The organism is Gordonia soli NBRC 108243 (assembly GCF_000334455.1).
In the GTDB taxonomy this organism is placed as follows: domain Bacteria; phylum Actinomycetota; class Actinomycetes; order Mycobacteriales; family Mycobacteriaceae; genus Gordonia; species Gordonia soli.
Map to the genome: position 1 here is coordinate 1 of NZ_BANX01000042.1, position 51734 is coordinate 51734.

Annotated in this window: 52 protein-coding genes; 15 read left to right on the top strand and 37 right to left on the bottom strand. The window is 67.8% G+C overall.

Features of this window, described 5'->3' with window-relative positions:
- A partial coding sequence (locus GS4_RS23185) for a DUF349 domain-containing protein (RefSeq protein ID WP_007625196.1) occupies positions 1-1379 on the top strand: 1379 nt, incomplete at its 5' end.
- Between the two features lie 100 nt (positions 1380-1479).
- Here the strand turns inward: GS4_RS23185 and GS4_RS23190 are convergent.
- On the bottom strand, positions 1480-2073 hold the full coding sequence (locus GS4_RS23190; protein WP_007625197.1) for an Rv2732c family membrane protein: 594 nt from the start codon (positions 2071-2073) through the stop codon (positions 1480-1482).
- Between the two features lie 67 nt (positions 2074-2140).
- A complete protein-coding gene (miaB, locus tag GS4_RS23195; protein WP_439644638.1) occupies positions 2141-3772 on the bottom strand; it encodes a tRNA (N6-isopentenyl adenosine(37)-C2)-methylthiotransferase MiaB in 1632 nt (543 codons plus the stop codon).
- Positions 3773-3939: 167 nt separating this feature from the next.
- Here miaB and GS4_RS23200 point away from each other — a divergent pair, with 167 nt between their 5' ends.
- From GS4_RS23200 to GS4_RS23215, 4 genes are all read left to right on the top strand, one after another.
- A complete protein-coding gene (locus GS4_RS23200; protein ID WP_157226744.1) occupies positions 3940-4668 on the top strand; it encodes an amino acid ABC transporter ATP-binding protein in 729 nt (242 codons plus the stop codon).
- A gap of 37 nt (positions 4669-4705) precedes the next feature.
- The gene (locus tag GS4_RS23205) at positions 4706-5764 is read left to right on the top strand and encodes a glutamate ABC transporter substrate-binding protein (RefSeq protein ID WP_007625200.1); all 1059 of its coding nucleotides are present in this window, start codon (positions 4706-4708) and stop codon (positions 5762-5764) included.
- A gap of 139 nt (positions 5765-5903) precedes the next feature.
- Complete coding sequence (locus tag GS4_RS23210; RefSeq protein ID WP_007625202.1) at positions 5904-6587, top strand: amino acid ABC transporter permease; 684 nt, start codon at positions 5904-5906, stop codon at positions 6585-6587.
- Positions 6584-7480, top strand: coding sequence for an amino acid ABC transporter permease (locus GS4_RS23215; protein WP_007625204.1), 897 nt, complete (start codon positions 6584-6586; stop codon positions 7478-7480). The genes GS4_RS23210 and GS4_RS23215 overlap by 4 nt, the downstream gene beginning before the upstream one ends.
- Positions 7481-7605: 125 nt before the next feature.
- Here GS4_RS23215 and GS4_RS23220 read toward each other — a convergent pair whose 3' ends face one another.
- The 3 genes from GS4_RS23220 to GS4_RS23235 form a co-directional block, all read right to left on the bottom strand.
- Positions 7606-8151, bottom strand: a complete 546-nt coding sequence (locus tag GS4_RS23220) for a regulatory protein RecX (RefSeq protein ID WP_007625205.1) — start codon at positions 8149-8151, stop codon at positions 7606-7608.
- Between the two features lie 8 nt (positions 8152-8159).
- Positions 8160-9203 (bottom strand): recombinase RecA, encoded by a 1044-nt coding sequence (gene recA, locus GS4_RS23225; RefSeq protein ID WP_007625207.1) that lies wholly within the window; start codon positions 9201-9203, stop codon positions 8160-8162.
- A 336-nt stretch (positions 9204-9539) separates the two neighbouring features.
- On the bottom strand, positions 9540-10151 hold the full coding sequence (locus GS4_RS23235; RefSeq protein WP_007625209.1) for an NAD(P)H-dependent oxidoreductase: 612 nt from the start codon (positions 10149-10151) through the stop codon (positions 9540-9542).
- A 79-nt stretch (positions 10152-10230) separates the two neighbouring features.
- Here GS4_RS23235 and GS4_RS23240 point away from each other — a divergent pair, with 79 nt between their 5' ends.
- Positions 10231-10803, top strand: coding sequence for a TetR/AcrR family transcriptional regulator (locus GS4_RS23240; protein WP_007625211.1), 573 nt, complete (start codon positions 10231-10233; stop codon positions 10801-10803).
- A gap of 60 nt (positions 10804-10863) precedes the next feature.
- Here the strand turns inward: GS4_RS23240 and GS4_RS23245 are convergent, their stop codons facing one another.
- The 5 genes from GS4_RS23245 to pgsA all read right to left on the bottom strand — a co-directional run bounded on the left by GS4_RS23245 (position 10864) and on the right by pgsA (position 14647).
- On the bottom strand, positions 10864-11055 hold the full coding sequence (locus tag GS4_RS23245; protein WP_007625213.1) for a DUF3046 domain-containing protein: 192 nt from the start codon (positions 11053-11055) through the stop codon (positions 10864-10866).
- 10 nt (positions 11056-11065) lie between these two features.
- The gene (locus GS4_RS23250; protein WP_007625215.1) at positions 11066-12304 is read right to left on the bottom strand and encodes a glycosyltransferase; all 1239 of its coding nucleotides are present in this window, start codon (positions 12302-12304) and stop codon (positions 11066-11068) included.
- A gap of 88 nt (positions 12305-12392) precedes the next feature.
- A complete protein-coding gene (pspA, locus tag GS4_RS23255) occupies positions 12393-13208 on the bottom strand; it encodes a phage shock protein PspA (RefSeq protein ID WP_007625217.1) in 816 nt (271 codons plus the stop codon).
- Between the two features lie 136 nt (positions 13209-13344).
- On the bottom strand, positions 13345-13767 hold the full coding sequence (locus GS4_RS26355) for a helix-turn-helix domain-containing protein (protein ID WP_007625219.1): 423 nt from the start codon (positions 13765-13767) through the stop codon (positions 13345-13347).
- 208 nt (positions 13768-13975) lie between these two features.
- Positions 13976-14647 carry a CDP-diacylglycerol--glycerol-3-phosphate 3-phosphatidyltransferase gene (pgsA, locus tag GS4_RS23265; RefSeq protein ID WP_007625221.1) on the bottom strand — a complete coding sequence of 224 codons (672 nt, stop codon included), beginning with the start codon at positions 14645-14647 and terminating at the stop codon, positions 13976-13978.
- 158 nt (positions 14648-14805) lie between these two features.
- On the opposite strand from pgsA, the gene GS4_RS23270 reads away from it, so the two are divergent.
- Together GS4_RS23270 and GS4_RS23275 are read left to right on the top strand one after the other, a co-directional pair.
- A complete protein-coding gene (locus tag GS4_RS23270) occupies positions 14806-15399 on the top strand; it encodes an amino-acid N-acetyltransferase (protein ID WP_007625223.1) in 594 nt (197 codons plus the stop codon).
- Between the two features lie 42 nt (positions 15400-15441).
- A complete protein-coding gene (locus GS4_RS23275) occupies positions 15442-15726 on the top strand; it encodes a YciI family protein (RefSeq protein WP_007625225.1) in 285 nt (94 codons plus the stop codon).
- 99 nt (positions 15727-15825) lie between these two features.
- Here the strand turns inward: GS4_RS23275 and GS4_RS23280 are convergent, their stop codons facing one another.
- Positions 15826-16824, bottom strand: coding sequence for a TerC family protein (locus GS4_RS23280; RefSeq protein WP_007625227.1), 999 nt, complete (start codon positions 16822-16824; stop codon positions 15826-15828).
- A gap of 277 nt (positions 16825-17101) precedes the next feature.
- Positions 17102-19696: an FtsK/SpoIIIE family DNA translocase gene (locus GS4_RS23285; protein ID WP_439644639.1), complete on the bottom strand. Its 2595-nt coding sequence runs from the start codon at positions 19694-19696 to the stop codon at positions 17102-17104.
- A gap of 103 nt (positions 19697-19799) precedes the next feature.
- On the opposite strand from GS4_RS23285, the gene GS4_RS26280 reads away from it, so the two are divergent.
- Positions 19800-20120 (top strand): hypothetical protein, encoded by a 321-nt coding sequence (locus GS4_RS26280; RefSeq protein WP_245555809.1) that lies wholly within the window; start codon positions 19800-19802, stop codon positions 20118-20120.
- Between the two features lie 77 nt (positions 20121-20197).
- Here GS4_RS26280 and GS4_RS23295 read toward each other — a convergent pair whose 3' ends face one another.
- The 4 genes from GS4_RS23295 to thyX all read right to left on the bottom strand — a co-directional run bounded on the left by GS4_RS23295 (position 20198) and on the right by thyX (position 24689).
- Entirely contained in the window at positions 20198-20830 is a 633-nt protein-coding gene (locus GS4_RS23295) for a TIGR03085 family metal-binding protein (protein WP_007625230.1), read from the bottom strand.
- A gap of 42 nt (positions 20831-20872) precedes the next feature.
- Positions 20873-22945 carry a ribonuclease J gene (locus tag GS4_RS23300; RefSeq protein ID WP_007625231.1) on the bottom strand — a complete coding sequence of 691 codons (2073 nt, stop codon included), beginning with the start codon at positions 22943-22945 and terminating at the stop codon, positions 20873-20875.
- 13 nt (positions 22946-22958) lie between these two features.
- Positions 22959-23864 (bottom strand): 4-hydroxy-tetrahydrodipicolinate synthase, encoded by a 906-nt coding sequence (gene dapA / locus GS4_RS23305; protein WP_174344042.1) that lies wholly within the window; start codon positions 23862-23864, stop codon positions 22959-22961.
- A gap of 72 nt (positions 23865-23936) precedes the next feature.
- Positions 23937-24689, bottom strand: coding sequence for an FAD-dependent thymidylate synthase (gene thyX / locus GS4_RS23310; RefSeq protein WP_007625235.1), 753 nt, complete (start codon positions 24687-24689; stop codon positions 23937-23939).
- 235 nt (positions 24690-24924) lie between these two features.
- Between thyX and GS4_RS23315 the strand changes: the two genes are divergently transcribed.
- Together GS4_RS23315 and GS4_RS23320 are read left to right on the top strand one after the other, a co-directional pair.
- Positions 24925-26697, top strand: coding sequence for an alkaline phosphatase D family protein (locus GS4_RS23315; protein WP_040511676.1), 1773 nt, complete (start codon positions 24925-24927; stop codon positions 26695-26697).
- 68 nt (positions 26698-26765) lie between these two features.
- Positions 26766-27626 (top strand): tyrosine-protein phosphatase, encoded by an 861-nt coding sequence (locus GS4_RS23320; RefSeq protein ID WP_051989829.1) that lies wholly within the window; start codon positions 26766-26768, stop codon positions 27624-27626.
- A 9-nt stretch (positions 27627-27635) separates the two neighbouring features.
- On the opposite strand, the gene GS4_RS23325 is transcribed toward GS4_RS23320, so the two are convergent.
- The 5 genes from GS4_RS23325 to GS4_RS23345 all read right to left on the bottom strand — a co-directional run bounded on the left by GS4_RS23325 (position 27636) and on the right by GS4_RS23345 (position 31477).
- The gene (locus tag GS4_RS23325; RefSeq protein ID WP_007625241.1) at positions 27636-28403 is read right to left on the bottom strand and encodes an HAD-IIB family hydrolase; all 768 of its coding nucleotides are present in this window, start codon (positions 28401-28403) and stop codon (positions 27636-27638) included.
- Positions 28404-28467: 64 nt separating this feature from the next.
- Complete coding sequence (locus GS4_RS23330; protein WP_007625243.1) at positions 28468-29691, bottom strand: winged helix-turn-helix domain-containing protein; 1224 nt, start codon at positions 29689-29691, stop codon at positions 28468-28470.
- Between the two features lie 4 nt (positions 29692-29695).
- On the bottom strand, positions 29696-30199 hold the full coding sequence (locus GS4_RS23335) for a dihydrofolate reductase (protein ID WP_007625245.1): 504 nt from the start codon (positions 30197-30199) through the stop codon (positions 29696-29698).
- Between the two features lie 8 nt (positions 30200-30207).
- A complete protein-coding gene (locus tag GS4_RS23340) occupies positions 30208-31044 on the bottom strand; it encodes a thymidylate synthase (protein WP_007625246.1) in 837 nt (278 codons plus the stop codon).
- A gap of 76 nt (positions 31045-31120) precedes the next feature.
- Complete coding sequence (locus GS4_RS23345) at positions 31121-31477, bottom strand: ArsR/SmtB family transcription factor (RefSeq protein ID WP_007625248.1); 357 nt, start codon at positions 31475-31477, stop codon at positions 31121-31123.
- Positions 31478-31642: 165 nt separating this feature from the next.
- On the opposite strand from GS4_RS23345, the gene GS4_RS23350 reads away from it, so the two are divergent.
- Together GS4_RS23350 and GS4_RS23355 are read left to right on the top strand one after the other, a co-directional pair.
- Positions 31643-33073: an MFS transporter gene (locus GS4_RS23350; protein ID WP_007625250.1), complete on the top strand. Its 1431-nt coding sequence runs from the start codon at positions 31643-31645 to the stop codon at positions 33071-33073.
- A gap of 54 nt (positions 33074-33127) precedes the next feature.
- Positions 33128-33721, top strand: coding sequence for a dihydrofolate reductase family protein (locus tag GS4_RS23355; protein ID WP_007625251.1), 594 nt, complete (start codon positions 33128-33130; stop codon positions 33719-33721).
- Between the two features lie 28 nt (positions 33722-33749).
- Here GS4_RS23355 and GS4_RS23360 read toward each other — a convergent pair whose 3' ends face one another.
- From GS4_RS23360 to GS4_RS23375, 4 genes are all read right to left on the bottom strand, one after another.
- A complete protein-coding gene (locus tag GS4_RS23360) occupies positions 33750-34196 on the bottom strand; it encodes a flavodoxin family protein (RefSeq protein WP_007625253.1) in 447 nt (148 codons plus the stop codon).
- The gene (locus GS4_RS23365) at positions 34193-34678 is read right to left on the bottom strand and encodes a hypothetical protein (protein WP_007625256.1); all 486 of its coding nucleotides are present in this window, start codon (positions 34676-34678) and stop codon (positions 34193-34195) included. Before GS4_RS23365 ends, GS4_RS23360 begins: the two co-directional genes overlap by 4 nt.
- An 18-nt stretch (positions 34679-34696) precedes the next feature.
- Complete coding sequence (gene dapB / locus GS4_RS23370) at positions 34697-35449, bottom strand: 4-hydroxy-tetrahydrodipicolinate reductase (RefSeq protein ID WP_007625258.1); 753 nt, start codon at positions 35447-35449, stop codon at positions 34697-34699.
- 95 nt (positions 35450-35544) lie between these two features.
- Complete coding sequence (locus tag GS4_RS23375; RefSeq protein ID WP_007625259.1) at positions 35545-36033, bottom strand: Lrp/AsnC family transcriptional regulator; 489 nt, start codon at positions 36031-36033, stop codon at positions 35545-35547.
- 154 nt (positions 36034-36187) lie between these two features.
- Here GS4_RS23375 and ald point away from each other — a divergent pair, with 154 nt between their 5' ends.
- On the top strand, positions 36188-37303 hold the full coding sequence (gene ald, locus GS4_RS23380) for an alanine dehydrogenase (protein WP_007625260.1): 1116 nt from the start codon (positions 36188-36190) through the stop codon (positions 37301-37303).
- Positions 37304-37387: 84 nt separating this feature from the next.
- Here the strand turns inward: ald and GS4_RS23385 are convergent, their stop codons facing one another.
- From GS4_RS23385 to GS4_RS23400, 4 genes are all read right to left on the bottom strand, one after another.
- Complete coding sequence (locus GS4_RS23385) at positions 37388-38176, bottom strand: NRDE family protein (RefSeq protein ID WP_007625261.1); 789 nt, start codon at positions 38174-38176, stop codon at positions 37388-37390.
- 159 nt (positions 38177-38335) lie between these two features.
- Complete coding sequence (locus GS4_RS23390) at positions 38336-40612, bottom strand: polyribonucleotide nucleotidyltransferase (RefSeq protein WP_007625262.1); 2277 nt, start codon at positions 40610-40612, stop codon at positions 38336-38338.
- Positions 40613-41027: 415 nt separating this feature from the next.
- On the bottom strand, positions 41028-41297 hold the full coding sequence (gene rpsO / locus GS4_RS23395) for a 30S ribosomal protein S15 (protein WP_007625263.1): 270 nt from the start codon (positions 41295-41297) through the stop codon (positions 41028-41030).
- Positions 41298-41463: 166 nt separating this feature from the next.
- Positions 41464-42447 carry a bifunctional riboflavin kinase/FAD synthetase gene (locus GS4_RS23400; RefSeq protein WP_083862834.1) on the bottom strand — a complete coding sequence of 328 codons (984 nt, stop codon included), beginning with the start codon at positions 42445-42447 and terminating at the stop codon, positions 41464-41466.
- A 277-nt stretch (positions 42448-42724) separates the two neighbouring features.
- Here GS4_RS23400 and GS4_RS23405 point away from each other — a divergent pair, with 277 nt between their 5' ends.
- Positions 42725-43393: a metal-dependent transcriptional regulator gene (locus GS4_RS23405; protein WP_040511682.1), complete on the top strand. Its 669-nt coding sequence runs from the start codon at positions 42725-42727 to the stop codon at positions 43391-43393.
- Between the two features lie 15 nt (positions 43394-43408).
- Here GS4_RS23405 and truB read toward each other — a convergent pair whose 3' ends face one another.
- From truB to infB, 8 genes are all read right to left on the bottom strand, one after another.
- On the bottom strand, positions 43409-44308 hold the full coding sequence (truB, locus tag GS4_RS23410; protein ID WP_007625266.1) for a tRNA pseudouridine(55) synthase TruB: 900 nt from the start codon (positions 44306-44308) through the stop codon (positions 43409-43411).
- Position 44309: 1 nt separating this feature from the next.
- On the bottom strand, positions 44310-44966 hold the full coding sequence (locus GS4_RS23415) for a 4'-phosphopantetheinyl transferase family protein (RefSeq protein ID WP_007625268.1): 657 nt from the start codon (positions 44964-44966) through the stop codon (positions 44310-44312).
- Entirely contained in the window at positions 44963-46024 is a 1062-nt protein-coding gene (locus GS4_RS23420; protein ID WP_051989830.1) for a metallophosphoesterase family protein, read from the bottom strand. Before GS4_RS23420 ends, GS4_RS23415 begins: the two co-directional genes overlap by 4 nt.
- Positions 46025-46034: 10 nt before the next feature.
- A complete protein-coding gene (locus tag GS4_RS23425; protein WP_007625275.1) occupies positions 46035-46475 on the bottom strand; it encodes an NUDIX hydrolase in 441 nt (146 codons plus the stop codon).
- Between the two features lie 26 nt (positions 46476-46501).
- Complete coding sequence (locus GS4_RS23430; RefSeq protein ID WP_007625277.1) at positions 46502-47902, bottom strand: MATE family efflux transporter; 1401 nt, start codon at positions 47900-47902, stop codon at positions 46502-46504.
- Between the two features lie 116 nt (positions 47903-48018).
- Positions 48019-48975, bottom strand: coding sequence for a DHH family phosphoesterase (locus GS4_RS23435; RefSeq protein WP_007625280.1), 957 nt, complete (start codon positions 48973-48975; stop codon positions 48019-48021).
- Positions 48972-49457, bottom strand: a complete 486-nt coding sequence (gene rbfA / locus GS4_RS23440) for a 30S ribosome-binding factor RbfA (RefSeq protein ID WP_007625282.1) — start codon at positions 49455-49457, stop codon at positions 48972-48974. Before rbfA ends, GS4_RS23435 begins: the two co-directional genes overlap by 4 nt.
- Before the next feature lie 238 nt (positions 49458-49695).
- Positions 49696-51734: translation initiation factor IF-2 (gene infB, locus GS4_RS23445; RefSeq protein WP_007625284.1), on the bottom strand; the 2039-nt coding region annotated here is incomplete at its 5' end.

Genomic DNA, 51734 nt, shown 5'->3' on the forward strand with positions numbered 1-51734 from the left:
CGGCTGCCGATGGCGCCGCGACCCCCGCGGCCGAGCCTCCGGCGAAGTCCGCGCCGCCGAAACCCTCGCCCGGACCGCGTCCCGGTCCACGACCCGGCCCTCGCCCCGGACCCCGACCGACGCACAGCGATGTCGCCGCGGTCGCACCGCCCGTGCCGCACGGAGATCCGCACCGTTACGGCCGGATCGACGAGTCGGGCACCGTGTGGCTCAAGACCACCTCCGGTGAGCGCGAGATCGGTTCGTGGCAGGCCGGCACCGTCGAGGAGGGTCTCGACCATTTCGCTCGCCGCTTCGACGACCTGGCAACCGAGGTCGAGATTCTCGAGGAACGTCTGGCCGCTCGATCGGGCGATCCGAAGAAGTCCCAGGCCGCGGCCCGACACCTGCTGGACTCGCTCCCCGACGCCGCGGTCATCGGGGACGTCGCGGCGATCGAGGAGCGGCTGACGGTGATAGTCGGCAACGCCGACGACGTGGCCGCGTCACTGCGGGCCGAGCGGGAGGCGGCACGGTCCACCGCGATCGCCCGCAAGGAGGCGCTCGCGACCGAGGCGGAGCAGATCGGTGCGGAGTCCACCCAGTGGAAGGCTGCCGGCGATCGTCTCCGGGCGATCCTCGACGAGTGGAAGACCATCAAGGGCGTCGACCGCAAGACCGACGACGTGCTGTGGAAGCGGTATGCAAAGGCGCGCGACGCCTTCAACCGTCGCCGCGGGGGTCACTTCGCCGAGCTCGACCGGGAACGCGCGGGCGCGAAGTCACGCAAGGAAGAGCTGATCGTGCGCGCCGAGGAGCTCTCCGACTCCACCGACTGGGGCCCGACCTCCGCTCGGTTCCGGGAACTGCTCACCGAGTGGAAAGCGGCCGGCCGCGCTCCCCGCGACGCAGACGACGCCCTGTGGAAGCGATTCAAGGCCGCGCAGGACGTGTTCTTCTCGGCGCGCAACGCTGCGGCGTCCGAGCGTGACACCGAGTTCGCCGCGAACGCGACCGCGAAGGTCGCGCTGCTCGACCAGGCCGAGAAGTCGATCGACCCGGCCAAGGATCTCGACGCCGCGCGTCGGGAGTTCCGTTCCTTCCGGGACAGCTGGGACGAACTCGGCAAGGTACCGCGCGACCAGATGTCGACTCTCGAAGGGCGGGCACGAGCCCTGGAGAAGCGCATCCGCGACGCCGAGCAGAGTCAGTGGCAGCGCACCGATCCCGAGGCCGAGGCGCGTGCCGCGCAGTTCACCGAGCGGGTCGATCAGCTCGAGGAGCAGGCCCGCAAAGCAGATGAGCGCGGGAAGACCAAGGACGCCACGGCGTTGCGTGAGCAGGCCGCACAGTGGCGTGAGTGGGCCGAGGCAGCCAAGAGCGCGATCGCCGATCGCTGACGGTCCGAGGCGCGGTCGGGGCCGTCAGCGCGCGACGGAGACCATCGGTCGGGTCCGAGCTGAGGAACCGATCAGCGGGGTCCTGACCGGGTCCGAGCGGTCAGTCCTGACCAGGCCTGCGCTGCAACGATTTCGCCGCCTCTTCCCGGGCGGCGGCCTCCTTGCGACGCTCCTCCTCCAGAGCGAGGTGATAGGTGCTGCGCGCCCAGACCACGCGGGCCCAATGGAATGTGAGCACCAGCGAGGCAAGGAAACCGAGGACCAGGCCGATCCCCACACCCGACGGCGGCTGTATGCCACCGACACCGGGGGTGTTACGGGTCCACCACGCGAGCATCCCTGCGACGCACGCGACAGCGCTGCCGCACAGTGCCACCCACGCGATGATCCAGCGTCGGGTCAGCAGCGCCAGGGCGGACGCACCGATGCCGAAGACGGCGAGCAGGTACACGAACACGCGACTGGTGATGGTCACTCGCTCGGCATCAGCTGCCGAGGAGAAGGTCAGCACGTCGATACCCGATGCAGATCCGGTGTGCGTCAACACCAGCGAGGCCATCGCGACGAGCACGGCGATGGCGACCACCACGGCGCGCGCACCTGGATCGATCTCGCCGGCCACCTTGCGCTCGGCCTTGCGGAGATCTCCCTCGAACGCACCGAAGCCCGCGTCGGTGCCGGAGGTTCCGGGCATGTCCGACGTCGGGTTCGCCGACGCGGGATCTCCCGGCCCTTGGGCGTCCGACTCTCGTCGATCGTCCTCAGCCATCACAACCACATCCTTCCTGCGACGCGCCCGCAGCCACCCCGCAGCCGGTGGACACCGGCTCGACCGGGGTCGGTCCGATCGACGGCATGCCGAGGCCCACTCCGACCGGCGCGGTGGTCGGTGTGCGTTGTTGTTGGTGAGCATCGCCTGCACGTGTCCGCCGATGCCCGGCCACCCCGGCGTCGGCGATGAGGTGATGCGGCGCCGCGCCGGTGATCGTGGTCGTGACCACATCGCCCGGACGGATCGACGCCGTCTGGCCACCCGATGCGAAGTGCACCAGGCGACCGTCGCGTGCACGACCGGTGAGCCGGTGCGCATGCGCCGACTTCCGGCCTTCGTCGGCAACGACCAGCAACTCCACGTCGGTCCCGACGAGGGCCTGGTTCTCCTCCAGGCAGATCGACTCCTGCAGGGCGATCAGGCGCTGATACCGCTCGGACACGACCTCCTGCGGCACCTGATCGGCCATCTCCGCAGCGGGTGTGCCGGGACGCGGCGAGTACTGGAAGGTGAACGCGCTGGAGAAGCGCGCGGCCGCCACCACGTCCAGCGTCTGCTGGAAGTCCTCCTCGGTCTCCCCAGGGAAACCCACGATGATGTCGGTGGTGATCGCTGCGTGCGGCATCGCAGCCCGCACCTTGTCGAGGATTCCCAGGAACTTGGTCTGTCGGTAACTGCGCCGCATGGCGCGCAGGATGCGATCCGACCCCGACTGCAGGGGCATGTGCAGCTGCGGACAGATGTTCGGGGTGTCGGCCATCGCCTCGATGACGTCGTCGGTGAACTCGGCGGGATGCGGCGAGGTGAACCGGACCCGCTCGAGACCCTCGATGTCGCCGCAGGCACGCAGCAACTCGGCGAACGCTCCTCGATTGCGCGGCTGGGCGGGGTCGGCGAACGACATCCCGTAGGCGTTGACGTTCTGCCCCAACAGCGTCACCTCGACGACCCCCTGGTCGACGAGTGCGGAGACCTCGGCGAGCACGTCGCCCGGTCGGCGGTCGACCTCTTTGCCGCGCAACGACGGCACGATACAGAAGGTGCAGGTGTTGTTGCAGCCCACCGAGACCGAGACCCATCCGGAGTACGCGGAGTCGCGTGTGGCCGGGAGGGTCGACGGGAAGCGTTCGAGCGACTCCAGGATCTCGACCTGGGCCTCGTCGTTGTGCCGGGCACGGTCGAGCAGCGTCGGCAGCGACCCGATGTTGTGGGTGCCGAACACGACGTCGACCCAGGGCGCCTTGCGCAGGACGGCGTCCTTGTCCTTCTGCGCAAGGCAACCGCCGACGGCGATCTGCATACCCGGGCGATGGGACTTCACCGGCGCCAGGTGCGACAGGTTGCCATAGAGCTTGTTGTCGGCGTTCTCACGGATCGCGCACGTGTTGAACACGACCAGGTCCGCGTCGTCACCGTCCTCGGCCCGGGTGTAGCCCGCCCCCTCGAGGAGACCAGCGATCCGCTCCGAATCGTGCACGTTCATCTGGCAGCCGTAGGTGCGCACCTGGTATCGCAGATCCCGGTGGGCGTTCGTCTCGTCGACCCCGGACACCCGGGGCGCCGATCCCTCCACCGTGCCGCCGGCGATACCGCCCGGCGGGTCCGACACATCGATACTCACCTGGTCCAGGGTACGTTGCCGGTTCGCGCCGACCACCCGGCCCCGCCCGCGTCGAGGTTCGCCACGACGAGCCACGTCGGACGCCACACGGATCCGGGCGCGCACCGTTAGGGTGATGATCCATGACCGCTTCGCCCGAAGATCCCGCGGCATCCGCGACCCGACCGATGATCGTCCTCAAGGAAGTACAGAAGCACTTCGGTGATCTGCACGTGCTCAAGGACATCAACCTCGAGGTACCGGCAGGACAGGTCGTGGTCGTCCTCGGCCCGTCGGGATCCGGTAAGTCCACGCTGTGCCGTGCCATCAACCGCCTCGAACCCATCGACAGTGGGGAGATCGAGATCGAGGGCCGTCCGTTGCCGGCCGAGGGCAAGGACCTCGCCCGCCTGCGCGCCGACGTCGGCATGGTCTTCCAGCAGTTCAACCTGTTCTCGCACAAGACGATTCTCGACAACGTGACGCTCGCGCCGATCAAGGTCCGCAGGCAGAGCAAGTCGGACGCACGTACCAAGGGGCTGGCACTGCTCGAGCGGGTGGGCATCGAGAGTCAGAAGGACAAGTACCCGGCACAGCTGTCGGGTGGTCAGCAGCAGCGCGTCGCCATCGCCCGATCATTGGCGATGGACCCCAAGATCATGCTGTTCGACGAGCCGACCTCGGCACTCGACCCCGAGATGGTCAACGAGGTCCTCGATGTCATGGTCTCCCTCGCCAAGGAGGGCATGACCATGCTCGTGGTCACCCACGAGATGGGTTTCGCACGCAAGGCCGCCGACCGCATCCTGTTCATGGCCGACGGAGCGATCGTCGAGGACACCGATCCGGAGAGCTTCTTCACCGCCCCGAAGACGGACCGCGCCAAGGACTTCCTCGGCAAGATCCTGGGCCACTGAGATGACCCGACACCATACGAGACAGTCGGAGAACGGCATGACCCGAACTCATCAGCCGCGGCCCGAGCCGGGTGACCGGCACGGATCGCCGCGGCGTCGCCTGGGACATCCGGCAGCGCGCATCGGCCTGGTGGCGATCGCCCTGGCCCTGCTGGCCGGGCTCGTCGCCGGATGCGGTAACACCAACCCCCGCAACCTGATCGAATCGATTCAGAACGGATCGGTCGTGCTGGGCACCAAGTACGACCAGCCGGGGCTCGGCATCCGAAACCCGGACAAGTCGGTGACCGGGTTCGACCCGTCGGTCTCGACGTACGTGGTGAACCACATCGCCGACTCGCTGGGCGTGCCCCATCCCGAGATCCGTTGGCGCGAGACGCCATCGGCGCAGCGCGAGACCCTGATCGACAACGGCGAGGTCGACATGATCGCCGCCACCTACTCGATCACCGAGGCCCGCCTGAAGAAGGTCGACTTCGCAGGTCCCTACCTCGTGAACTACCAGGGTCTGCTCGTCCGTAAGAACGACGACTCCATCTCGACACTCACCGATCTCAGCGACGGGAAGAAGCTCTGCTCGGTCACCGGTTCGACGCCCGCGCAGAACGTGAAGGCACAGTTGCCCGACGTCCAGCTGCAGGAGTACGACTCCTACTCGTCGTGCGTCGAGGCATTGCGCCGCGGCAAAGTCGACGCGCTGACCACCGACGAGGTGATCTTGGCCGGATACTCGGACTTCTATCCCGACGAGTTCAAGTTGGTCGGCATGTCCTATCCCAAGGACGCCTGCGTCAAGGATGCTCTCAAGCGCGCCGGCCAACCGTTCTCCACGGAGTACTACGGAATCGGTATGGCCAAGGACTATCCCGAGGCCGTCGTCAAGGTCAACGAGGCCATTCGCGCCATGCTCGCGCCCGTTCCGGGCGGGCAGTCGGTGTGGGAACAGTCGCTCCGCGACGCGATCGGGAGTCCGACCGTCGACTCGATGATCGCCCGGGCCGACACACCCGATTCGCAGTACAAGTTCACGCCGAATCCGGGTGATCTCGCCTTCGTCGACTCGCCGTCGACCCCGTGCCCACCCGGACTGACCTGATGGGCCGCCAGGCGGTCCCGCCGTCCGGCCGGATCCCGACGCCCGGTGTCACCCGTGGACACCCGACCCCGGGTCCGACCGTCCCGTCTGTACCAACTCTGCCCGCCGGTGCGGGTGCGACCCGTCGAAAGGAGCGTCGATGAACGAACTGTGGTCCGAGATGGGACCGCAGCTGTGGCCGGCCTTCTCCGTCACCCTGAAGCTGACGCTCTACTCGGCGATCGGGGCACTGGTGTGGGGCACTGTCCTCGCCGCCCTGCGTGTCTCGCCGATCCCGGTGATGCGGGGCTTCGCGACGACGTACGTGAACATCGTGCGGAACACGCCACTGACGCTGATCGTCATCTTCTGCTCGGTCGGGCTCTACCAGAACCTCGGACTCGCGCTCGCGCCCGAGAACGAGAACTTCATCGACAACAACAACTTCTGGCTCGCCGTACTCGCGTTCATCCTCTACACGGCGACCTTCGTCTGTGAGACCCTGCGCTCCGGCTTCAACACGGTGCCGCTCGGCCAGGCCGAAGCGGCCCGCTCCCTCGGCCTGTCGTTCGTCCAGGTGTTCGGGATCGTCGTGCTGCCGCAGGCGATCCGGTCGGTCATCGGTCCGATGGGCAGCGTGCTGATCGCTCTCACCAAGAACACGACCATCGCGTCGGTGATCGGTGTGGCCGAGGCGTCGTTGCTCATGAAGGAGGAGATCGAGAACTTCGCCGACCAGGTGGTCGCTGTCTTCGCCATCATCGCAGTCGGTTTCATGATCATCACCTTGGCCGAGGGCTTCCTCTTCGGTTACCTGGCAAAGAAATTGGCGGTGAAGCGATGAGTGCCGAATCCACCGTCCTCTACGACGCACCGGGCCCCCGTGCACGCATCCGCAACCGACTCGTCGCCGTGGTGTTCCTCGCGATCATCGTCGCCATCGCGGTCTACGTGCTGGTGATCCTCGGCGGCAACGGTCAGCTCGACGGCGAGAAATGGGAACCCTTCGTCACCGGGACCACGTGGACCACCTACATCCTCCCGGGGCTGTGGGGAACGCTGACCGCGGCACTACTGTCCATCGTGCTCGCACTGGTCCTGGGTGCTGTCCTGGGGATAGGCCGACTGTCGGAGCACCGTCTGGTCCGTGGCGCTGCCGGCCTGTTCGTCGAGGTCTTCCGCGCCATCCCGGTGCTGATCCTGATGATCTTCGCCTACTACCTGTTCGCCGACTACGCGGTCTTCCCGTCGTCGCAACTCGCATTCGCTGCGGTGGTCACCGGCCTGACCCTCTACAACGGTTCGGTCATCGCCGAGATCATCCGGTCGGGTATCAACTCGTTGCCCCGCGGACAGACGGAGGCATCTCAGGCCCTCGGTCTGCGCAAGACACAGATGATGCGGATGATCCTGCTCCCCCAGGCGATCACCGCCATGCTGCCCGCACTGATCTCGCAGATGGTGATCGCGCTCAAGGACAGTGCGCTCGGTTACGCCATCGGCTACGTGGAGGTCGTACGGTCGGGCATCCAGTCGGCGTCGTACTACGGCAACTACCTGCCCGCTCTGGTCGTGGTGGCCATCGTGATGATCGTCATCAACTTCGCATTGTCGGCGTTCGCGACCTACCTCGAACGGCGACTCCGCCAGGGCCGACGGTCTACTACGGCGATCGATCCGGAAGAGGCGGACCAGGCGGCGATGGAGAACCTGCCCACATTCGGTGGCCGCAACTGAGCAACCTGTCACCACGACGTCGCCGACAGGTTTGACGACGTCCTCGCACGACAACGCCGCCCCAGCGTGAGATCTACGCTGGGGCGGGGTTGTCTGTCGAGGACGTGGAGTGTGGCGGAAGCCCTTCAGCTCTCGGCGGACGTTTCCGCCAGGACCTGCTCGACCACCTCGATGGCGAGCGACTGTGGGTATCCCCGCCGCAGCAGCATCCCTGCGAGCCGGCGGAAGACCTTCTCACGATGCACACGATCCTGCTGTGCGAGTTCGGCATCCGACACGCTGAGCTTGCGTTCTACCAGTCGAGCGGCGATCGCACGCTCCCCCGCCGGATCGATCTCCTCGAGCGCGTTCTCGATGATCGCGCTGTCGACGCCCTTCTGACGCAGCTCTTGTCGAAGGGCTACGCGGCCACGGCCGGAATGCATGTGCCGGGAGCGGACCCACTCCGTTGCGAAGTCGTCATCGTCGAGCAGCTGCGATCGATCGAGACGAGTCATCACATCGTCGACCACCGCGGGCTCGAAACCCTTCTTGGTGAGCCGGTCGCGCATCTCCTGGCGACTGCGGGCGCGGACACCGAGGAGGCGGAGCGCGGCGTCCCAGGCGCTCGGTGGCTGGCGTTCGCCACCGCGTCCGGGAGCCGCATCGTCCTCGGTGTCCGCAGACCTCATCGAGTCGATCAGAACTCCACCGGGGCGGGCGCGACGTCGTCGGCGTCGACGACCGCACCGATCCCGAGCTTCTCCTTGATCTTCTTCTCGATCTCGTCACGAATGTCGACGTTCTCGAGCAAGAACTTCCGGGCGTTCTCCTTGCCCTGTCCGAGCTGATCGCCCTCATAGGTGAACCAGGAGCCGGACTTGCGGATGAATCCTTCGGCGACACCGAGGTCGATCAGCGACCCTTCCTTGCTGATGCCGAGACCGTAGAGGATGTCGAACTCGGCCTGCTTGAACGGCGGGGCCACCTTGTTCTTGACCACCTTGACCCGTGTGCGGTTGCCGACCGCGTCGGTGCCGTCCTTCAGGGTCTCGATCCGACGGACGTCGAGACGCACCGAGGAGTAGAACTTCAGTGCCTTACCACCGGTCGTGGTCTCCGGCGATCCGAACATCACGCCGATCTTCTCGCGCAGCTGGTTGATGAAGATCGCGGTGGTCTTCGAATTGCTCAGTCCCGACGTCATCTTCCGCAGTGCCTGGCTCATCAGACGTGCCTGCAGACCGACGTGGCTGTCTCCCATCTCGCCCTCGATCTCGGCGCGGGGAACCAGCGCGGCGACCGAGTCGATGACCAGGATGTCCAGGGCTCCGGAGCGGATCAGCATGTCGGCGATCTCGAGTGCCTGCTCACCGGTGTCCGGCTGCGACACCAGCAATGCGTCGGTGTCGACGCCGAGTCGGGCGGCGTAATCGGGATCGAGCGCATGCTCGGCGTCGATGAACGCGGCGATGCCGCCCTGCGCCTGCGCGTTGGCGACCGCGTGCAACGCGACCGTGGTCTTACCCGATGACTCCGGGCCGTACACCTCGATGATGCGCCCCCGGGGTAGACCTCCGATACCGAGTGCGACGTCGAGGGCGATCGAGCCGGTGGGGATGATCTCGATCGGCTGGCGGGTCTCCTCGCCGAGCCGCATCACCGATCCCTTGCCGAAGTTCTTGTCGATCTGCGCGAGCGCGAGATCGAGGGCCTTCTCGCGGTCCTGAGGTGCAGCTGGCATGGTGTCTCCTCGATGGGATCGGGATGCGGATGGTGCCGCACCTGGAGGTCTGGTCGGGCGTCGGTCTGGTCGTCGTCCGGACGGGCCGGCGATCGATGGTGCTCACGCTAGCGATGAGGTCTGACAAGATCGCTCGCTCATCGGTGGCGGATCGTGGTGGTCGTTTCGTCTGGCGCGGCGGACCGGTGGTCGCATCTCCCGCTGTGTAGTTGACGCATCCGACGCCCCGGGTGGTTCCGCCTGTGTTCACAATGGACGAACATCTGTTCGATTACAAGCACCGACACGCGGCGGCCCGCGACCGGGCATCGACCGGACGTCGACGCCCTGACGGACTCAGACGGCTGCGGGCTCGTGATCGGCGATGCGCGCCGTCAGGTCGCCGGCGATCCGGCGCACGTCCGTCGCCAACTCCTCGGACGAACGGGTGTCCGAGGAGTACAGGAAGGTCGTCGACCCCAGTGTGGCACCGCAGTACTCGATGATCCCCCGCTCGATCTGGGTACCCACCGCGACATCGACGCCGTGGCGACGGAAACTCTCCGCGTCATCGCCCGCGACCACCAGGAGATGAACGGTCAGCCGTCCGAGTTTGGCCTCGAAACTCCCACCCGGACTGAACTCGTAGGCCCAATGGTTCACGAACACGCGGTCGATCCATCCCTTGAGCAACGCCGGGAACGACCACCAGTACATCGGGAAGACCACGACGAGATGGTCTGCGCGGTCGATCCGACGCTGTTCCGTCGCCACGTCGTCCGGCATCTCTCCGGTGCCGCGGAACAGGTCGAGGTCCGCGGTTCCGAAGCTCGGATCGAACCCCTCCGCGGCCAGATCCGCGAACTCGACGGGCTCGCCGGTCGCGCGCAAGGCCTCGGCCACCGACCGGGCGGCGTGCTGGGTCAACGACCCGGGATCAGGATGGGAGACGACGACGAGACTGCTCATGGTGAGATCCTTTCGGTGGACGTGATCGCTATATACCAACAGTAGGTTACTATTCGTATATAGCACGAGGAGGCCGTCGATGGCACGTACGAGGTTGGCGCGCGAGGACAGATACGCCCAGTTGGTCGAGGTCGCCTGGTCGCTGGTGCGCGACGAGGGCACGGATGCTCTCACCCTCGGCCGGCTCGCCGATCGCGCCGAGGTCGCGAAGCCGGTCGTGTACAGCCATTTCGCCTCGCGAGCAGCCCTTCTCGCCGCGCTGTTCACCGAGTTCGACGACCGTCAGACCGCGATGCTCGACAAGTATCTGGACGACGCGGACGACACCCTCGACGGCCGCGCGCAGGCGATCGCGAACTCGTACGTCGGCTGCGCCCTGGCCCAGGGACGCGAACTCACCGGGGTGCTCGCCGCACTGGAGGGATCGCCGGAGCTCGAGAAGGTCAAACGCGAAGCGGAACTCGCCTACTCGGGACGATGCCGCGACGTCCTCTCTCCGTTCGGCGGGCCGACGGGGGTCGGGCCGGCCGCGATCACCGCGATCTTCGGTGCGGCAGAGGCGTTGTCGCACGCCGCGGTGGTCGGCGCACTCGACCCGGAGGACGCGCGGGGCGAACTCGCCGAACTCATCGTGGGGGTCGTCCGCCGCTGACGCTCGTCCTCCGGTATCCCCGCGTCACCCTGCCGTCGACGGCCCGTACAGCGGCCTCGCTCACCACCGCTGTCGCGGCACGTCGAGATCACGGCAGAGCGCCAGCCAGACCTGTTTCGGGTCGACACCGTCCTCGATCGCCTGAGATCCGGTACGTCCGTCCAGCTCGATCAGCACGTGATCGGCCAGGAGGGAGTCGGCGGAGGTACCGAACTCCGCCGTCATCAACTCGGAGAACTCGGTGAGACGCACGGAGCCGAGCCTAGTGGCCGCCGCAGACCGGGGTCGGTGACGGTCCGGCGAGCACCCGCTCGACCACCCGGACGGGGTCGGCCAGCTCACCCGGCGCCGGCGCCGCGGCCTGCGCCGCCGTCCGATACGCGGGATCGGCGAGTACGTGACGGGCTGCAGCCGCGAGATCGTCGACATCGATCGGGTTCACCACGAGACCGAGGCCGGCTCGACGGACCCGGGACGCGAGTTCCCACTGATCGCCACCGCCGGGGACCGTGACGACCGGCACCCCGGCCAGCAACGATTTCGCCAGCATGCCGTGGCCACCACCGCAGATCACCAGGTCGGCGCGCGCAAGCACCTCGTCCTGTCGGGCGAGGCCGATCACCACCTGGCGTCCGGGCACGTCGTCGCAGACACCCGACTGCGGATCGGCCAGCATCGAGATCACCAGCCGTACCGGCGACTGCATGCGGGCCGGGGTGAGGGCCGCGGACACCGACTCGACCATGCCGCCGGCCCCGGTCGTCGCCGTCGAGGGCGCGACGACGATGAGCGGGCCAGCACCCGGGGTCCGAGGGAAGACGTCGTCGGTCGGTTCCCAGAGCAACGGACCGATCAGGTGGGTCGCCGACGGCCAGTCGGGTCGCCACACCTCGAGCGCGGGGATGGTCGCCACCAACCGGGCGGCCGGTTCCACCGCCGCGGGAAGTCCGATGGTGCGCCGCGCAGCGCGCCGTTGCCGTTCGCCGTCGCGGATGGAACGGCCGGTGGCCGCGCGCATCGCACTGTCCCGTAACCGCCCCCGCAGGCCACGCCCCGGCTCCATCCCGGCCCCGATGGGCGGACGCCCCCGCGACGGGAGGTACAGCGGGTGCGGGGACAGCTCGACCCACGGCAACCCGCAGAGTTCGGCCGCCCATCCGCCCGCGACCGTGATGACGTCGGTGACCACCAGATCCACCTCGTCCGCGATCAGACGCGGACGGAGCAACACTGCCATCCGAGCAGCACGATGCGACAGTTTCGCTCCCGCGTCCGTGTCGTCGTCGCCCACCCCGATGGCGAGGCCGGGCAACTCGACCACACGGATCGAACGACGTGCGGCCCGCTCACGATGATCGATGCCCGTGTACACGATGACCCGGTATCCGGCCGACTGAACTCGCTCCGCCAGTGCGAATGCCGGAAAGGCATGCCCTGCATCGGGTCCGGCGACGATCGCGATCGTGGGCGATTGCCGCGTCAACGGTTCGGACGGTGCCACGCTGGGGCTCCCGACGACGGAAAACCCGCGAGCACCGAAGTGGCTCGCGGGTTCACGGGATGTCGGTACGCCGACGATCCGATGCCGTTCAGCTGCCGGCCTGGGGCTTCTCGACGTCGACGTTCGGCTGGACAGCGGGCTGCGCCGGAGCGGCCGCGGCACCACCGGCGGACGGCAGTGCCTCGCCCTTCATGCTGGCGCGGATCTGCTCGAGACGTGAGTGCCCCGCCATCTGGATGCCGGCCTGCTCGACCTCCTGCATCCGGCCCTGGACGGAGTTCTTCGCCAGCTCTGCCGAGCCAAGTGCATTGGCGTAGCGACGCTCGATCTTGTCGCGGACCTGGTCGAGGTTCGGCGTGTTGCCGGGTACCGAGAGCTCGCTCATCTGGTTCAGCGACGCACTGACCTGCTCCTGCATCTTGGCCTGCTCGAGCTGGCTGAGGAGCTTCGACCGCTCGGCCAGCTTCTGCTGCAGCACGAGTGCGTTGCGCTCGACGGCCTGCTTGGCCTGTGCCGCGGCCTGCAGGGACTGGTCGTGCAACCCCTTCAGGTCCTCGACGCTCTGCTCTGCGGTGACGAGCTGGGCAGCGAAAGCCTCCGCTGCATTGGTGTACTCCTGCGCCTTGGTCGCATCGCCCGCGGCGTTGGCCTGATCGGCCAGCGTCAGCGCCTGACGGGTGTTCGCCTGCAGCTTCTCGATCTCCTCGAGCTGCCGGTTGAGCTTCATCTCCAGCTGTCGCTGGTTGCCGATCACCGAAGCGGCCTGCTGGGACAGGGCCTGGTGCTGACGCTGCGCGTCTTCGATCGCCTGCTGGATCTGGACCTTCGGGTCAGCGTGTTCGTCGATCTTCGCGTTGCCGAGTGCCGACAGGTAGCGCCACAACTTCACGAACGGGTTCGCCATGCTCGCCGTCAACTCCATTCACGGGTGTCTGAGGTCTGTGGTGACCAATCTAGCGGGTGGTCGGGCCCGATGGTGTCGCCACGGATGCCTTCGACCGACGACGCCGACCGACGCGCCGATCGGACGTGCAGGTCGGTCAGGCCGCGGCCAGAGCGGTGGCCCGCCCGGCCGGTGCCGGGATCACGACCTTCGCAGCGGTTATCACCGCATCGAGGTGCTCGGCGGCCACGGTGGGCTCGCCGGCCACGACCTGGTCGTCGGTGACCTCGGAGAGCTCCGCATCGACCGTCGCCGCAGCCAGGGCAGGCTCGACCGGACCGGTAGTGATCGGCCGCAGTGCGTGACCGACGTCGAGCAGGAGATCCGCGATCTCCACGTCGAGGGCATCACAGATGGCGGCGAGCAGCTCGCTCGACGCCTCTTTCTGACCGCGCTCCACCTCGGAGAGGTAACCGAGGCTCACCCGCGCATCGGTGGACACCTCACGCAGGGTCCGCCCCTGGTCGGTGCGGACCCGGCGCAGACTGTCGCCGAGCGCCTCGCGCAATAGGACTGTCATCGCGTGTCCTCCCTTCCGTCGGCTCAACGTCTCCGCGTGCCGATCGGTTCCCGCTCGGGGCGATCCCGACCGGCCTGCGATCGATCGCCGCCGTGATCCGATCGTCTGGCGCACTTCGGGCGAGGAACGGATGTGTCCGTTTCCGGTCGCCGTACCCGACGACAGTAGTCGAAGTTCCCGACGGCTGCCGCGCAGGACGTGACGAGGCTCAGACGTGTCCCGGATCGGCCTCCGCGGCCCGTGCACGTGCGCCGCTGCGCAAGGTGAGGGCCTGCCAGACGTAGTCGGCGCCGGTGACGACGGTCGCCACCACCGCGAGGGCCATCACCACGACGGCCACGATGTGCCAGGGGCCCGGCAGGGGCAACAGGAAGAGTCCGATGGCGACCGCCTGCAGGAGGGTCTTGAGCTTGCCACCCCGGCTGGCCGGTATGACCCCGTGGCGGAGCACCCAGAACCGGAGGGCGGTCACGCCGAGTTCACGCGCCAGGATGATCGCCGTGACCCACCACGGCAGATCCCCGAGGATGGACAACCCGACGAGGGCCGCACCGATCAAGGCCTTGTCGGCGATCGGGTCGGCCATCTTGCCGAAGTCGGTGACCAGGTTGCGCTCACGCGCCAGTCGGCCGTCGTAGCGGTCGGTGACGGCGGCCAACCCGAACACGAACGCAGCCGCGATCCGCCATACCGTGTCGTGCCCACCTCCGATGAACAGCACGGCCACGAACACCGGGACCAGGATGATGCGGAAGACGGTGAGCGCATTGGCGATGTTGACGACGGGGACCGGGTCCACCGGGTCGGTGATCGGGTCGGGGCCGCGCCCCACGTTGGCGATACCGCGCTCCCCGACCGCACGCCGCATCCGCTCGGTCATGAGCCGCGTCCAGCGCGTGGTGGGTGAGTTCGCACGATGTCAGGATATCGACCGCCGACACGGCTCCGGCGGTGCGGTCGGATCACCGTGTCCGACAAACGGCGGGACAGCCGAGTCACGGTGCACCCGCGCGGTATCCGCGACTACTGTGATGACCTATGGCCCCCGCGGACGCACCATCCTCGCCGGAGGGCGCCGACACTCCCGTGGCGCGCGTGGACGTCGACGCGGCACCCGTTCGGATCCGGCGCGCCCGGACCTCCGACGTGCCCCGGATCAAGGAGCTCATCGACGAGTACGCGGGCCGGATCCTGCTCGAGAAGAACCTGGTGACCCTCTACGAGGCGATCCAGGAGTTCTGGGTCGCGGAACTCGGACGCGAGGTCGTCGGCTGCGGCGCACTGCATGTGCTATGGGCTGACCTCGGCGAAGTCCGCACCGTCGCAGTCGATCCCGAGTTCTCGGGCCGCGGCATCGGCCACCGGCTGGTCGATCGGCTCATGGAGGTGGCAGGCGAACTCCAACTGAGCCGGGTGTTCGTGCTGACCTTCGAGACCGGCTTCTTCGGCCGGCACGGTTTCGCCGAGATCCAGGGCACCCCCGTGACGCGCGAGGTCTTCGATGAGATGTGTCGGTCGTACGACACCGGTGTCGCTGAATTCCTGGACCTCAGCTATGTCAAACCCAACACCCTGGGCAACACCCGGATGCTCGCGACCGTCGTGCCGTCCGCCACCGGCCCCGAGGTCTGATCCCCGCCCGTCCAACCGATCATCGAGAAGAAGCGAGAGACGATGCCCACCTTCGCCGTGCACTACACCTACCATCCGGCCAAGGCCCAGCTCCGCGACGAGCACCGGCCTGCCCACCGCACCTGGCTCTCCGAGGAGAACTCGGCGGGCAACGTGCTGCTGGCCGGACCGTATCCGGACGGCACCGGCGCACTGATCCTCGTGGTGGGGCCCGATCTGGACGGCGCCGAGGCGTTCCTCGCCAACGACCCCTTCATCGCCCATCAGGCGGTCGACGAGGTGCGCGTCGTGGAGTGGACTCCGGTCTTCGGCCCGTTCACCGCCTGACCGACCGGACCCGCCGATCGGCGGCAAAGCGAGCCGAGCAGACGGCCCGCCGCCGACGAGGAGTCGGTGACGGGCCATCTGCCGCGGGTCGTGATCAGGTCAGGTCTGCTTCTCGTCCTCGGGGGTCGAGGCGCCCCGCGAGCGCAGCAGGCTGGCCACGGTGGTGATCACCAGCGTCAGCACGATGACCGACAGCGAGACCGGTGTCGAGATCTCCGGGACCGCGACGTGCTCGCCGCCGTTGATGAACGGCAGCGTGTTCTCGTGCAGGGCGTGGAGGACGAGCTTCACACCGATGAAGGCCAGGATGAAAGAGAGTCCGTAGGACAGGTAGACCAGCCGGTCGAGCAGCCCGCCGAGCAGGAAGTACAACTGTCGGAGACCCATCAGCGCGAACGCGTTCGCGGTGAAGACCAGGTAAGGCTCCTGGGTGAGGCCGTAGATCGCCGGGATCGAGTCGAGCGCGAACAGGATGTCGGTGAACCCGATGACGATCAGCACCATCAACATCGGCGTGGCCATGCGCTTGCCGTTGCGACGGGTGAACAGTTTGTCCTTGTCGTACTCGTCCGAAGTTCGCAGGTAGCGCTTCACGAACCGTTCGAGTCGGCTCTCACGCTCCTCCTCGTGCTGTACCGGCTCGTCACTCTCGCGGATCAGCTTGACCGCCGTGTAGACCAGGAACGCGCCGAACAGGTAGAAGACCCAGCTGTAGGTGTTGATGGCCGCGGCACCGACCGCGATGAACAGACCGCGCAACACCAGGGCCATCACGATGCCCAGCAGCAAGACCTTCTGCTGGTACTCCTTGGGCACGGCGAACTTCGCCATGATGATCACGAACACGAAGAGGTTGTCGACCGACAACGCTTTCTCGGTCACGTAACCGGCGAAGTACTCACCACCGAAGGTGCCGCCCCACTGCCACCAGACGAACAATCCGAAGAGCACTGCGATGGCGATGTAGATCGCCGACCAGGTGCCGGATTCCTTCAGGGATGGGGCGTGCGGGACCCGCACGTGGGCGAAGAAGTCGAAGACGAAGAGGCCGAGGATCACCACACAGGTGACGATCCAGACGGTTGTCGAGACATCCATGGGAACTGATCTCCTCCAGCGCGCAGCACGAAGTTGCGATGCCAGAGGTCTCTCCCGCCGACGCACTCGTCGACCGACGCGCCCGGGCAACCGGCACACACGATGATCGGCATCGTGGCGACCGGCGACCGTACTGACGAACACGCCGCGAGAAGGGATACTCCCCTCTTCGATCTCCGCCAAGACTAGTACATATCTGGCGTTCTCCGCGCCGTCGGCGCATCGGCGTCCTCACATGGCGAGGTCACCGGCCCGTGAGCGTCCGGACACGGGCCGATCACTCCTGCGCTGCGTCCTCGCCGCCGCTGATCGACGCCATCACGCCGGCGAGCTCCTCCGGCTTGACCAACACCTCGCGCGCCTTCGACCCCTCGCTGGGGCCGACGATGTTGCGCGTCTCCATCAGGTCCATCAGGCGCCCGGCCTTGGCGAAGCCGACGCGCAGCTTGCGCTGCAACATCGAGGTCGAGCCGAACTGGCTGCTCACCACCAGTTCGATGGCCTGCAGGAGATCGTCCAGGTCGCCGCCGATGTCGGCGTCGATGTCCTTCTTGTCGCCGGCCTTGGCGGTCGTGACGCCCTCGGTGTACTCGGGTTCGCTCTGGTCCTTGGTGAAGTCGACGACCGCCGAGATCTCCTCGTCGGTGATGTACGCGCCCTGCATACGGATCGGCTTGTTCGCGCCCATCGGCAGGAACAGGCCGTCACCCATGCCGATCAACTTCTCGGCACCCGGCTGGTCGAGGATGACCCTGGAGTCGGTCAGCGATGACGTCGCGAACGCCAGACGCGACGGCACATTCGTCTTGATCAGGCCCGTGACGACATCCACCGAGGGGCGCTGCGTGGCGAGCACGAGGTGGATGCCGGCCGCACGCGCCTTCTGGGTGATGCGGACGATGGCGTCCTCGACGTCCCGCGGCGCGGTCATCATCAGGTCGGCCAGCTCGTCCACGATCGCGAGGATGTACGGGTACGGCTTGTAGACGCGCTCGGACCCCAGCGGCGTCGAGATCTCCCCCGACCGAACCTTGGAATTGAAGTCGTCGATGTGACGCACACGGGACGCCTTCATGTCCTGGTAGCGCTGTTCCATCTCCTCGACCAACCACGCCAGTGCGGCCGCGGCCTTCTTGGGTTGGGTGATGATGGGGGTGATGAGATGCGGGATGCCCTCGTACGGTGTGAGTTCCACCATCTTCGGGTCGATCAGGATCATCCGCACGTCCTCGGGCGTCGCCCGGGTGAGCAACGACACCAGCATCGAGTTCACGAAGCTCGACTTACCCGAGCCGGTCGAACCCGCGACGAGCAGATGCGGCATCTTGGCGAGGTTCGCACTGACGAAGTCGCCCTCGATGTCCTTGCCCAGGCCGATCACCAGCGGGTGGGTGTCCTTGCGTGTCTTCGGCGCCTTCAGGACGTCGGCCAGGCGCACCATCTCCCGATCGGAGTTGGGCACCTCGATGCCCACCGCCGACTTGCCGGGGATCGGTGCGAGCAGACGGACGTTGTCGGTGGCGGCCGCATAGGCGATGTTGCGCTGTAATGCGGTGATCTTCTCGACCTTCACGCCCGGACCGAGCTCCACCTCGTAGCGGGTGACCGTGGGCCCCCGGGTGTAACCGGTGACTGCTGCGTCGATCTTGAACTGCTCGAGGACACCACCGATCCGATCGATCATGTCGTCGTTGCTGTCACTGCCCTGCTTGGGCGGATCGCCGTCGACCAGGAGTGATGCCGGTGGCAACCGGTAGTCGCCCTCGACCGGTTGCGGATTGAGTTCGTCGGTGTCGTCGTCGACCGGAGCGGGCTCGGGCGTCGGCGCCGGAGCCGCCGACGGACTCGAGCGGCGGGTCCGGGCGCGTGCCGCCGGCGCGGCGGTGCCGATCTGTTCGGTCACCGCGTCGCCCGCGTCGGCTCCTGCGCCGAAGAGCGGCCGGGTGGCGCCGTCCACGATCGGTTCGGTTGTCGCGTCCGGTGATTCGGACGCCGTGCGAGCGGAAGCGCGACGACTCCGACGAGGTCGCGGGGCCGGCTCGCCATCCGGCGGGTAGTTGTCGTACGGATCCGGGGAGTAGCCGACGCCTGGGGCCGCACGGTCGGCGTCGGCCTCCGCGTCGAGGTCGTCGCCGAAGGGAACGTCGCCGTCCCAGGGCAGTTCGTCGTCGTCATGTGCCACGCCGGTGGACAGACCGAGATAGGCCGCGGCCAGGTCGACGACCTCGCGAACAGTCCGTCCACTGAGGACGAGCGCCCCGAAAGCGATGCACAGCACCAAGATCGGCACCGACACCCATGCCGTGACCCCGTTGGTCAGCGGTGTCCCGACCGCGAAGCCGAGGAATCCGCCGGCCGACGACCGTCCCGGGAGATCGGTCGGGGCGCCTGCGACCAGGTGGACGAGGCCCAGGATCGGCAGCACGATCAGCAGGCCGGCCCCGAGGAGTCGCGCACGACGGTGCGGATTCGGTGGGCGACGCATCAGGACCACGGCGAGAGCGAGCAGTGCCGCCGGGATGACGACTGCGGCGGAACCGACCACCGCGCGGAGCAGGGCGTCGATGAATGCGCCGGCGGGACCGGCCGCGCCGAACCAGACACCTGCGCCGATCAGAAGTGCCAGGCCGAGGATCGTCAGGGCCACGCCGTCTCGTCGATGAGTGTGCCCGGCACCGGGGTCGACGTCGTACTCGGAACCCACCGGACGTCGCCTGCCACGACCACCTGTGTCGGGCTCTGCGTCGTCGAACGGCGCATCGTCGAGATGCGAGTCGTCGAGATACTCGGCACCGGGATCCGGATCGTCGATGATGTCGGAGTCGTAGAGGTCGAGGTCGTCGGCGGCCCCGGAACGTGACGTGGAACCCATTCGGGCCATGCTCCCGACGCCGCGGGCGAGCAGACCGAAGCCTGCCCCGATCCCCCGGCCCACCGCCGAGGCCCCCGCGCCGGCGACCGACCGGCCGCGGTGGATGTCCGCCGAAGCGGCCGCGGGTGCAGCCCGACGACTCCGTGACGATGTGGCGGTGCCGCGGGACGCGCTGTTCCTGGCCGCAGTGTTCTTCTTGGCCCCAGTACTCTTCGTGGCTGCCGCGCGCTTTCCGGCTGCGGTGCTGCGACCGGACGCCTGCGATCGTGATCCGCTGGTCCCGCGCTTCGCCGCAGCAGTTCCACCGCGTTTGCCCGCGGAGGTCCCGTTGCCGCTCCCGCCCCGGGTCGCACCGGTGGTCGACCGACGCGTCGCGGACGCGCGGGATCCCGTGGTTGCTCTCGACGCCATGAAGACAGAATAGTCGGCCGAGGTCACCTCAGTCACATAGGCAACACAGGTAACGCTTCAGCGTGTCGGCCGCCGCCTCATCGTGCGACGTCAGAGACCTCGGTCGGCGCCTGCCACGGCAACCACGGCGTCGTCGTCGCCGGTGATGTCGACGTCCACCGGCGAGCGGCCGAAGACGTAGAGCACGAGTTCACCGACGGTCCCGGTCACCGTGACGTCCGGACCGTCGCCGACGGTGAGCAGTGTCGACCCCGCTCGCGTGCGCAACGTGATGCGCGCAGGTAGTCCGGACAGCGACTTCCGACCGATCAGTTTCGTGGTCGGTCGCAACGCGCGTTCGACCTCGGGCGACAGCGGCCGAGGGGTCCACCGGACGTCCGGATCGGCGCGTCCGCGCAGGATGTCCTCGTGGTGGACGAACATCTCCGCCAGATTCACCCAGCGGTCCACCGGTCGGTAGGGCGACCAGATCGGCGGTCCCGAGGCGATCGTGTCGAGCAGCTCGCCCCAGGGTCGCGCCGCGGTGCGGTTCTGGACGTGCTCGGTGTATCCGGCGAGGCGATCGACCATGATCCCCGGCGCCGCATCCGGTCGTCGCTCGCGGATCACGAGGTGGGCGGCGAGATCGCGCGTCAGCCACCCGTCGCACAGTGTCGGGGCGTCGGGTCCCGCCGCGCGAAGAGAGGCGACCAGGGCCGTGCGTTCATCTTGGGCGTGGCTCACACCGCCACCATAGCCACGAGGGCGTCCCGAGCCGGCGTTCGGTCAGGAGCCGACGGCCAGTACCGTCGGCACGATCATCGGACGACGGCGATAGGTCTCGGCGACCCAGCGACCGACGGCACGTCGGACGGTCTGCGCGATGCGATGGGTGTCGGTGACCCCCTCCGCGGCGAGCGAATCCAGTGCCTGGTCGACGAACTCGGCGGCGGCCTTCAAGGCTCCCGGGTCGTCGGAGAATCCGCGTCCGGAGACCTCCGGCGGGCTGACCGGACGACCGGTGGTGGCATCGACGGCGATGGTGATCGCGATGAATCCGCCCTCGCCGAGCACCAGGCGCTCCGACAACGTCGACTCGTTCACGTCACCCACCGACAACCCGTCGACGTAGACGTGACCGACGGGTACCCGACCGACGATCGAGGCGCGTCCGTCGACGAGGTCGACCACCACGCCGTCCTCGGCGAGCATCACCCGGTCCTCGGGCACTCCCGTCGCGACGGCCAGCGCAGCGTTGGCGCGGAGGTGGCGCCACTCACCGTGCACGGGCATCGCGTTGGAGGGCCGGACCGCGTTGTAGAGGTACAGCAACTCCCCCGCCGATGCGTGCCCGGAGACGTGAACCTTGGCGCTCTGCTGGGTGATCACGGTCGCCCCGCGCTTGGCGAGCCCGTTGACGACCGCGAACACCGAGTTCTCGTTGCCCGGGATCAGCGATGATGCGAGCACCACCAGGTCGTCGGCACGGATGTTGATCTGGCGGTGTTCGCCGCGCGCCATCCGCGACAACGCCGACAGCGGTTCGCCCTGGGAACCGGTGGAGATCAAGACCAATCGGTGGTCGGGCAGTGTCGCGGCGGTGTCGAGGTCGACGACCAGACCGTCGGGAACGCGCAGGTAGCCGAGATCCTGGGCGATCTGCATGTTGCGGACCATCGATCGTCCGACGAAGCAGATCCGTCGGTTGTGTCGCTCGGCGACGTCGACGATCTGCTGGATGCGGTGTACGTGGCTGGCGAAGGACGCGACGATGACGCGCTGCTTGGCCTTGCCGATCACCTGGTCGAGGACGCCCCCGATCTCGCGTTCCGGGGTGACGAAGCCGGGCACCTCGGCATTGGTGGAGTCGACCAGGAACAGATCGACCCCGTCGTCACCGAGTCGACTGAAGCCGGCCAGGTCGGTCAGTCGGTTGTCGAGCGGGAGCTGGTCGAGCTTGATGTCACCGGTGTGCAGCGCCACGCCGGCCGGGGTGCGGATGGCGACGGCCAACGCGTCCGGAATCGAGTGGTTGACCGCGAAGAACTCGCAGTCGAAGGGACCGTATGACGCCGTCTCACCCTCGGTGACCTGGACCAGCGTCGGGCGGAGCCGGTGTTCCCGACATTTCGCGTCGACGAGCGCAAGCGTGAATTTCGATCCGACCACGGGGATGTCACCGCGGAGCCGGAGCAGGAACGGGATCGCGCCGATGTGGTCTTCGTGGCCATGGGTCAGTACCACCGCATCCACGTCGTCGATGCGGTCCTCGATGTAGCGGAAATCGGGGAGGATCAGGTCGACACCGGGCTGCTGGTCCTCGGGGAACAGCACACCGCAGTCGACGATGAGCAACCGGCCGCCGTACTCGAAGACCGTCATGTTGCGGCCGATCTCGCCGATGCCGCCGAGGGCGACCACCCGGAGTCCGCCCTTGGGCAGTCGCGGCGGCGTCCCGAGCCGGTCGGAGACGGTCTGGGCCGGGCTCGGCTCGATCCCGCGTCCCCGGCCGCCCCCATCTCGGCCTGCCCCATCTCGGCCTGCCCCATCACGCTGGCGGCCACCACGTCCGCCGCCTGCGCGCTGTCCGCGCGAGCCGCCGGCGGATCGATTGCCTCCGGATTGCTTACCGCCCGAACTCTTCTCGGATGCGGCAGCGGCGGATTCGACACCGTCGCGGGCGTGCCGTCCGCCGCCGGCGTTGTCGGCCTCCGGTTGGTCGGACACCTGCGATGCGGCGTGCCGAGGTTCCACGTTCTCCACGGGCTCGCTGGGCGGCCCGGCCTTGCGGCTCGCCGTGCGGCGCCGACGCTGCGGCCCGGTCACGATGCGCGCCCCGAGCAGATCGGACGATTGCACATACCCGAGTTCATCAGGAGATCACTCCCGCTGCACGGAGATCGGCGAGCAGGGCTTCGATCTGGGCACCGTCGGCAGGCACCTGCGGCAACCGCGGATCGCCGACGTCGAGTCCGACGATGCGCAGAGCGGCCTTGACCATGGTGACGCCGCCGAGTCGGCCCATCGCGTTCACCAGCGGCAGCATCGACAAGTTCAGCTCCCGCGCGGTCTCCACCTCGCCTTTCTCGTAGGCGAGCAGCATGTCGCGCAGGCGATCGGGCACGAGATGCCCGATGACACTGACGAATCCGGTGGCTCCGACGGACAGCCACGGCAGGTTCAGCGCGTCCTCGCCGGAGTGGTACTCGAGGTCGGTCGACGCGATCAGGCCGGCAGCCGAGTGCAGGTCGCCCTTGGCGTCCTTCACTGCGCGGATTCGCGGATGCTCGGCGAGCGCGAGCATCGTGTCGTTGGCGATCGGCACCACCGAACGGGGCGGGATGTCGTAGAGCATCACCGGCAACGACGTGGCGTCGGCAATGGTCAGGAAGTGCGCGAGCACCCCGGCCTGCGGCGGCTTGGAGTAGTACGGGGTCACCAGGAGGAGGCCGTGGGCGCCGATCTTCTCCGCCTCGATCGAGAAGCGGACGCTCTCTGCGGTGTCGTAGCTGCCCGCGCCCTGGGTGATCCGGGCGCGGTCGCCCACGGCGTCGAGCACGACACGCAACAGGTCCAGCTTCTCGGGAACGGTGGTCGTCGGTGACTCCCCGGTGGTCCCGGAGACGATGAGCCCGTCGCATCCACGCGAGACGAGGTGGTCGGCGAGTTCGGCGGCCTTGTCCAGATCCAGTGCACCGTCCTTGGTGAACGGGGTCACCATCGCGACGGATGTGGTCCCGAACGGGTGCGCCTGGAGGTGGGAAGTACCTGCGTTCATGGTGCTCAAGGCTACCGCCTCATCTGACGCCGACGCGTGCGGGCGGTCGTGTCGCGCAGCATGTGAACGCGCTCACCCTTCGAGCACGAACGGCGAGGTCGCCACCTCGGTGCCGTCGTCGAGTGTGCCGATCTCGAAGTCACCGAACACCGTCGGCGCGACCTCGGTCAGGTGCCGCAGACACTCGACCGCGAGCTGCCGGATCTCGACATCCGCATGCTCGGTCGCGCGCATCCCGACGAAGTGTCGCCAGGCCCGGTAGTTGCCGGTGACGACGATCTTGGTCTCGGTCGCATTGGGCAGCACCGAACGGGCCGCCTGCCGCGCCTGTTTACGTCGCAGGATCGCGTTGGGGACGTCGGAGAACTTGGCCTCCAGCGCCTCCAGCAGTTCGGTGTACGCGGCCCGGCTCGCGTCGGTCGCCGCGACGAAGAGTTCTTCGAGCTCCGCATCCCCTCGGATGGCGGGCGGGGCGACCACGTTGGAGTCGTGCTCGGGCACGAAGCGCTGCGACAGCTGCGAGTAGGAGAAGTGTCGGTGGCGGATCAACTCGTGTGTGCACGACCGCGAGATGCCGGTGATGTAAAAGGTGACCGATGCGTGTTCGAGCAGGCTGAGATGGCCGACCTCGAGGATGTGCCGCAGATACCCGGCGTTGGTCGCAGTACGGGGATTCGGCTTGTCCCAGCTCTGATAGCAGGCTCGCCCCGCGAACTCGACGAGCGCCTCGCCGCCGTCGGCGTCGGTGTCCCACGAGACGTCGGCCGGCGGCGTGAACGACGTCGCGGCCACCAACTGGACCCGCAACGGCACCAACTCGGACACGGACGCTCCTCTCCTCGTGATCGACCGTGGCGGTCGATCGGCGGACCAGCTGATCCGACCCTCGATTGTCCCCCACGCCGGATCTGGGTTGGGGTCGCACCCCGCGTCGCCAATCCGGCGGCCGCCCCGTCGTCGACCGCCGGATGAACAGTTCCCGACCGTTCGGTGAATCCGCCGATCGACGGACGCCATCGGCGAACCCGGGTATGGCGATGTCCGGTTCCGATACCGCATGATGAGCGGCGTGCCAGCCCAGCCCCGCGGCGATCGGTCCACCTCTGCGTCCGAGACGAGCCGCGCCGACGCTTCCCTTCCGATCGATTCCCGTTCGCCGGGGACCCTGACCCCGGCTCCGACCGCCACACGTCGGGACGTGTTGCGCGCCGGCGTCGGTGTCGGAGTCGCCGGGGCCGCGCTCGCGGTGTCGGGTCCGGTGGCGAACGCGACTCCTCGAACCGCGCATCAGGTCTTCGCACACGGTGTCGCCTCGGGTGATCCCCTACCCGACGGCGTCATCCTGTGGACCCGCGTGACCCCGACGGCCGCGGCGACACCCGGATCGCGAGCCGGGGCGCCGACGTCGGTCCGCTGGGAGATCGCACGCGACGCCGCCTTCGGATCGATCGTGACGTCGGGAACGGTGACCACCGGTCCGGATCGCGACCACACGGTGAAGACCGACGCTCGCGGACTGTCGGCGAACACGGTGTACCACTACCGTTTCCGCGTCGTCGACGGCCCGTCGGCCGGAGCCGTGTCACCGGTCGGCCGAACGCGCACCGCTCCGGCGGCCGGCGCGGACGTCCGCGAGGTCCGCTTCGGGGTCGTCTCCTGCTCGAACTGGGAGGCCGGCTACTTCGGCGCGTACCGGCACCTCCGCCGGCACCGCGACCTGACCGCGATCGTGCACCTCGGCGACTACCTGTACGAGTACGCGAGCGGCGACTACACCGGGAAGACCGGTCCGGTCCGGCCGCATCTGCCGAGGAACGAGATCGTGACGCTCGCCGACTACCGGATCCGCCACGCCCAGTACAAGACCGACCCCGATCTGGCCGCATTGCATCGGCAACTGCCGTGGATCTGCACATGGGACGACCACGAGTCGTCCAACGACGCCTGGTCCGCTGACGCCGAGAACCACGATCGCAGCGAGGGTTCCTGGGCCGCGCGCAAGGCAGCTGCCGAGCAGGCGTACTTCGAGTGGATGCCCGTCCGACCGGCCGTCGATGCGGGCGGACGTCACCTCTACCGCAGACTTCGATTCGGCCGACTGCTGGAACTGTCGATGCTCGATCTGCGCACGTACCGCTCGGAGCAGGTCTCCTCGACGTCCAAGCGCATCGACGACCCTGCTCGGACCATCACCGGCGCTGCGCAGATGCGCTGGCTCACCGACGGACTCGTCTCCGCCGACACCCGGTGGCGGATCGTCGGCAACCCGGTGATGATCTCACCGGTCGTGATCCCGCCGCTCGACGCTCGGAACGCAGCAGCGCTCACCGAGGTGCTGGGCTTGCCGGCCACCGGCATCCCCTACAACGCCGACCAATGGGACGGGTACACGGCGGATCGCAACCGACTGCTCACCACACTGCGCCGAAACCGGGTCCCGAACGTCGTGTTCATCACCGGTGACATCCACTCGTCGTGGGCGTGCGACATCCCGGTGAACGCGGCGGACTACCCCGCCTCCGGAACCGTCGCCACCGAGTTGGTCGTCACCTCCGTGACCTCGTCCAACATCGACGACATCCTCAAGGTGCCCGAGCGCACCGTCGGCGCCGCGGTTCCCGCCGCGATCACCGCGGTCAACCGCCACGTGCGATGGAACGACTTCGACGCACACGGATACTCGGTTCTCACCGTGACGCCTGCAGCAGCGCAGATGGACTGGTACTTCCTCACCGACAAGGCCGACGCGCGCAGCGGTGACTACCACGCTCGGTCGTACCGCGTCCCCAACGGCTCGCAGCGTGTGGAGCCCGTCACCACCCCGCGCCGATGAGCCGACACCAGATGGGCTCGTCGGGCGATTCCGGTGACACCGCCGACCCGACACAGGATCATCGCCTCATGACTACACGGCTCACACCTGCGTACCGACGAGCCGCGACGCCGGTGAGCGTGCTCGCGATCGCCGCCGCGCTGGCGGTCGGTTCACCGGTCGTCGGCACGGCCGCCGCGACTCCGGCGCCGCCGCCGGCGTCCACACCGACCCCCGTCGCCGCGTCTCCGCAGCCGGTCGACCTGGTGGGTACCGACAACAGCCGTACGTTTGCGAACTACCGGACCACCGGGGGCCGTGTGCTGCGCGACAGCATCATCCGCAGTGACAACCTGTCGAAGCTGACCGCTGCCGATCAGCAGACGCTCCGGGATCGAGGTGTCCGGACGATCATCGACCTGCGCACCACCGCCGAACAGGCCATCCAGCCCGATCGCCCGGTCTCCGGTGCACAGATCCGCCGTTTCGACGTCCTCGGCAGGACTCCGGTCACCACGCTGGTCGATCTCCCCGCTGCCTACCGGGCATTCGTCACCGATCCGGGAGCACGGCAGGCCTTCCGCGACACCCTGCTCACGGTCCGGGACACCATCGACGGCGGCGGTCAGGTCCTGTTCCACTGCACCGCGGGCAAGGACCGCACCGGTTGGGCCGCCGCGCTGCTGCTCGGCATCGCCGGTGTCGACCGCGCGACGATCGAGCGGGACTATCTGGCCAGCAACACCTTCCGGCACACCGGTCCGGCCGACCCGGTGAACGGTGTGTCGGCGGGCTTGCTGCGATCGTCGTACGCCGCCGCCGACTCCGTCTACGGCGGTCTCGACGGCTACCTGAAGCGAGGACTCCGTCTGTCCGAGGCCGACATCACCGCGATCCGTGACGCCATCACGGCCCCGGTCGGCATCGCGAACTTCGTCGGCCGCCGCTGACCGCAGAAGCTAGTCGGCGTCGACGATCGCCCCGAGCCGCGCGAGGGTGTCGGTGAACCCGTGCACGTGGATCGACTCGATGCCGAGTTGCTGGACCGGACGGTCGTTGCCCCCTTCGTCGAGTCGATCGCCGAAGAACAGGATGTCGCCGACCCCGAGATCCAGGATCTCCATGAGCCGGCCAGCACCATAGGCCTTGTCGATGCCCTTGCGGGTGACGTCGACGGAGGTCGAGCCGCCGCTGCGGACCTCGAGGTCACCGAGACGCTGGGCGGCGTAGGCACGCAGCGATTCCTTTTTCGAGCCGTCCGGATCCCAGGCGGCCTTCGCATCGACGGGAGCGGCCTGTCCGAGAGCGCTGTAGGTCACCTGACTCCCCCGGTCCTCGAGGATCGGGCCCCAGGTGTCGTCGGTCCACAACCCCAGCTCGCGGGCGCCCTCTTCGAGGATCTCGAAGGTGCGCTTCTTCTCCTCGTCGGTGAGGTTCTCGGCGTACACCGTTTCCCATCCCTGCCCGGACCACCGGACGTACTGGGTTCCGTTGGTGGGCATCAGGTGCAGGTTGCCGATCGCATCGAAGACCCCCAGACGGGCGAGGACCTGCGACTGGAACTGCTCGAAACGCCCGCCGGAGATGATGCACACCAGGCCTTTTTCCAGCGTACGTCGGAACAGTTCGACCATCTCGTCGGACATGGGGCTCTTCGACGCCGCCAGCGTGTCGTCGAGATCGAACATGACAAGGCTGAATTCGCGCCCGTCGTAGTTCACCGTCATCGGGGTCCACACCTCAGATCTGTAGTCGGAATCGGTCAGGCAGTGAGAAAAGCGTACGCACCGTTCAGGCGACCGCGTGCCGTAGTGCCCGAGAGAGGTCTCCGCGTCGATGCACCGACACCTCGGTGAGGTCGAGCCAGCGGGCCATGGTGTGCAGGTCGAGCGCCAGCCGCGCGGCGACCGACTCGGCGTGCCGCCCTGGTTCCAGGTGTGCGGAGAGAACCTGCAGCACACCCGACTTGCGATCCGCTTTCAGGTCGACGCGGGCCGGGATGTCGTCACCGAGCAGATACGGCAGTACGTAGTAACCGTGCACGCGTTTCGGAGCGGGCACGTAGATCTCGATCCGGTAGTGGAAGTCGAAGAGCCGCAACGCGCGGGGCCGGAAGAAGACGAGCGGGTCGAAAGGCGACAGGAGCGTGGACCGTGTCACCTGGCGCGGTACGCGAGCCTCGCCGGCCAGATACGCCTGGTCACGCCATCCCTCGACGGAAACCGGCGTCAACACGCCCGCCGACACCAGGTCGGCCACCGCGGGTGCCACCCGCGCGGTCTTCAATCGGTAGTAGTCGGCGAGGTCGGCCACCGTCGCGATCCCCAGAGCCGATGCCGCACGAGCGGTCAGCTCACGATGGGCGTCCACGTCGTCGACAGTGGTCGACAGCACGTCGGAACCGACCACCCGCTCGGTCAGGTCGTAGTGCCGGGAGAAGTTGGCATCCCGCACCGCGGACAACTGGCCGGACGCGAACATCGCCTCGCAGAGGTTCTTGATCTCGCCGCGTTGCCACCAGCTCCCTGCGGTGCCCGCGGGACGTTCGATACCGAGGTGTGCCTCGATCGCGCGTGGTGTCGATGCCCCGGTCTCGTTGATCACCGCGACCACGTCGGCAGCGAGACCACGGTTGGCCCGCATCACCTCGCGGGTGTGCCGATACCGTCCGTCGCGGAATTCCGCCATGCGCCAACCGAAGAGCGGCCAGTCGGCGCGTGGTATCAGCGCGGCCTCGTGGGCCCAGTACTCCACCAGCAACCGGGAGTCGGTGCGGGTACGCCAGGCGGCGCGATCGAGCAGATCGTGGTCGTAGGCGCCCAGCCGACTGAACAGCGGCATGTAGTGGGCTCGGGCCGCGATGTTCACCGAGTCCATCTGGAACAGCTTGGTGCGGCCGACTACCCGACGGAGGTGGGCGATGGTCGGCGCCCCCTTGGGTTCCGGATCGGCCAGTCCTTGTGCAGCGACTGCGATCCGACGGGCCTCGGCGGCCCCGATCCGTGTGCGGCCCATCGCGTCAGCGCGCCCGCCGGTGGTCGACGAACCGGTACCGGGGGCCCGCACGCGAGGTCAGCCACTCACCCGCTTCCGTGACCGGCCATTCGGCCGGGTCGATCACCGGCGCGAACGCATCGGGAGCATCGACCGCGATGTCGATCTCGGTGAGCCGCACCGCGGTCGCGAACGGCAGTGCCGCCGTGTAGATCTGACCCCCGCCGATCACCGCGAGTCGCGGCGCGTCGTGATCGAGCGCCGCCTCCACCGAGCCGACCACGTCGGCGCCGTCGAGGGTGAGCGCGGCATCGCGACTCACGACGATGTTGTGTCGCCCGGGGAGCGGACGGAAGCGAACAGGCAGGGAGTCCCAGGTCCGTCTGCCCATGATGACCGGCGAGTCGCCCGTCACCTCACGGAAATGCCGCATGTCCTCCGGGACCCGCCACGGGATCGTGTTGCCCTTGCCGATGGCCCGATTGCGATCCTGAGCCCAGACGAGCTCGATCCGACGCTGTTCCGTCACGGTGCCGATCAGACCGCCACCGGGGCCTTGATGCCCGGATGCGATTGGTAACCGACCACGTCGATGTCGTCGAACTCGTAGTCGAACAACGAATCCCGCCGTCGCAACGCCAGCCGCGGGTAGGGAAAGGGCTCACGTTCGAGCTGTCGACGCACCTGGTCGACGTGGTTGTCGTAGATGTGGCAGTCGCCGCCGGTCCAGACGAACTCACCGACGTCGAGCCCGGCCTGCTGGGCCATCATGTGTGTCAGCAGCGCATACGAGGCGATGTTGAACGGCACGCCGAGAAAGAGGTCGGCGCTGCGCTGGTAGAGCTGGCACGAGAGCTTGCCGTCTGCGACGTAGAACTGGAAGAACGCATGACATGGCGGCAGGGCCATCTGCGGGATCTCACCGACGTTCCAAGCCGAGACGATGTTGCGCCGCGAGTCGGGGTCAGAGCGCAGCAGTTCGAGTGCTGCCGAGATCTGGTCGATGTGCTCGCCCGAGGGGGTCGGCCAGCTGCGCCACTGCACCCCGTAGACCGGCCCCAGGTCACCGTTCGGCGCGGCCCACTCGTCCCAGATGGTCACGCCACGCTCCTGCAGCCATCGCACGTTGGAATCGCCGCGTAGGAACCACAGCAATTCGTAGACGATCGACTTGAGATGCACCTTCTTGGTGGTGACCAGCGGGAAGCCCTCGGCGAGGTCGTACCGCAGCTGGTGTCCGAACAGGCTGCGGGTCCCGGTTCCGGTGCGGTCACCCTTGGGCGTCCCGGTCTCGAGGGTCAGGCGCAGCAGGTCCTCGTACGGCGTGGGGATCGCGGCGCCGGGTGAGGTCGCTGCAACGATGGGCGTGCTCACGGCGCCCAGTCTACGACCGGAGTCGGTGAAGTCACGGTTGGCCGTGGGCTGTGCCGCGAACTGCTCGCGCGCCCCCTCAGCGTGAACCACGCGAACCCGACTCCGGCGCACCGACGATCGCCTCCACCAGGCCCGGCACCGCCGCATCGAGGTCCGCGCGGCGCAGTTCGTTCAGTTTCACGGTTCCCTCATAGCGCTGACGGATGATTCCCGCCTGCCTCAGGACCTTGAAGTGGTGCGTCCTCGTGGAGACCGACACGTCGATGTCGAAGACGCCGCACGACAGCTGCTGCCCGGATTCGGCGAGCTCACGCACGATCGTCCGTCGGACCGGGTCGGCCAGTGCGTCGAGGACCCCTTGGAGGGTGATGTCCGAAGCCGGCAGGTGATCGCCGATCCGACTGTCGACATCCACGCCGGTCTGCTCCGTCATGTCGCCCCCGCTCCCTGTCGCTTCGCCATTCCTCCGATCATACGACAACCATCGTAGTTCGATGTTCATCATAGTTTGACGCTCATCGTGATAGATGATCCAATCGGCTCGGTACGACGTGCTGCGATCTCTCACCCGAAGCAGTGAACTGCGAGGAGGATGACGATGCCCACCGATGCTCCCGATCTCGGCGTTCCCGACCGAACCACCCGACCGTCCGGCCCTGCGCCGGGATGGACGCTGGTGGCACTGGCCACCGGATTCGTGATGGCCTCCCTCGACGTCACCGTGGTCAATGTCGCGGGCGCGGCGATCAGTTCGGACGTCGGCGCATCGCTTTCTCAACTGACCTGGATCGTTGACGGCTACGTACTCGCGTTCTGCGCATTGCTGATGCTCGGCGGCGGTCTCGCACAACGCGGCGGCGCGCGGCGGATCTACCTGATCGGCATGGCCGTGTTCTTCGTCGCCTCCGCCGGCTGCGCACTCGCCCCCGGCGCAGATGCGCTGATCGCAGCTCGTGTGCTCCAGGGCGCTGGTGCGGCGCTCTTCATGCCGAGTTCGCTGTCGTTGCTGGTGCAGTCGTTTCCCGAACAACGATCACGCACCAGGATGTTGGGGCTCTGGTCGGCCATCGTCGCCACCGCGGCAGGCGTGGGCCCGACGGTGGGAGGCGTACTGGTCGACGTCTTCGGCTGGCGGAGCATCTTCGTGATCAACCTTCCGATCGGCCTGATCGGGATCCTTCTGACCCGCCGCGTCGTCCCCGTCTCGCCGGGACGACCGGTGCGACTCACCGCCACCGGACACACCCTGTGGATCCTCGGGCTGGCCGCCGCCAGTTTCGCGTTGATCGAGGGCCCGCGACTGGGATGGTCGTCGGCGCCGCTGGCAGTCGCCTATGTCGTCGCGATGACATCCGCCCTGCTCCTGGTCGGCCACGAACGGCGTACGGCCGATCACGTCATGCCGTGGGACCTGTTCCGCCGCCGAGAATTCTCCGGTGCGAACATCGTCGGTTTCCTCTTCAACCTCGCGCTCTACGGTGGGATGTTCATGGTGGCGCTGTACCTGCAGAACGCACGTGGCTCGAGCGCCTTCCGCGCCGGCATCGAACTGCTCCCGATGACGATCTGGTTCCCTTTCGGCAATCTCGTCTACACGCGCATCTCGGCCCGGTTCTCCAACGGGCTGTTGCTCGCGGTGTTCCTGATGGTCGCCGCGATCGCATCGTTCGCCATGGTGTCGATCTCGTCGACGACCCCCTACTGGGTGCTCGCCGTTGCGCTCGGCGCCGCCAACATCGGAGCGGGGATCATCTCACCCGCGATGACCGCGACACTGGTCGACTCGGCGGGAGTGTCGAACGCCAATGCGGCCGGGTCGGTGCTCAACACCAACCGGCAGATCGGCACTCTCGTCGGCGTTGCCGCGATGGGAGTCGTACTGAGTGCGACGTCCGGTGTGACCACCGGCGCCGCGTGGTGTTTCGGACTGATGGGACTCGCCTATGCCGTTGCGGCGGCCATCGCGCTGACCATGATCTGGAGTCCGCGATCACCGGACTCGCGCCTCGCCGCAACTGCTGCACCGTGATCGAGACCGCACACCGGTTGTGTTGCCGAGACCGACTGCGACAGAGTTGGCGGCATGCGCGCACTCGTGTATCTCGTGGCCACGACGCTGGACGGATTCGTCGCCGGGCCTGACGGCGCCGATCCGACCGGTCCGGGCGGATTCTGGCCGCTGCCGGCCGACTACGTCCAGCACCTGGTCGCCGAGTACCCCGAGACACTGCCCGGGGCAGCGCGACAAGCGCTGTCGGTGACCGAGCCGGGCCGCCACTTCGACACAGTTCTCGAGGGACGCAAGAGCTTTCAGATCGGACTTGACGCCGGCGTCCCCGACGCCTTCCCTCATCTGCGCCACCTCGTGTTCTCGACGACGTTGACATCCGCACCCGACTCCGCGGTGGAACTCGTCGCCGGCGACCCCGTGTCGACCGTCCGCGAGTTGAAACAGCAACCCGGCAAGGACATCTGGCTGCTCGGCGGGGCGCAACTCGCCGGAACGCTCTACGGTGAGATCGATCGACTGGTCATCAAGTCGGCGCCGGTGACCATCGGCTCGGGCATCCCGCTGTTCTCGACGGCGACCTCGTTCGCTCCCCGCAACTGGCGACGTACGGACCAGGTCTCGCTCGACAGCGGCGCGACGTTCACCACGTTCACACGAGCGGATTGACCGCCCCCTCCCGGCGAGCAGCAGGCGATCACATCAACGAGGCCGCTGACACCGCACCCAGTTCGTACGCCGCGTCGCGGGTCTCCTTGGAGATCTCGGTGACCCCGAGCGGCTGCGCCGCGAGGGTGAGCGACATGGCATCGGCAATGGTGCGGATGGCGGCCGATGCGCCTGCGGTGTCGTTGTTCCCGTGGACCCAGAAGCTGTAGGGACGTCCGTCGACGTCGCCCAGCGAGGGGTAATAGACGGTGTCGAAGAAATGCTTCAACGCGCCCGACATGTACCCGATGTTGGCCGGTGTCCCGAAGACGTAGCCATCGGCGTCCAGGAAGTCGGCGACACCGGCCCCGAGGGCGGCGACGGCACGGACGTCGACCCCCTCGATCTCGGGGTCCCCGGCACCCGCGATCACCGCTTCGAGTATCTCGCGCGTCCCGGGTGACGGGGTGTGGTGCACGACGAGCAGCCGACTCATCCGCGGTCCTCGCGCCCGTGGAACTGGTTGACCGCGCGCTTCATCATCGCCCGCGCCCGAGTGCGGTCGCCGGCGTAGTCATAGGCGCGCGCGATCCGGTAGGTGTTGTGCCAATTTCCCGGATCGGCTTCCCACTCCGTCTTCACCTGGGCGAACAATTCGTCCGCCGCGTCCCGCTCGATCCGCCCCGACGCGCGCCGTGGCAGTTCGGACACATCGAGTTCGCGCCCCTCCTCGGCCATGATCCGTGCCAGGCGTTGGTGCTCGATACCCGCACGCAGCGTCGCCCAGACGACCCAGACACCGATCAGCGGCAGGATGATCACACCGGCCCCGAGGCCGATACCGGCGACGGTCCCGGTGGCGATGAGGTCGACGCCGCGCTTGCCGAGGAGCACGAAGTACACGCCGAGTGCGACCACGAGGAAGGCGATGAGCCACACGATCGGGCGGGCGTCGCGGCGACGGGCGTCAGCGGCCATGGGTCTACGTCTCCCGACTCAAAGGTCGAGGAGGTCGTCGAGCCCGACGGTCAGCCCTGGACGGGCGGCGATCTCACGAACACCCAGGAGCACGCCGGGGGCGAACGAGGCGCGGTCCATCGAATCGTGTCGGATGGTCAGCGTCTCGCCTGCGGTCCCGAGGAGCACCTCCTGATGGGCGATGAGACCTGCCAGCCGGACCGAATGCACGCGAACGTCGTCGACCTGCGCGCCACGTGCACCGTCGAGCTCCTCGGTGGTGGCATCCGGACTCGGTGCGACACCGGCCTCGGCGCGCGCGGCCGCGATGAGCCGTGCGGTTCGATACGCCGTGCCGGACGGTGCGTCTGCCTTGTGCGGATGGTGCAGTTCGATGACCTCCACGGAGTCGTAGAAGCGGGCGGCCTGCACCGCGAAACGCATGCTGAGGACGGCCCCGATGGCGAAGTTCGGGGCGATCAGCACTCCGACCGACGGATTGTCGGCAAGCCAGCCGCGCACCGTCTCGAGACGCTCCTCGGTGAAGCCGGTGGTACCGACGACTGCATGAATCCCGTTGCGGATCAAGAACTCCAGGTTGCCCATGACCACGTCGGGATGGGTGAAGTCGACGACCACGGCGGTGTCGGTGTCGGTGAAGTACTCGAGCGAGTCGCCCTTGTCCACACCCACCGTGTAGGTCAGGTCGGACGCAGCCTCCGCCGCATCGACGATGGCCTTGCCGACCTTGCCCTGGCTGCCGAGCACACCGACCCGGATCTCGCTGCCCATGACTTCCCTTCGTCCACCCACGTCTGTCGATCACCCAGTCTAGTGAGCGGTCCGACGCCGCTGAGGCGCACGTCCGTCGGGCGATCCGCGCCGGGTCAGAAGATCGGTGCGCCACCCCGGCGATGGTCGAACACGAGCGAAGTCGTCGTGCCCGACACCTCGGGACGGCTGTTCAGCATCTCGACGAACTGTCGGAGGGCCTCGGTGTCGGCCGTCGCGACGTGCAGCAGGTAGTCGTCGGTGCCCGCGAGGAAGAACACGTCGATGACCTCGTCGTGGGTGGCTATCTCACCGACGAAGCGGCGGATCTGTCCGCGCGCATCCGACTGCAGACTCACGGCGACCATGGCGCGGAGCGGCCTGCCGACCGCCGCCGGGTCGACGTCGGCGAAGAAGCCCCGGATGATCCCGGCGTCGACGAGCCGACGCAATCGTCCGTGGCAGGTGGACGGCGCGATCCCCACGCGCTGCGCGAGTTCGCTGTTGGGTAGGCGGGCGTCGGACTGCAACACCCGCAGCAGGGCGCGGTCGGTGGCGTCGAGGTCCACCGACGTGGGCCGAACATCCTTCGCCGAGCTTGTCATCAAGGCCTCCGAATCCGACGATCATTCACTGTCAGTCGCGCTTTTGAGAATCATCGACACAGCAATTGTAGCCGAGCCGTCATTCCTTCACTCTGGAGTCGTGCTCGTCGGTGCCGACGACACCCGAGATCCACGACCCCGCCAGGAGCCAACCATGCGCGTCGGAATCCCCGCCGAGATCAAGAACAACGAGTACCGCGTCGCGATCACCCCTGCGGGTGTCGCAGAGCTGCATCGGCACGGCCACGAGGTGATCGTGCAGGCGGGCGCCGGCGAGGGCTCGGCCATCGCCGACACCGATTTCAAGGAAGCGGGCGCGCAGATCCTCGGGACCGCCGCGGAGGTCTGGGCCCAGGCCGACCTCCTCCTGAAGGTGAAGGAGCCCATCGAGTCCGAGTACGCGCTGATGCGTGAGGGACAGACGGTCTTCACCTACCTGCACCTCGCCGCGAGCCGCGCCTGCACCGAGGCGCTCCTCGAGTCCAAGACGACCTCGATCGCGTACGAGACCGTCCGTGCACCAGATGGCTCGCTCCCGCTGCTCGCTCCGATGAGTGAGGTCGCGGGCCGACTCGCTCCGCAGGTCGGCGCCTACCACCTGATGAAGTCCGAAGGGGGCCGCGGCGTGCTGATGGGCGGCGTCCCGGGCACCGAGCCCGCCGACGTCGTGATCATCGGCGGCGGTGTCAGCGGCGTCAACGCCGCCATCATCGCGATGGGGATGGGTGCCCAGGTCACGGTCTTCGACCTCGACATCGCCAAGCTGCGCGCGATCGACGCCCGCTTCGGTGGACGCGTCCACACGCGGTACAGCACAGCACTCGCCCTGTCCGAGGCGGTCCTGTCCGCGGATCTCGTGATCGGTGCGGTGCTCGTCCCCGGCGCCAAAGCCCCCGTCTTGGTGCCCAACAGCCTGGTGGAGAAGATGAAGCCGGGTGCGGTGCTCGTCGATATCGCGATCGATCAGGGCGGCTGCTTCGAGGACTCCCACCCGACCACGCATGACGACCCGACCTTCGCCGTCCACGAGACGCTCTTCTACTGCGTGGCCAACATGCCGGGAACCGTGGCACGCACGTCGACCCAGGCACTCACCGGCGCGACACTTCCCTACGTCCTCCGACTGGCCGACCAGGGATGGGAGGCGGCGTGCGCCGCCGACGCCACGCTGGCGGCCGGATTGTCCACGCACGCCGGTGAGCTGTTCTCCGCGGAAGTCGGTGCAGCACTGGACATCCCGGTCTCCGCGAGCCCGTTCGCCGCGCACTGACCGCGACGATCCACTCGACGGCGGTCACGACTGCACTGCCACACTTACGCCCGGCTGATCTGATCGCCGGGCGTACGTTGGGTGTCACGACCCGTTCGACCCGAGACCGGGGAAAGCAATGGTGCGGGTTCCCAGGACCTTTCGGCGATACCCGTATCGGCGTTCGGTGATGTCGCCCCGGCCGTCACGGGCGATGCGCACCACCGTGCTCGATCGAGTGCCGTAACCGGGCAGGTCGACGAACTTGGACGAGAGCCCCCGCTCGAAGTCCAGGGGAACCCCGTTGTCGGGCAACCGATCGTCCGGGGCGCGCCGTCGGTCGTCCAGGAGGGCCAGACATCTCTCGACCAGGTCGTCGTTCGGGCCGGCCAGGGCCTCCTCGAGATCGGTCTTACCGTCGACGACCTTCGGCCAGGAACTGTCGAGTGTCCCGTTCGACACTCCGTGGACGCCATCGGCGACTGCGCGGCATTCGGGGGTCGGCCAGTTCGTCGCCCACCACAGCGACGACGCGTCACCCACCAGCAGGTTCACCGGCGAATACTCGGTTGCACCCCGGACCAAGTCGTCAGCGGCCACTTCCGGAGTCGTGCCGCCGGCCAGGAAATCGACCGGCAATGCGCCGCGCGAACGGACGGTGGAGGTCGGGGCGGCCGGATCGCGCACGTTGGTCACCGCCGCGATGCGGGACGGATCGACAGCATCCAGACCCATCCACGTTCCGCCGGCACGCGCGTCGCGCCCGCCGATGACGGGCAGATCGTCCCATCTGGCGAGCGCGCGACTACGCCGATGTCGGTACTCGTCCCGGTTCGCGGCCACCACCAACCGGAAGTCGGGGTGCGCGTTCCACGCGAACAGGATCAGACACATGGAAGCCTCCCCCGTGTGGTCATGACGCGCACCGACCCATCGAGGGGCCGAGGACCGGTGACCGCTGCTCGGCCACAGACCAGACGACCCGCCGACATCACGGAGTCCGTGATGTCGGCGGGTCGGTGCACGTGATGTGCCGGTGTCAGACGCTGACGATCAGGCGTCGGCGGATGCGGCCTCCGGTGCAGACTCGGCCTTCGCATCGTCAGCCACGGGCACCAGGCTGATCTTGCCGCGCTCGTCGATGTCGGCGATCTCGACGCGGAGCTTGCTGCCCACGTTGACCACGTCCTCGACCTTGTTGATGCGCTTGCCCTGGCCCAGCTTCGAGATGTGGACGAGGCCGTCGCGGCCGGGCAGGAGCGAGACGAAGGCGCCGAAGGCGGTGGTCTTGACCACGGTGCCCAGGAAGCGCTCGCCGACCTTGGGCAGCTGCGGGTTGGCGATCGCATTGACGCGATCGATCGCCGCCTGCGCCGACTCACCGTCGGACGCACCGATGAACACGGTGCCGTCGTCCTCGATGGAGATGTTGGCGCCGGTGTCCTCGGTGATGCCGTTGATGGTCTTGCCCTTCGGACCGATCAGCTCGCCGATCTTGTCCAGCGGGATCTTGATGGTGGTGATCCGCGGCGCGTACGGGCTCATCTCGTCCGGCTCGTCGATGGCTTCGGCCATCACGTCCAGGATCGTCAGACGGGCGTCCTTCGCCTGGCTGAGCGCACCCGCGAGCACCTTCGACGGGATTCCGTCCAGCTTGGTGTCCAGCTGCAGGGCGGTCACGAAGTCCTTGGTGCCGGCGACCTTGAAGTCCATGTCGCCGAAGGCATCCTCGGCGCCGAGGATGTCGGTGAGCGCCACGTAGCGGCTCTCCCCGTCGACGGTGTCGGACACGAGGCCCATGGCGATACCGGCGACCGGGGCCTTCAGGGGCACACCGGCGTTCAGCAGCGCGAGGGTCGATGCGCAGACCGAGCCCATCGAGGTGGAACCGTTGGAGCTCAACGCCTCCGAGACCTGACGGATCGCGTACGGGAACTCCTCGACGCTCGGCAGCACCGGCACGAGGGCACGCTCGGCGAGGGCACCGTGACCGATCTCGCGACGCTTGGGCGAACCGACGCGACCGGTCTCACCGGTCGAGTACGGCGGGAAGTTGTAGTGATGCATGTAGCGCTTGCTGGTCTCGGGACCGAGCGAGTCGATCTGCTGGGCCATCTTGACCATGTCGAGGGTGGTGACGCCCATGATCTGGGTCTCGCCGCGCTCGAACAGGGCGCTGCCGTGCGCACGCGGGATGACCGCGACCTCGGCCGACAGCGAACGGATGTCGGTGATGCCGCGTCCGTCGATGCGGAAGTGGTCGGTCAGGATGCGCTTGCGCACGAGCTTCTTGGTCAGCGACCGGTAGGCGGCGCCGATCTCCTTTTCGCGCCCCTCGAACTGGCCCGCGAGCTGCTCGAGTACGTCGGCCTTGAGCTCGTCGGTCTTGGAGTCGCGCTCCTGCTTGCCCGCGATGGTGAGGATCTCGGAGAGGCGGTCCGAGGCGGCGCCCTCGACGGCGGCGAACACATCGTCCTGGTACGCCGGGAACAGCGGGAACTCGCCGGTCTCCTTGGCGGCCTCGGCAGCCAGCTTCTTCTGTGCCTCGACGAGACGTGCGATGAACGGCTTGGCGGCCTCGAGGCCCTCGGCGACGATCGCCTCGGTCGGTGCCTGCGCACCGCCGGCGACCAGATCGATCACGTTGTCGGTGGCCTCGGCCTCGACCATCATGATCGCGACGTCGGCGTTGTCGCCCTCACCGGAGACGATGCGGCCGGCGACGACCATGTCGAAGACCGCGCCTTCGAGCTGCTCGACGGTCGGGAACGCGACCCACTGGCCCGCCTTGTTCTCCTTGGTCGGGATCAGCGCGACGCGCACACCGCCGACCGGGCCGGAGAACGGCAGTCCGGCGATCTGAGTGGATGCCGACGCGGCGTTGATCGCGACGACGTCGTAGAGGTCCTTGGGGTCGAGGCTCAGGACGGTGACGACGACCTGGATCTCGTTGCGGAGGCCGTCGACGAACGACGGACGCAGCGGACGGTCGATGAGACGGCAGGTCAGGATCGCGTCGGTGGAGGGACGGCCCTCACGACGGAAGAACGATCCGGGGATACGCCCGGCGGCGTACATCCGCTCCTCGACATCGACGGTCAGCGGAAAGAAGTCGAACTGATCCTTGGGGTGCTTGCCTGCGCTAGTCGCCGACAGCAGCATGGTCTCTTCGTCGAGGTAGGCGACGACAGCGCCGGCGGCCTGCTGGGCCAGCCGACCGGTCTCGAACCGGATGGTCCGGGTGCCGAAACTGCCGTTGTCGATGACTGCGGTGGCTTCGGTGACGGACTCGTCGACGTCGAAATCGTCGGCGGTGGTGACATCGGTCATGTGTGGAAAGTGTCCCTTTCGTGGCGACCGTCCTCAGTGACGGTCGATGTGGGTGAGCACGGGTCGGCGCACGGCGAACCACCACGCGCACAGGTGGTGCGGTGTGGAGTGGGCGTCATGACCCGGAACGAGCCGGAGAAGATGCCGGGCGTACTCGGTGTGCACTCGCACACCTCTCTGCGCAGACGGCCTTCGATCGAAGCGGCCGGAACCCTGTGCTCCGGCGGCCACTACCGAGGACCGATCTGGCTCGCGTCACGTCCAGCTGGACCTTCACGGCAACGATCGTGACGATCCTATCATCCGCGAGCCTTGCCAACGGCCGTGCCGGTGTGCCCGACATACGACTCGGCCGCCCCCGCGTTGCGCGGGAGCGGCCGGTGAGCAGTGGTGACCGAAGTCGGTGTCGACCAGGTCAGCGACGCAGGCCGAGACGCTCGATGAGCGAACGGTAGCGGTTGATGTCGACCTTGGCGACGTACTTGAGCAGGCGGCGACGACGTCCGACCAGCAGCAGCAGACCGCGGCGGCTGTGGTGATCGTGCTTGTGCTCCTTGAGGTGCTCGGTGAGGTCGACGATGCGCTTGGTCAGCAGTGCGACCTGAGCCTCGGGCGATCCGGTGTCGGACTCGTGGAGGCCGTACTCGCCGAGGATTTCCTTCTTCTGTGCGGCAGTCAATGCCATGGTGATCTCCTGGGATCTCGCAGTTCGCGGGTCAGAATGTCGGCGAACCCACCGGGGCCCGTCCGTGCGGCGTGCCGCCGCGAACCGCAGCAACGCCGAGGTGCAACGCTACCAGCGACGACGTGTGGCGCCCAAATCGAGCCAGGTCACGCGCTGTTGTGGTCGGTCATGGCCGGCTCTGCTCGTCGTGGTCCTCGCCGAGCAGCACCCGCGTCTTCTCGACGTCGCCCGCCATCGCGACGAGGAGATCGTCGACGCTCGCGAAGTTCTCCATGCCGCGGATCCGGCTGATGAAGTCGACGGCCACATGCTGGCCGTAGAGATCAGCACTCGCGTCGAGAACAAAGGCCTCGACCGTCCGCGTCCGCCCTGAGAAGGTCGGGTTCGTGCCGACCGAGACGGCAGCCTGATAACTCTCCCCCGGGGTCACCTGCCCGACCACCGGTCCCATGCCGAGCACCGTGAACCACGCCGCGTAGACGCCGTCGGCGGGGATCGCCGAGTACATCGGCGGGGCGACATTAGCCGTCGGGTAGCCGAGTTCGCGACCGCGACCGTCGCCACGCACGACCACGCCCTCCACCCGATGCGGACGTCCCAGCGCCTCGGCAGCGCGTTCGACGTCGCCGGCCGCGACACACGACCGGATGTAGGTCGACGAGAAGGTGACCGCATGCTCGCGGAACAGTGAGATCCCCTGTACCCCGAATCCGAACTTCTGACCGAGCTCGGTCAGTCGGGCCACGTCGCCGGCGGCCTTCTTGCCGAAGGTGAAGTTGTCGCCGACCACCACCTCGGCAGCGTGCAGACTCTCCACCAGAACGTCGTGCGCGAAGTCCTTGGGAGTACGCGCCGCGAGCTCCGGCGTGAAGGGCATGACGCAGAACACGTCGATGCCCAATTCCTCTGCCAACTCCGCCCGGCGCGCCAGCGTGGTCAGTTGCGGCGGATGCGATCCGGGACGGACGACCTCGGCCGGGTGGGGGTCGAAGGTCATCAGGACGGCCGGGATCCCGCGCTCGGCCGCGGCGGTCGTCGCCGCCGAGATCAACTGCGCGTGACCGCGATGTACACCGTCGAAGACCCCGATGGTGACCACGCATCGTCCCCAGTCCGCGGGGATGTCCTCCAGACCTCGCCAACGCAACACGCGCACCAGCCTACGGCCAGGAGGCCGTCCACAACCACCTCGCCCTGTGGGGTGAACTCGATGTGTCGCACAGGCGAACCGATGACGGATGAGCCGTCGACGGGAGTCGACATGAACGAACGTCGTCGGTCATGTGGACCGACGCACCCCTGTGGAGGCGGCCGGTCGACTTCGTTCCGCGGGCCAGGGGTCCTAAGCTCGGTCCATGGCTTCCAGTGGAGAACCGGGTCGCACGCCCGCGACCCCCGGCGCGGAGACCGCCGCTCCCGAGCGACCGGTGACCGAGTTGTCGTCGGTCACCCAGGACTATCTGAAGGTGATCTGGACCAGCCAGGAGTGGGCCGACGTCAAGGTCACCACCAAGATGCTGGCAGAGAAGCTCGGGGTGTCTCCGTCGACGGCGTCCGAGGCGATCCGCAAACTGGCCGATCAGGGGCTGGTCTCGCACGAGCGCTACGGCGCGGTCACCCTCACCGACGAGGGTGCGGCATCCGCGGTACTCATGGTGCGTCGGCATCGGTTGCTGGAGACGTTCCTGGTGCGCGAGTTGGGATACGGCTGGGACGAGGTCCACGACGAGGCCGAGATCCTGGAACACGCCATCTCCGACCGCCTGATGGGTCGGCTCGACGCGAAACTCGGGCATCCGCGGCGTGATCCGCACGGCGACCCGATCCCGGCCCTCGACGGTTCGGTTCCCAGCCCGGCCGCCGATGTCCTCGCCGAGCTCGAGATCGGCGAATCGGGCAAGGTCGCGAGGATCTCCGACACCGACCCGGACATGCTCCGCTATTTCGACGAGGTGGGGGTGGCGCTCGACAGCATCGTCACCGTTGTCGAGAAGCGTCCGTTCGCGGGCACGATCTCGATCTCGGTGGACGGCGCGGACACCATCGACCTCGGCGACATCGCAGCGCGGGCCATCTTTCTCGTCGCCGCCTCCTGACGCCCGGACACAGCGTCAGCGGAGCGTGGCCGGGCGCACCACCATCACCGAACTCGCGCGTCGCCCCTTCTCCTGCAGCAGTGCGATCGCCTGGCCCGCCGGGTCGATGACCACGTAGATCCCGCTGATCCCGACCGGCTCCAGCCAACGTCCCTGACTGATCGACTCCGCCTCGTCCGCGCTGATGTCGCGGTGCGGGAACGAGAGCCGGACCGCCTGGTCGATGTCGAGGCTTCGGGTCGGCGCCTCCGCGACCTCGTCGAGGGTCCGGGCATGCTCCAGGGTGAACGGCCCGACGGCCGTGCGTCGCAGCGAGGTGAGGTGGCCACCGACCTCCAGCGCCGCACCGAGATCTCGTGCGAGCGAACGGATGTAGGTGCCTGCCGAACAGTCCACCTCTGCTCGCACCAGGATGCCGTCGTCGTCGCGGCCGATGTCGAGGATCTCGAATCGCGAGACCGTCACCGGTCGCGCGGGCAGGTCGAAGTCCGCACCGGTCCGCGCCAACGCATGTGCGCGGCGACCGCCAACCTTGATGGCACTGACCCGAGCCGGCACCTGCTGGATGTCGCCGGTGAGATCGGCGACGCCGGAGCGGATCCCGTCGTCGGTGACCGACGCCGTGTCGAAGGTTCCGATGATGTCGCCTTCGCGATCATCGGTGCTGGTGCTGGCGCCGAGCCTGATGGTGGCCACATACGACTTGGTGGTCAAGGACAACAGACCCAGCAGCTTGGTCGCCCGCTCGATGCCGACGACCAGGACGCCGGTGGCCATCGGATCCAGGGTCCCCGCATGACCCACCCGACGGGTGCCGAAGATCTTGCGGCACCGGGCGACAACGTCGTGACTGGTGAGGCCTGCCTCTTTGTCGACGATGAGCAGTCCGGCGTTCTCGATGGAGGAATCGGCCATGTCAGAGCAGCGTGATCGAGGTCGTGATGAGGTCCTGCTCGACCAGCCAGCGTCCGTGTAATCGCTGCAACGGTGCACCGCCGTCGACCACCGAACCGTCGATGAGGATGGTGGAGGTGAAGGTCCCCTCCCCCGGCCCGGTCTGGTCGAAGGTGATGTGCGCGTCCTCGAAACCCAACCATCGCTGCGTCACGGGGAACCACGCCTTGTAGGTGGCCTCCTTGGCGCAGAACAGGACACGATCCCAGTGCAGGTCTGCCGACCGTGTGGCCAGTACCGACCGCTCCTCTGGGATGCTGGTGTGCTCGAGGACTCCCTCCGGAAGCGACTCGTGCGGCTCGGCATCGATACCCAGCGACCGGACCTGCAACGAATGCGCCACCACCGCAGCGCGGTAACCCTCGGTGTGGGTCAGGCTGCCGACGATCTTCGCGGGCCACAGCGGCATCCCGCGTTCACCCTTGAGGATCGGCGCCGGCTCGAACCCCAACTGCCCCAGGGCTTGCCGGGCGCAATGCCGGGCGGTGGTGAATTCACGGCGACGCTTGTCGACCGCACGCGCGATGAGGCTCTCCTCGGCGGGTAGCGGCTCGATCCCCGGCGGATCCTCGAACGCCTCGGCCGCGGCGACGCCGTTGGGCACCAGTCGTTCGATCACTGCTCGTCCTCTCGATCGGCCGGTGTCGATTCCGGCCGCGCTGTGGTGGTGGTTCCGCTCGCGCCGGTCCCGTTCGCTCCGCTCCCGTTCTCATCGGTGCCCGACCGGGACGCTCGACGGGCGGCGCGCTCCTGCACCCTGCGCGCGAACTCGCGGGCACGTTCCTCGTAGTCGGGTGGCAGATCGAAGCGGACCCCGTGCGCGGGCAGGTCGTCCTCGACGACACCGGGATCGGGGATGATGGCGCGTAACAACGGCTCCGGCAGTCCGCGACGTTTCCACTCGCGGGGGTAGCCCACGGACACCTCCTCGAATCGCACACCGTCGTACCAGGTGGTACGCGGGATGTGGAGGTGGCCGTAGACGCTGCAGATCGCGTGGTAGCGGGTGTGCCAGTCGTGCGTCAGTTCGCTGCCGCACCAGAGCGCGAATTCCGGGTACATCAGGGCATCGGTCGGCTCTCGCCGCAACGGCCAGTGGTTGATCAGCACCGTCTGCTCGGACGGGTCGAGCGCGTCGAGCCGCGCTCGGGTTGCCTCGATCCGCGCCCGCCCCCATGCATCTCGCGTCGGATACGGCTCCGGCGAGAGCAAGAACTCGTCGGTGGCGACGACGTTTCGCTCGCGGGCCAGCGCCAGTGCGGTGAGCGTGGTGTGGGTGCCCTCGGGCCGGAAAGTGTAGTCGTACAGGAGGAACATCGGCACGACGCGCACCGGCGTACCGCCGTCGCCGGGATCGAAGAGCGGGTAGATGTCCTCGGGGGTGACCACGCCGATGTCCCGGCAGGCCTGCACGAGGTAGTCGTACCGCGCGACACCGAAGATCTGGAGCGGGTCCTTTGCCGTGGTGTACAGCTCGTGGTTCCCCGGCACCCAGATGACCTTCGCGAACCGGGTGGTGAGCCTGCGCAAGGTGTCGATGATGTCGTCGGTGCGTTCCGAGACGTCGCCGGCGACGATCAACCAGTCGTCGGAAGAACGGGGACGGATCTCGTCGACGATGTGCTCGTTTCCCCGGTGCGCGACGTGCAGATCACTGATCGCCCATAACGTCGCCATGCCGACCAGCCTAGCGACGGTGCGGGTGTCGGCCCGCACCGCCCGCTCGGCCCGCGAGAGCGGGGAACACTGCCTCGGCGAGCAGAGGTGCCAGCTCCGGCGTGAGATCGTCCGGTGATCGCCAGCGGACCTCCTCGATCTCGGCAGCCGGAGTCACCTGCGTCGACCACACCTCGCCGTACTCGTACACGATCGCCTCCACCATGCGCCCCTCCTCGTTGGCCGCTGCCGTGCGGAAGGTGCCCATTGGCACCAGTGCGGCGGTGTCGAGTCCGATGCCGAGTTCCTCGGCCACCTCACGCACAGCCGTGTCCGCAGCCGTCTCCCCGACCTCCGGTTTGCCACCCGGGAACATGAACGCTCTGGTCCCGCGCTTGCGGACGGTCAGGACCCGACCGTCGGCATCGCGCAGCACGACGGCGCTCACCCTGATGTCGTCGGGCTCGGTCATCACCCACTCCGTTCCTGTCGTGATCGTCACGCCACACCGACCGTCCGCCACCGTCCGCCCAGGACGCGCACCGCGACGGTGACCAGTCGCAACACCATGAACGCGACGAGGCCGCTCCAAATGCCCGCGAGGCCCCAGTCGAAGATCAGCGAGAGCCAGATGAGCGGTAGGAATCCGATCAGCGCGCTGGTCAGGGTCGCCGTCCGCAGGAAGGCGGCGTCACCACTCCCCAACAGCACCCCGTCCAGGGCGAAGACCACCCCGGCGACGGGCAGCATCGCGACGAAGAACCACCACGGCACACCGATCGCGTCGAGAACCGCGTCGTCGGTGGTGAAGATGCGTGGGATGAGGGCGGCACCGGCCGCGAAGAGCAGTGCGGCCGCCACCGCCAACGCCAGCGAGACGATTGTGACCTGACGGGCCACGCGACTCGCGGCTGCAGTGGCCCGTGCGCCGAGGGCAGCGCCGACGAGAGCCTGGGCGGCGATCGCGAGGGCGTCGAGGAACAGCGACATGAACTCCCAGAGCTGCAACACCACCTGATGCGCAGCGACCTGGGCCACCCCGAAGCGGGCAGCGACCGCCGCCGCCGAGACGAAGCACACCTGGAAGGACAGACTGCGGATCACCAGGTCCCGGGCCATCGACAATTGCGCGGAGATGATCGACCATCGGGGCCGCAGGTGTGCGAGACGCGGTGTGTCGGTGGCCCGGACGACGCGGACCGCGAAGAGCACCCCGGTGATCGACTGACCGACCAGGTTCGCGACTGCGCTGCCGTCCAGTCCGAGCCGGGGCAGACCGCCGAGGCCGTGGACGAGACCGACACACAACACCGCGCCCACGCCGAGGCCCACCAGTACGTAGACGACGGGACGACGAGTGTCCTGCACGCCACGCATCCAGCCGTTGCCGGCCATCGACAGCAAGATCAGCGGTACCCCGAACAACGCGATCCGCAGCCAGCCGGACGCGTCGGCGACCACGGGGTCACGGTCGGCGCCCGAGCCGACCAGTATGCGCAACACCGTCGGGGCGGCCACCACGGCGACCGCGACGATCACCGCTCCGACCGCCAGCGCTATCCAACTCGCCTGCACGCCTTCGGCTATCGCGGCGCGGCGATCACCTGCGCCGAACTGTCGGGCCGACCGTGCGGTCGTCCCGTACGAGAGAAAGGTCAGCTGGGTGCTGACGACGGCGAGCACCAGGGTCGCGACGGCGAGTGCGGCCAGTTCGTCACCACCGAGCCGTCCGACCACCGCGAGATCGAGCAACAGGTACAGCGGCGGGGCGACGAGCACGGCGAGGGCCGAGAACGACAGGATCGCGATCCGACGGACTCCGGTGTCGGGTACCGCGGCGTCGTCGGACGTCGTGTCGTCGGACGCCCGATCGTTGCTCGACGGATCGTCGTCTGCCACGGTGTCGTGCTCCGGTTCGATTCGCGGTGGCTGTGGCTGAGGCGAGCGGGGATGGCCCGGCATCGACCGGACGCGGTGCGAGCCGGAATCAGTCGCGTCGGGCCGGTCGCTCGGATTCAGAGATCGTCCACCAGTTCGGCGACCACCTCGTCGGCGCTGCCGGCGGCGCTGTAACCAGAGGCGTGACGGTGTCCGCCGCCGCCATGGGATCGCGCGATGAGCATGACGTCGACTGTGCTCTTGGAGCGCAGGGACACCGTCCACTCACCCGGTTCCGACTCTTTGAACACAGCCGCGATCTCGGCCTCGGACGCGGTACGCACGATGTCGACCACGCTCTCGGACTCGTCCCAGCTCATCCCGGCCATCGCGGTACGGTCGACGACCGCGTAGACCAGGCCCTCGCCGTTGCACGCCGCAGGGACGAGCGTGGCCGAGTCGAGTACACGCGAGACCATCGAGAACCAAGAGAACGGATGCGTGTCGATGAGGATGCGACTCCACATCCGGCCGTCGACTCCGGCCTCGAGGAGTCGGGCGGCGACCCGGAATGAATCCGGACGAGCCCATTTGAACGACCCGGTGTCGGTGAGCAGGCCCGCGTACAGACAGGTCGCGATGTCGACGTCGACATCCACCTGCATGGCGTCGAGGATGCGCAGGACAAGTACGGCGGTGCAATCGGAATCGGCGTCGATCAGATCGAGATCGCCGAATCCGGGGTTGGAAGCGTGATGGTCGACCGCGATACCGACCTCGGCCGCGCTGAACACGTCACCCAGGGAGGACAGGCGGCCGAGGTTGGCGGCGTCGACCGAGACCACGACGCGATGTCCGGTGAGCTCGGTTTCGCGGACGAGGAGTTTGGCGCCGGGAAGTGAGGCAAGCGCACAGGGCAGGCGTTCATCTCCGGGATAGGCGACCTCGACGTCGACCCCGCGCCGATCGAGTGCGAGTCCGAGCGCCAGGCCGCTGCCGATGGTGTCGGCATCCGGGCGCACGTGGCACAGGATCGTGACGGCAGGCGCCCCGGTGAGTGCTGCGGCGATGGCCGCGCTGTCGGCGGCCGTCACTCCTGGCGACCGCCCTCGCGCAGATCGTCGGCGGGTCGGTCGTCGGCGGATTCGCCACTGCTCTTGTACGGGTCGGCCTCGCCCGCGGGCGTGGCCGCACGGGCGCGTTCGGCGACCTGCTCGTCGTTCGCGCGGGCGCGCTCGACGAGCTCCTCCATGTGTCGTGCGGCGTCCGGGACGGTGTCGAGCACGAACCGGAGGGTGGGCGTGAACCGGACGCCGGTGCCGGCGCCGACCTTGGATCGCAGCACGCCGGTCGCCTTCGCGAGTCCGGCAGCGGCCCCGTCGTAGTCCGGCTCGCTGTCGATGGATTCACCCATGACGGTGTAATACAGCGTCGCGTCGTGGAGATCGTTGGTGACACGCGAATCGGTGATCGTCACATACGCCAGACGAGGGTCCTTGATCTCGTTGCTGATCGCCGACGCGACGATCGACGAGATCCGCTTGGCGAGGCGCTGCGCCCGTGCCGGGTCTGCCATGTCCATCCTTTCCATCCCGTGATGGGGCCGAACGAATCTCGACCCCGCCACGACGTCACCGGGGATGCACCGATCACCGGGACGGGCAGTGAGTCACAACGTACTCCCCCGAACGGTGCGCGCGTGTCGATGTGGACACGCGCGCACCGGTCGGACGAGAGGATCGGACGTCAGTCCCGCGGCTTCTCGTGGAGCTCGTCGGGTCAGTCGTCGACCTTGATGTCCGTCGGCGACGTCATCAGTCCCGCGGCTTCTCCCGAAGCTCGTAGGTCTCGATGACGTCGTCGACCTTGATGTCGCTGTAGGTGAGCGTCAGACCACATTCGTAACCGTCGCGGACCTCGGTGGCATCGTCCTTCTCACGCTTGAGCGAGGAGATGGTGAGGTTCTCGGCGATGACGACGTTGTCACGCAGCAACCGCGCCTTGGCGTTGCGCCGCATGATGCCCGACGTGACCAGACAGCCGGCGATGTTGCCGACCTTGGACGACTTGAAGATGGCGCGGATGTCGGCGCGGCCGAGTTCCACCTCTTCGTAGATCGGCTTGAGCATGCCCTTCAGCGCACTCTCGATCTCGTCGATGGCCTGGTAGATCACCGAGTAGTACCGGATGTCGACGCCCTCGCGGTTGGCCAGCTCGGTGGCCTTGCCCTCCGCACGGACGTTGAATCCGATGATGATCGCATCGGATGCAGCCGCCAGGTTGACGTTGGTCTCGGTCACGCCACCGACACCACGGTCGATGACCCGCAACGAGACCTCGTCGCCCATGTCGATGCCGATCAGAGCCTCTTCGAGCGCCTCGACGGTTCCCGAGTTGTCGCCCTTGAGGATCAGGTTCAGCTGACTCGTCTCCTTGAGCGCCGAATCGAGGTCCTCGAGGCTGATCCGCTTGCGGCTGCGTGCGGCCAGCGCGTTGCGCTTGCGCGCGTTGCGCCGGTCGGCGATCTGGCGCGCGGTGCGGTCCTCCTCGACCACGAGCAGGTTGTCACCCGCACCCGGCACCGAGGTGAAGCCGATGACCTGCACCGGACGCGACGGCAACGCTTCGACGACGTCCTCGCCGTGCTCGTCGACCATCCGGCGGACACGCCCGTAGGCGTCTCCGGCGACGATCGAGTCGCCGACCTTCAGCGTTCCGCGCTGAACCAGCACGGTCGCCACCGGGCCGCGGCCACGGTCGAGGTGGGCCTCGATGGCCACACCCTGGGCGTCCATGTCCGGGTTCGCCCGCAGGTCCAGCGAAGCATCCGCTGTCAGCAGCACGGCTTCCAGGAGGGCGTCGATGTTGTCGCCCTGCTTGGCCGAGATGTCGACGAACATGGCCTCGCCGCCGTACTCCTCGGGGATCAGACCGTATTCGGTGAGCTGACCACGGATCTTGGCCGGGTCGGCGCCTTCCTTGTCGATCTTGTTGACCGCCACCACGATCGGCACGTCGGCCGCCTGGGCGTGGTTCACCGCCTCCACCGTCTGCGGCATGACGCCGTCGTCGGCCGCGACCACGAGGATCGCGATGTCGGTGGCCTTCGCACCACGGGCACGCATGGCGGTGAACGCCTCGTGACCCGGGGTGTCGATGAAGGTGATCAGGCGATCTTCACCGTTGAGGTGGGTGTCGACCTGGTACGCACCGATGTGCTGGGTGATACCGCCGGCCTCGCCCTCGCGGACGGTGGCGTTACGGATCGTGTCCAGCAGTCGGGTCTTACCGTGGTCGACGTGGCCCATGACGGTGACCACCGGCGGACGCTGCTCGAGGTCTTCCTCGTCGCCCTCGTCCTCGCCGTAGCTGAGGTCGAAGCTCTCCAGGAGCTCGCGGTCCTCGTCCTCCGGGCTGACCACCTGGACGACGTAGTTCATCTCCGAGCCGAGCAGCTCCAGCGTCTCGTCGTTGACCGACTCCGTGGCCGTGACCATCTCGCCCAGGTTGAACAGCGCCTGGACGAGCGATGCCGGATTCGCGTCGATCTTGTCGGCGAAGTCGACCAGCGACGCGCCGCGAGCGAGCCGGATGGTCCGGCCGTCACCACGTGGCAACCGGACGCCGCCGACGGCGGGCGCCTGCATCGAGTCGTATTCCTGGCGCTTTTGACGCTTGGACTTGCGGCCTCGGCGCGGAGCACCACCGGGACGACCGAACGCACCCGCGGCACCGCCACGACCACGACCGCCACCACCGGGACGTCCACGGAAACCGCCGGCGGGAGGACCGCCACCGGTGCCGCCGCCGGGACCGCCGCGGTATCCACCGCCGCCGCCACCGCGGCCGCCGG

Coding starts and splice junctions, on each gene's coding strand:
- GS4_RS23190 (WP_007625197.1), bottom strand. CDS start 2,073: ATGCCCGGAACCTCCGGCACCGACGCGGGCTTCGGTGCGTTCGAGGGA.
- GS4_RS23200 (WP_157226744.1), top strand. CDS start 3,940: ATGATCGTCCTCAAGGAAGTACAGAAGCACTTCGGTGATCTGCACGTG.
- GS4_RS23205 (WP_007625200.1), top strand. CDS start 4,706: ATGACCCGAACTCATCAGCCGCGGCCCGAGCCGGGTGACCGGCACGGA.
- GS4_RS23210 (WP_007625202.1), top strand. CDS start 5,904: ATGAACGAACTGTGGTCCGAGATGGGACCGCAGCTGTGGCCGGCCTTC.
- GS4_RS23215 (WP_007625204.1), top strand. CDS start 6,584: ATGAGTGCCGAATCCACCGTCCTCTACGACGCACCGGGCCCCCGTGCA.
- GS4_RS23220 (WP_007625205.1), bottom strand. CDS start 8,151: ATGAGGTCTGCGGACACCGAGGACGATGCGGCTCCCGGACGCGGTGGC.
- recA (WP_007625207.1), bottom strand. CDS start 9,203: ATGCCAGCTGCACCTCAGGACCGCGAGAAGGCCCTCGATCTCGCGCTC.
- GS4_RS23235 (WP_007625209.1), bottom strand. CDS start 10,151: ATGAGCAGTCTCGTCGTCGTCTCCCATCCTGATCCCGGGTCGTTGACC.
- GS4_RS23240 (WP_007625211.1), top strand. CDS start 10,231: ATGGCACGTACGAGGTTGGCGCGCGAGGACAGATACGCCCAGTTGGTC.
- pspA (WP_007625217.1), bottom strand. CDS start 13,208: ATGGCGAACCCGTTCGTGAAGTTGTGGCGCTACCTGTCGGCACTCGGC.
- GS4_RS26355 (WP_007625219.1), bottom strand. CDS start 13,767: ATGACAGTCCTATTGCGCGAGGCGCTCGGCGACAGTCTGCGCCGGGTC.
- pgsA (WP_007625221.1), bottom strand. CDS start 14,647: ATGACCGAGCGGATGCGGCGTGCGGTCGGGGAGCGCGGTATCGCCAAC.
- GS4_RS23270 (WP_007625223.1), top strand. CDS start 14,806: ATGGCCCCCGCGGACGCACCATCCTCGCCGGAGGGCGCCGACACTCCC.
- GS4_RS23275 (WP_007625225.1), top strand. CDS start 15,442: ATGCCCACCTTCGCCGTGCACTACACCTACCATCCGGCCAAGGCCCAG.
- GS4_RS23280 (WP_007625227.1), bottom strand. CDS start 16,824: ATGGATGTCTCGACAACCGTCTGGATCGTCACCTGTGTGGTGATCCTC.
- GS4_RS23285 (WP_439644639.1), bottom strand. CDS start 19,696: ATGGGTTCCACGTCACGTTCCGGGGCCGCCGACGACCTCGACCTCTAC.
- GS4_RS26280 (WP_245555809.1), top strand. CDS start 19,800: ATGTCCGCCGAAGCGGCCGCGGGTGCAGCCCGACGACTCCGTGACGAT.
- dapA (WP_174344042.1), bottom strand. CDS start 23,864: ATGAACGCAGGTACTTCCCACCTCCAGGCGCACCCGTTCGGGACCACA.
- GS4_RS23315 (WP_040511676.1), top strand. CDS start 24,925: ATGAGCGGCGTGCCAGCCCAGCCCCGCGGCGATCGGTCCACCTCTGCG.
- GS4_RS23320 (WP_051989829.1), top strand. CDS start 26,766: ATGACTACACGGCTCACACCTGCGTACCGACGAGCCGCGACGCCGGTG.
- GS4_RS23325 (WP_007625241.1), bottom strand. CDS start 28,403: ATGACGGTGAACTACGACGGGCGCGAATTCAGCCTTGTCATGTTCGAT.
- GS4_RS23330 (WP_007625243.1), bottom strand. CDS start 29,691: ATGGGCCGCACACGGATCGGGGCCGCCGAGGCCCGTCGGATCGCAGTC.
- GS4_RS23345 (WP_007625248.1), bottom strand. CDS start 31,477: ATGACGGAGCAGACCGGCGTGGATGTCGACAGTCGGATCGGCGATCAC.
- GS4_RS23350 (WP_007625250.1), top strand. CDS start 31,643: ATGCCCACCGATGCTCCCGATCTCGGCGTTCCCGACCGAACCACCCGA.
- GS4_RS23355 (WP_007625251.1), top strand. CDS start 33,128: ATGCGCGCACTCGTGTATCTCGTGGCCACGACGCTGGACGGATTCGTC.
- GS4_RS23360 (WP_007625253.1), bottom strand. CDS start 34,196: ATGAGTCGGCTGCTCGTCGTGCACCACACCCCGTCACCCGGGACGCGC.
- GS4_RS23365 (WP_007625256.1), bottom strand. CDS start 34,678: ATGGCCGCTGACGCCCGTCGCCGCGACGCCCGCCCGATCGTGTGGCTC.
- dapB (WP_007625258.1), bottom strand. CDS start 35,449: ATGGGCAGCGAGATCCGGGTCGGTGTGCTCGGCAGCCAGGGCAAGGTC.
- GS4_RS23375 (WP_007625259.1), bottom strand. CDS start 36,033: ATGACAAGCTCGGCGAAGGATGTTCGGCCCACGTCGGTGGACCTCGAC.
- ald (WP_007625260.1), top strand. CDS start 36,188: ATGCGCGTCGGAATCCCCGCCGAGATCAAGAACAACGAGTACCGCGTC.
- GS4_RS23385 (WP_007625261.1), bottom strand. CDS start 38,176: ATGTGTCTGATCCTGTTCGCGTGGAACGCGCACCCCGACTTCCGGTTG.
- GS4_RS23390 (WP_007625262.1), bottom strand. CDS start 40,612: ATGACCGATGTCACCACCGCCGACGATTTCGACGTCGACGAGTCCGTC.
- rpsO (WP_007625263.1), bottom strand. CDS start 41,297: ATGGCATTGACTGCCGCACAGAAGAAGGAAATCCTCGGCGAGTACGGC.
- truB (WP_007625266.1), bottom strand. CDS start 44,308: ATGGCCGATTCCTCCATCGAGAACGCCGGACTGCTCATCGTCGACAAA.
- GS4_RS23420 (WP_051989830.1), bottom strand. CDS start 46,024: ATGGCGACGTTATGGGCGATCAGTGATCTGCACGTCGCGCACCGGGGA.
- GS4_RS23425 (WP_007625275.1), bottom strand. CDS start 46,475: ATGACCGAGCCCGACGACATCAGGGTGAGCGCCGTCGTGCTGCGCGAT.
- rbfA (WP_007625282.1), bottom strand. CDS start 49,457: ATGGCAGACCCGGCACGGGCGCAGCGCCTCGCCAAGCGGATCTCGTCG.